Annotated in this window: 52 protein-coding genes and 3 tRNA genes; 28 read left to right on the forward strand and 27 right to left on the reverse strand. The window is 47.6% G+C overall.

Features of this window, described 5'->3' with window-relative positions:
* The 11 genes from NTZ10_06185 to NTZ10_06235 form a co-directional block, all read right to left on the reverse strand.
* Positions 1–169: SDR family NAD(P)-dependent oxidoreductase (locus NTZ10_06185; GenBank protein ID MCX5749812.1), on the reverse strand; the 169-nt coding region annotated here is incomplete at its 3' end.
* The gene (gene fabD, locus NTZ10_06190) at positions 166–1,077 is read right to left on the reverse strand and encodes an ACP S-malonyltransferase (protein ID MCX5749813.1); all 912 of its coding nucleotides are present in this window, start codon (positions 1,075–1,077) and stop codon (positions 166–168) included. The genes fabD and NTZ10_06185, both read right to left, overlap by 4 nt.
* Positions 1,074–2,279, reverse strand: a complete 1,206-nt coding sequence (locus tag NTZ10_06195; protein ID MCX5749814.1) for an FAD-binding protein — start codon at positions 2,277–2,279, stop codon at positions 1,074–1,076. The genes fabD and NTZ10_06195 overlap by 4 nt, the downstream gene beginning before the upstream one ends.
* A complete protein-coding gene (locus tag NTZ10_06200) occupies positions 2,279–3,061 on the reverse strand; it encodes an electron transfer flavoprotein subunit beta/FixA family protein (protein ID MCX5749815.1) in 783 nt (260 codons plus the stop codon). The genes NTZ10_06195 and NTZ10_06200 overlap by 1 nt, the downstream gene beginning before the upstream one ends.
* 42 nt (positions 3,062–3,103) lie before the next feature.
* Positions 3,104–4,261 (reverse strand): acyl-CoA dehydrogenase family protein, encoded by a 1,158-nt coding sequence (locus tag NTZ10_06205; GenBank protein MCX5749816.1) that lies wholly within the window; start codon positions 4,259–4,261, stop codon positions 3,104–3,106.
* A 100-nt stretch (positions 4,262–4,361) separates the two neighbouring features.
* Positions 4,362–5,339 carry a ketoacyl-ACP synthase III gene (locus tag NTZ10_06210; GenBank protein ID MCX5749817.1) on the reverse strand — a complete coding sequence of 326 codons (978 nt, stop codon included), beginning with the start codon at positions 5,337–5,339 and terminating at the stop codon, positions 4,362–4,364.
* Positions 5,336–6,310, reverse strand: coding sequence for a phosphate acyltransferase PlsX (gene plsX, locus NTZ10_06215; protein ID MCX5749818.1), 975 nt, complete (start codon positions 6,308–6,310; stop codon positions 5,336–5,338). The genes NTZ10_06210 and plsX overlap by 4 nt, the downstream gene beginning before the upstream one ends.
* 3 nt (positions 6,311–6,313) lie before the next feature.
* Positions 6,314–6,520, reverse strand: coding sequence for a 50S ribosomal protein L32 (gene rpmF, locus NTZ10_06220; GenBank protein ID MCX5749819.1), 207 nt, complete (start codon positions 6,518–6,520; stop codon positions 6,314–6,316).
* Positions 6,462–7,010 carry a DUF177 domain-containing protein gene (locus NTZ10_06225; protein ID MCX5749820.1) on the reverse strand — a complete coding sequence of 183 codons (549 nt, stop codon included), beginning with the start codon at positions 7,008–7,010 and terminating at the stop codon, positions 6,462–6,464. Before NTZ10_06225 ends, rpmF begins: the two co-directional genes overlap by 59 nt.
* A gap of 51 nt (positions 7,011–7,061) precedes the next feature.
* Positions 7,062–7,955, reverse strand: coding sequence for a tyrosine recombinase XerC (xerC, locus tag NTZ10_06230; protein MCX5749821.1), 894 nt, complete (start codon positions 7,953–7,955; stop codon positions 7,062–7,064).
* A gap of 10 nt (positions 7,956–7,965) precedes the next feature.
* Entirely contained in the window at positions 7,966–8,400 is a 435-nt protein-coding gene (locus NTZ10_06235) for a DUF882 domain-containing protein (protein MCX5749822.1), read from the reverse strand.
* An 83-nt stretch (positions 8,401–8,483) separates the two neighbouring features.
* Here NTZ10_06235 and metK point away from each other — a divergent pair, with 83 nt between their 5' ends.
* A complete protein-coding gene (metK, locus tag NTZ10_06240; protein MCX5749823.1) occupies positions 8,484–9,674 on the forward strand; it encodes a methionine adenosyltransferase in 1,191 nt (396 codons plus the stop codon).
* Positions 9,675–9,687: 13 nt separating this feature from the next.
* Here the strand turns inward: metK and NTZ10_06245 are convergent, their stop codons facing one another.
* Complete coding sequence (locus NTZ10_06245; protein MCX5749824.1) at positions 9,688–10,752, reverse strand: phosphodiester glycosidase family protein; 1,065 nt, start codon at positions 10,750–10,752, stop codon at positions 9,688–9,690.
* A 31-nt stretch (positions 10,753–10,783) separates the two neighbouring features.
* Positions 10,784–13,501, reverse strand: coding sequence for an AAA family ATPase (locus NTZ10_06250; protein ID MCX5749825.1), 2,718 nt, complete (start codon positions 13,499–13,501; stop codon positions 10,784–10,786).
* A 202-nt stretch (positions 13,502–13,703) separates the two neighbouring features.
* Here NTZ10_06250 and NTZ10_06255 point away from each other — a divergent pair, with 202 nt between their 5' ends.
* Positions 13,704–15,809: an ATP-binding protein gene (locus NTZ10_06255; GenBank protein ID MCX5749826.1), complete on the forward strand. Its 2,106-nt coding sequence runs from the start codon at positions 13,704–13,706 to the stop codon at positions 15,807–15,809.
* Positions 15,810–15,814: 5 nt separating this feature from the next.
* Here NTZ10_06255 and NTZ10_06260 read toward each other — a convergent pair whose 3' ends face one another.
* The gene (locus NTZ10_06260) at positions 15,815–16,042 is read right to left on the reverse strand and encodes a hypothetical protein (GenBank protein ID MCX5749827.1); all 228 of its coding nucleotides are present in this window, start codon (positions 16,040–16,042) and stop codon (positions 15,815–15,817) included.
* A 118-nt stretch (positions 16,043–16,160) separates the two neighbouring features.
* Here NTZ10_06260 and NTZ10_06265 point away from each other — a divergent pair, with 118 nt between their 5' ends.
* Positions 16,161–18,656, forward strand: a complete 2,496-nt coding sequence (locus NTZ10_06265; GenBank protein ID MCX5749828.1) for an ATP-dependent Clp protease ATP-binding subunit — start codon at positions 16,161–16,163, stop codon at positions 18,654–18,656.
* On the forward strand, positions 18,656–19,999 hold the full coding sequence (radA, locus tag NTZ10_06270) for a DNA repair protein RadA (GenBank protein MCX5749829.1): 1,344 nt from the start codon (positions 18,656–18,658) through the stop codon (positions 19,997–19,999). The genes NTZ10_06265 and radA overlap by 1 nt, the downstream gene beginning before the upstream one ends.
* Position 20,000: 1 nt before the next feature.
* Here radA and NTZ10_06275 read toward each other — a convergent pair whose 3' ends face one another.
* From NTZ10_06275 to rplU, 8 genes are all read right to left on the reverse strand, one after another.
* The gene (locus tag NTZ10_06275) at positions 20,001–20,282 is read right to left on the reverse strand and encodes a hypothetical protein (GenBank protein ID MCX5749830.1); all 282 of its coding nucleotides are present in this window, start codon (positions 20,280–20,282) and stop codon (positions 20,001–20,003) included.
* 83 nt (positions 20,283–20,365) lie between these two features.
* The gene (gene dapB / locus NTZ10_06280) at positions 20,366–21,100 is read right to left on the reverse strand and encodes a 4-hydroxy-tetrahydrodipicolinate reductase (protein ID MCX5749831.1); all 735 of its coding nucleotides are present in this window, start codon (positions 21,098–21,100) and stop codon (positions 20,366–20,368) included.
* A gap of 11 nt (positions 21,101–21,111) precedes the next feature.
* A complete protein-coding gene (locus tag NTZ10_06285) occupies positions 21,112–22,374 on the reverse strand; it encodes a pitrilysin family protein (protein MCX5749832.1) in 1,263 nt (420 codons plus the stop codon).
* A gap of 38 nt (positions 22,375–22,412) precedes the next feature.
* Entirely contained in the window at positions 22,413–23,018 is a 606-nt protein-coding gene (gene nadD, locus NTZ10_06290) for a nicotinate-nucleotide adenylyltransferase (protein ID MCX5749833.1), read from the reverse strand.
* Positions 23,015–24,265, reverse strand: coding sequence for a glutamate-5-semialdehyde dehydrogenase (locus NTZ10_06295; protein MCX5749834.1), 1,251 nt, complete (start codon positions 24,263–24,265; stop codon positions 23,015–23,017). Before NTZ10_06295 ends, nadD begins: the two co-directional genes overlap by 4 nt.
* A 33-nt stretch (positions 24,266–24,298) precedes the next feature.
* Positions 24,299–25,093, reverse strand: coding sequence for a glutamate 5-kinase (gene proB, locus NTZ10_06300; GenBank protein MCX5749835.1), 795 nt, complete (start codon positions 25,091–25,093; stop codon positions 24,299–24,301).
* A gap of 8 nt (positions 25,094–25,101) precedes the next feature.
* Positions 25,102–25,344: a 50S ribosomal protein L27 gene (gene rpmA / locus NTZ10_06305; protein ID MCX5749836.1), complete on the reverse strand. Its 243-nt coding sequence runs from the start codon at positions 25,342–25,344 to the stop codon at positions 25,102–25,104.
* A 19-nt stretch (positions 25,345–25,363) separates the two neighbouring features.
* On the reverse strand, positions 25,364–25,675 hold the full coding sequence (gene rplU, locus NTZ10_06310) for a 50S ribosomal protein L21 (protein ID MCX5749837.1): 312 nt from the start codon (positions 25,673–25,675) through the stop codon (positions 25,364–25,366).
* A 113-nt stretch (positions 25,676–25,788) separates the two neighbouring features.
* Between rplU and infC the strand changes: the two genes are divergently transcribed.
* From infC to NTZ10_06335, 5 genes are all read left to right on the forward strand, one after another.
* Positions 25,789–26,268 carry a translation initiation factor IF-3 gene (infC, locus tag NTZ10_06315; GenBank protein MCX5749838.1) on the forward strand — a complete coding sequence of 160 codons (480 nt, stop codon included), beginning with the start codon at positions 25,789–25,791 and terminating at the stop codon, positions 26,266–26,268.
* 55 nt (positions 26,269–26,323) lie between these two features.
* Positions 26,324–26,530, forward strand: coding sequence for a 50S ribosomal protein L35 (gene rpmI, locus NTZ10_06320; protein MCX5749839.1), 207 nt, complete (start codon positions 26,324–26,326; stop codon positions 26,528–26,530).
* Between the two features lie 15 nt (positions 26,531–26,545).
* Positions 26,546–26,896, forward strand: a complete 351-nt coding sequence (gene rplT, locus NTZ10_06325; protein ID MCX5749840.1) for a 50S ribosomal protein L20 — start codon at positions 26,546–26,548, stop codon at positions 26,894–26,896.
* 1 nt (position 26,897) lies between these two features.
* Entirely contained in the window at positions 26,898–27,389 is a 492-nt protein-coding gene (locus tag NTZ10_06330; protein MCX5749841.1) for a bifunctional nuclease family protein, read from the forward strand.
* Between the two features lie 156 nt (positions 27,390–27,545).
* On the forward strand, positions 27,546–28,379 hold the full coding sequence (locus NTZ10_06335; GenBank protein MCX5749842.1) for a methyltransferase domain-containing protein: 834 nt from the start codon (positions 27,546–27,548) through the stop codon (positions 28,377–28,379).
* Between the two features lie 20 nt (positions 28,380–28,399).
* Here NTZ10_06335 and NTZ10_06340 read toward each other — a convergent pair.
* Together NTZ10_06340 and NTZ10_06345 are read right to left on the reverse strand one after the other, a co-directional pair.
* Positions 28,400–28,471 (reverse strand) — tRNA-Val (locus NTZ10_06340).
* A gap of 36 nt (positions 28,472–28,507) precedes the next feature.
* A tRNA-Val gene (locus NTZ10_06345) sits at positions 28,508–28,579 on the reverse strand.
* A gap of 229 nt (positions 28,580–28,808) precedes the next feature.
* Between NTZ10_06345 and NTZ10_06350 the strand changes: the two genes are divergently transcribed.
* The gene (locus tag NTZ10_06350; GenBank protein ID MCX5749843.1) at positions 28,809–29,285 is read left to right on the forward strand and encodes a HEAT repeat domain-containing protein; all 477 of its coding nucleotides are present in this window, start codon (positions 28,809–28,811) and stop codon (positions 29,283–29,285) included.
* Between the two features lie 78 nt (positions 29,286–29,363).
* Here the strand turns inward: NTZ10_06350 and NTZ10_06355 are convergent, their stop codons facing one another.
* Complete coding sequence (locus NTZ10_06355; protein ID MCX5749844.1) at positions 29,364–29,672, reverse strand: RNA-binding protein; 309 nt, start codon at positions 29,670–29,672, stop codon at positions 29,364–29,366.
* Between the two features lie 222 nt (positions 29,673–29,894).
* Here NTZ10_06355 and NTZ10_06360 point away from each other — a divergent pair, with 222 nt between their 5' ends.
* From NTZ10_06360 to NTZ10_06405, 10 genes are all read left to right on the forward strand, one after another.
* Complete coding sequence (locus NTZ10_06360) at positions 29,895–30,323, forward strand: GatB/YqeY domain-containing protein (protein ID MCX5749845.1); 429 nt, start codon at positions 29,895–29,897, stop codon at positions 30,321–30,323.
* A 14-nt stretch (positions 30,324–30,337) separates the two neighbouring features.
* On the forward strand, positions 30,338–31,345 hold the full coding sequence (gene rlmN / locus NTZ10_06365; GenBank protein ID MCX5749846.1) for a 23S rRNA (adenine(2503)-C(2))-methyltransferase RlmN: 1,008 nt from the start codon (positions 30,338–30,340) through the stop codon (positions 31,343–31,345).
* 99 nt (positions 31,346–31,444) lie between these two features.
* A tRNA-Thr gene (locus NTZ10_06370) sits at positions 31,445–31,517 on the forward strand.
* Positions 31,518–31,604: 87 nt separating this feature from the next.
* The gene (tuf, locus tag NTZ10_06375) at positions 31,605–32,798 is read left to right on the forward strand and encodes an elongation factor Tu (GenBank protein ID MCX5749847.1); all 1,194 of its coding nucleotides are present in this window, start codon (positions 31,605–31,607) and stop codon (positions 32,796–32,798) included.
* 69 nt (positions 32,799–32,867) lie between these two features.
* Entirely contained in the window at positions 32,868–34,235 is a 1,368-nt protein-coding gene (locus NTZ10_06380; protein MCX5749848.1) for a VanW family protein, read from the forward strand.
* A 123-nt stretch (positions 34,236–34,358) separates the two neighbouring features.
* The gene (gene hisC, locus NTZ10_06385; protein ID MCX5749849.1) at positions 34,359–35,447 is read left to right on the forward strand and encodes a histidinol-phosphate transaminase; all 1,089 of its coding nucleotides are present in this window, start codon (positions 34,359–34,361) and stop codon (positions 35,445–35,447) included.
* Positions 35,448–35,449: 2 nt separating this feature from the next.
* On the forward strand, positions 35,450–36,502 hold the full coding sequence (gcvT, locus tag NTZ10_06390; protein ID MCX5749850.1) for a glycine cleavage system aminomethyltransferase GcvT: 1,053 nt from the start codon (positions 35,450–35,452) through the stop codon (positions 36,500–36,502).
* Positions 36,503–36,528: 26 nt separating this feature from the next.
* Positions 36,529–36,897 (forward strand): glycine cleavage system protein GcvH, encoded by a 369-nt coding sequence (gene gcvH, locus NTZ10_06395; GenBank protein MCX5749851.1) that lies wholly within the window; start codon positions 36,529–36,531, stop codon positions 36,895–36,897.
* 5 nt (positions 36,898–36,902) lie between these two features.
* A complete protein-coding gene (gene gcvPA / locus NTZ10_06400) occupies positions 36,903–38,240 on the forward strand; it encodes an aminomethyl-transferring glycine dehydrogenase subunit GcvPA (GenBank protein MCX5749852.1) in 1,338 nt (445 codons plus the stop codon).
* The gene (locus tag NTZ10_06405) at positions 38,233–38,955 is read left to right on the forward strand and encodes a UPF0280 family protein (protein ID MCX5749853.1); all 723 of its coding nucleotides are present in this window, start codon (positions 38,233–38,235) and stop codon (positions 38,953–38,955) included. The genes gcvPA and NTZ10_06405 overlap by 8 nt, the downstream gene beginning before the upstream one ends.
* A gap of 169 nt (positions 38,956–39,124) precedes the next feature.
* Here the strand turns inward: NTZ10_06405 and NTZ10_06410 are convergent, their stop codons facing one another.
* Positions 39,125–39,394 (reverse strand): hypothetical protein, encoded by a 270-nt coding sequence (locus NTZ10_06410; protein ID MCX5749854.1) that lies wholly within the window; start codon positions 39,392–39,394, stop codon positions 39,125–39,127.
* A gap of 4 nt (positions 39,395–39,398) precedes the next feature.
* Here NTZ10_06410 and NTZ10_06415 point away from each other — a divergent pair, with 4 nt between their 5' ends.
* From NTZ10_06415 to hisD, 6 genes are all read left to right on the forward strand, one after another.
* Positions 39,399–39,830, forward strand: a complete 432-nt coding sequence (locus tag NTZ10_06415; GenBank protein ID MCX5749855.1) for a hypothetical protein — start codon at positions 39,399–39,401, stop codon at positions 39,828–39,830.
* A gap of 132 nt (positions 39,831–39,962) precedes the next feature.
* Complete coding sequence (locus tag NTZ10_06420; GenBank protein ID MCX5749856.1) at positions 39,963–41,117, forward strand: peptidoglycan DD-metalloendopeptidase family protein; 1,155 nt, start codon at positions 39,963–39,965, stop codon at positions 41,115–41,117.
* A complete protein-coding gene (locus NTZ10_06425; GenBank protein ID MCX5749857.1) occupies positions 41,114–42,364 on the forward strand; it encodes a S41 family peptidase in 1,251 nt (416 codons plus the stop codon). The genes NTZ10_06420 and NTZ10_06425 overlap by 4 nt, the downstream gene beginning before the upstream one ends.
* Complete coding sequence (locus NTZ10_06430; protein ID MCX5749858.1) at positions 42,361–43,419, forward strand: bifunctional phosphoglucose/phosphomannose isomerase; 1,059 nt, start codon at positions 42,361–42,363, stop codon at positions 43,417–43,419. The genes NTZ10_06425 and NTZ10_06430 overlap by 4 nt, the downstream gene beginning before the upstream one ends.
* On the forward strand, positions 43,420–44,481 hold the full coding sequence (locus NTZ10_06435) for an NDP-sugar synthase (protein ID MCX5749859.1): 1,062 nt from the start codon (positions 43,420–43,422) through the stop codon (positions 44,479–44,481).
* Positions 44,478–45,656 carry a histidinol dehydrogenase gene (hisD, locus tag NTZ10_06440; protein MCX5749860.1) on the forward strand — a complete coding sequence of 393 codons (1,179 nt, stop codon included), beginning with the start codon at positions 44,478–44,480 and terminating at the stop codon, positions 45,654–45,656. The genes NTZ10_06435 and hisD overlap by 4 nt, the downstream gene beginning before the upstream one ends.
* On the opposite strand, the gene NTZ10_06445 is transcribed toward hisD, so the two are convergent.
* A complete protein-coding gene (locus NTZ10_06445) occupies positions 45,649–46,335 on the reverse strand; it encodes a histidinol phosphate phosphatase domain-containing protein (protein MCX5749861.1) in 687 nt (228 codons plus the stop codon). The genes hisD and NTZ10_06445 overlap by 8 nt on opposite strands.
* A gap of 123 nt (positions 46,336–46,458) precedes the next feature.
* Between NTZ10_06445 and rlmD the strand changes: the two genes are divergently transcribed.
* Together rlmD and NTZ10_06455 are read left to right on the forward strand one after the other, a co-directional pair.
* Positions 46,459–47,844, forward strand: coding sequence for a 23S rRNA (uracil(1939)-C(5))-methyltransferase RlmD (gene rlmD / locus NTZ10_06450; GenBank protein ID MCX5749862.1), 1,386 nt, complete (start codon positions 46,459–46,461; stop codon positions 47,842–47,844).
* A 366-nt stretch (positions 47,845–48,210) separates the two neighbouring features.
* The coding region (locus NTZ10_06455) for a hypothetical protein (GenBank protein ID MCX5749863.1) at positions 48,211–53,927 on the forward strand (5,717 nt) is incomplete at its 3' end.

Raw genomic sequence — 53,927 nt, forward strand, 5'->3', positions numbered from 1 at the left:
TAGACCTGACACCTAAAGAGGCCAGCTCTTTTGATGTAGCCTCGGCGGCTTCGATATTGATATCGGAGACGATCACATCCGCGCCTTCCCTTGCGAGCTCTTCGCAGATGGCCTTCCCGATGCCCTGGGCCCCGCCCGTAACTATTGCTACCTTGCCTTTAAGCCTCACTGGTCAAACTCCTTGATGGAAGAGGTATCTTCAATATTATATATTTTAGCATGTTCATCGGTCTTTTTAATCAAGCCTGCCAGGACTTTCCCGCACCCTATCTCAATAAAAGTATCCGTCCCGCTGCTCATCATGTTCTTGATCGAGTCTTCCCATAACACAGCGCCTGTCACCTGCTTTATGAGGAGGTCCTTTATCTTTGCAGCTTCCGTGACAGGGACAGCCGTTACATTGGAGATGACAGGGATATCTGCGTCCTTTATTTCGATATTATCAAGCACGGCTTTCAGCTTATCGGCCGCGCTTTTCATCAGGCTTGAATGGAAGGGGGCGCTGACGGCAAGCGGCAAGACCCTTTTCGCTCCCGCTTCTTTCAGCAGTCTGCCTGCTTCTTCTACGGCAGCCGATTCACCGGATATGACTATCTGTCCCGGGCAGTTGAAGTTGGCGGCTTCGACGATACCGGAGGAAGAAGCTTTTTTGCAGCATTCGATCACTTTTTCCCTGTCAAGGCCGATCACCGCGGACATCGCGCCTTTTCCGAGAGGCACGGCTTCCTGCATGAACTTCCCCCTTAAGTTGACGATCTTCACGGCGTCCTCAAAAGCGATCGCGCCGGCGCAGACAAGAGCGGAATATTCCCCAAGGCTATGGCCCGCCGCGACGGCCGGTTTTCTGTTAAAAGCTTTCAATGTAGCGATGCTGACCGTCAGGATGGCCGGCTGGGCGATCTCGGTGAGCTTCAAACGGTCTTCGGGCCCTTCAAAACACAATTCCTTGATATCAAAGCCGAGCGACTTCGAGGCAAGGTCAAAAATATTTTTGGCAATGTCAAAATTGTCATAAACATCTTTTCCCATCCCGACTTTTTGGGAACCCTGGCCCGGGAATACAAAAGCTGTGCTCAACCTCTAAGCTCCTTAAATGTTTTTGTCATGACCGGAAGGATCTCAAGGACGTCCCCGACTATTCCGTATGTTGCGACCCCGAATATAGGGGCGTAAGGGTCTTTGTTGATCGCGACTATGATGTCGGAAGAGGACATGCCTGCGAGATGCTGTATCGCGCCGGAAATACCGCATGCGATATAAAGTTTGGGGCTTACCGTCTTCCCGGTCTGTCCGACCTGGTGGAACTGCGATATCCATCCGGCGTCGACAGTGGCGCGCGAAGCTCCGACAGCTCCGCCGATCGTGTCGGCAAGGTCCTGTACCAGCCTGAAATTTTCCGCACAGCCGATGCCCCTTCCTCCGGAAACAATTATCTCCGCCTCGGCAAGGTTTACCTTTTGCTCGGTCGATCTTATTATTTCTATAAGTTTTGTTCTTAAGGCTTTTCGGGAGATCTTCGGCTTAAACTCTATAATCCGGCCTTTTCTGTTCTGATCTTTTGGAAGCTTCTTGAAGACCTTAGGCCGGACGGTAGCCATCTGCGGCCTGTAATCTGGAGAGATGATCGTTGCCATGATATTTCCGCCGAAAGCAGGGCGTGTTTGTCTAAGGATCTTTTTATCAGGGTCTATATCAAGCCCCGTGCAGTCCGCGGTGAGGCCGACCCTGATCTGGCCGGCGATACGCGACGCGAGGTCTCTCCCCGTGGTGGTCGCTCCCAAAAGGACGATCTCAGGCTTGTACATTTTTATCAGGTCCACGATCACTTCGGTGTACGGTTCCGTCAGATAATTTTTTAGCAGCGGGTCGGTCGCCAAATATACTTTGTCGGCGCCGCTTTCAATGAGGGAGTTCACGGAGTCCTTTATGCTGTCATTTCCGAGAAGTACGGCCGCCACTTCCTCTTTAAGCGTGTGAGCGAGCTTTCTTGCCTCGGCCAACAATTCCAGCGCGACTGATTGCACCTGGCCTTCATGCTGTTCGGCAAATATCCAGACCCCTTTAAAGGAAGAAAGGTCCTGCTTTGATGCCGTAACTTTTTTAGGCTCGATGATGACGGCGTTGAACTTGCAGGGAGCTATGCAGGCGCCGCAGAGCACGCAATTGTCATTTATTACCGCAAGCTTTCCACGCATCTCGATCGCGCCGAAAGGACAGGAGGGAATGCATAATTTGCACCCTTTACATTTTTCCGCAATTACTTTAATTCCTTCAGGCATCAGATTATTTTGTGCTCCTTTAGTTTCTTGAACAGTTTTTCCGAGACTTCCGCGGCTTCTCCCTCGAGGATCTCGCTTTTGCCTCTCGGAGGAGGAGTGAATATTTTTACGACCTGTGTCGGCGAGCCGTTAAGTCCGATGTTATCCTTGTCCGCGTTTATGTCAACCGCGGTCCATATAATGATCTCAGCTTTTTTTGCCCTCATCTGGCCTTTTAATGACGGCATCCTTGGCTCGTTCATCTGTTTAAGTACTGTGACGGCAGCGGGAAGCTGTGTTTCAACAAGTTCTGCCGATTCCTCAAGATGCCTGCGGACCGTTATTTTATTTCCTTCAATATCGGTCTTTATAGCAAAGGTTATCTGCGGTATGTCCAAGAATTGCGCCACGCCGGGTCCTACCTGCGCGGTGTCCCCGTCAATAGCCTGTTTTCCGAAAAGAATAAGGTCAAAAGCCCCGATCTTCTTTATCGCTTGCGAAAGGGTGTAAGATGTCGCCCAGGTGTCGGCTCCCGCAAAAGCCCTGTCGCTGATGAGTATCGCATTGTCCGCTCCCATGGCGATAGCGCTTTTTAACGCTTCCGTGGCCTGTGAAGGGCCCATCGTAATGACGGTCACCTTTCCGCCGTGAATATCCCTGAGCCTGAGGGCTTCTTCTATGGCATTTTCATCAAAAGGGTTCACGATGCTTTTTACCCCTTCGCGTATAAGCGTGTTCGTTTTGGGATCGATCTTGACGTCATTCGTGTCAGGGACCTGTTTTATGCAGACGATGATGTTCATGTTTTTTTTCTCTGTCGGCTCCCGATCGGATCGGGGCTTACACTATTTCTTTGTGGCTGCTTCCTTGATAAGGGAGAGCGCTATGACGTTTCTCTGTATCTGGTTAGTGCCTTCATAAATTTGAGTTATCTTTGCGTCCCTCATCATCTTTTCGACGGGATATTCTTTCATATAACCATAGCCGCCGAGCACCTGGACCGCATCGGTCGTCACCCTCATCGCCATATCGCTTGCAAAAAGCTTTGCCATTGCGGAATCTTTCGAAATATCGTCGGTGCCGGTATCAACTGTCCTGGCAGAAGCATAGACTAGAGCTCTTGCGGCCTCTATCTGTGTAGCCATATCGGCAAGGATATGCTGTACGGCTTGGATCGCCGAAATAGGCTTGTCAAACTGGATCCTCGTCCTTGAATAATTAACGGCTTCTTCAAACGCACCCTGGGCTATGCCGACTGCCTGGGCGCCGATGCCGGGCCTAGTCCTGTCAAGAGTTTTCATTGCCACAATAAAACCCATGCCTTCTTTCCCGAGTATCTGGGATTTATGGATCTTGCAGTCCTGAAACACCAGCTCCCTTGTCGCGGAACATCTGATACCCATCTTGTTCTCTTTTTTGCCGAAAGTGAAGCCGGGAGTGCCTTTTTCCAATATGAAAGCTGTCGCGCCGCGGGTCCCTTTTGACTTGTTCGTCATGGCTATAACGGTATATGTTTCCGCTTCACCGCCGTTGGTGATCCATTGCTTTGTCCCGTTAAGAATATAGTAATCGCCGTCTTTTTTTGCCGTAGTCTGTAAACCCGCGGCGTCGGAACCGGCATTGGCTTCGGTCAAACCGAAAGCCGCCAATTTCTTGCCGGATGCGATCGGAGGCAGATATTTTTGTCTTTGTTCCTCAGTCCCGAACATCAATATTGGATAAGCTCCCAGAGCTGAAGCGGCGAAAGTGACCCCCACTCCTCCGCAAACCCTGCTGATCTCCTCGGTAGCGAGACAGAATTCCATGCACCCTCCTCCAAAACCGCCCAGTTTTTCCGGTATATAGAGGCCGCACAGGTCGGCTTCCGCGAATATCTTCATAAGTTCCCAGGGGAACTCGCCGGATTCGTCCAGTTCGGCCCTTACGGGTTTCACCTTCTCCTGCGAGATCTTCCTGGCAAGGTCCCTTATCATTTTTTGTTCTTCTGTCAGCAGATAATCCATCTGAATTTCCTCCTTTTGATCTTACATCTTACATTATTAACCCTCACCCGGCCCTCTTTTTTTAATGAAAAGGGGCCACCCGACAGGGTACGGTGAGGGTCTATATTTCCCACCTTATGATGTTGGCCCCGGTAGTCAGCCCGGCGCCGAATCCGACAATAGCAATTATATCATCTTTTTTTATGCGGCCGCTGCGCCGTGCTTCGTCAAGCGCTATCGGGATCGACGCGGCAGAAGTATTTCCGTACTTCTGGAGGTTCACGAAGATCCTCTCTTTGGGTATTGACAGCTTTTTTGACGTGTGGTCGATGATCCGGATATTTGCCTGATGAGGGATAAGAAGGGAAATGTCGTTTATCGAAAGTCCTGCCTCTTCAACGGCCTTCAGAAGCGAAGTCTCAAGAGCTTTTACGGCAAATTTGAAAACTTCCTTGCCGTCCATGGAGATGCAGCGCTCTTTTTCATTTTTTGGCCTGGGATTCCTGCTTCCACCCCCGGGCATCACAAGATGTCCGGCGCCTATTCCGTCGGCAGAAAGATAGTCCGCCAGTATCCCGCGGCCTTTTTCGCAGGATTCAAGCACCACGGCCCCCGCGCCGTCACCAAAAAGCACGCAGGTCCCCCTGTCTGTCCAGTCAAGATATTTTGCCAGCGTGTCAGTCCCCACGACAAGCGCTTTCTTGTATTTTCCGGAAGAGAAGAACGCGTGCGCGGTAGCAAGGGCATAATTAAACCCTGAACAGGCAGCCGAAACGTCAAAAGCGGCCGCGTTCTTTGCCCCGATCTTTCCCTGTATGATGCATCCGACTGACGGGAAAAGAGTGTCGGGGGTAGATGTGCCTACAATTATAAGGTCAAGTTCCTCGGCAGCAGTGCCCGCCGCTGAAAGGGCCTTTTTAACGGCAGTGAGCGCGAGGTCGGATGACGAGGTCTTTTCATCCGTCACCCTTCTTTCTTCAATGCCAGTGCGGGACCTTATCCATTCGTCAGAAGTCTCGACGGTCTTTGAAAGATCGGCATTGGTCAGGATCTTTTCTGGAAGGGCGGACCCTGTTCCGATGATCTTAGCGCTTTTCATGCGATACCTTTCATAATGCTTTCCACTATATTTTCTTTCACGGCCTCGGCGCAGACCCTTATTGCGTTCTTTACGGCTTTTGCCTTTGCTCTGCCGTGGGCCTTAAAAACTATGCCGTTCAACCCGAGAAGAGGGGCCGCGCCATGTTCGTCATAATCTATGCGTTTTTTTAAATTGGAAAAAGAAGGCCTGAGAAGCAGAGCTCCGGCGGTTGACATCAGGCTTTTCTTAAGCTCTTCCTTAAGTAGTGTGATAATTATATTGCTCGTGCTCTCGCACAGTTTAAGGACGACGTTGCCGACGAACCCGTCGCACACTATTACGTCGGCCTTGCCTGTAAGGATATCGTTCGGTTCGATATAACCGGCGAAATTGATGCGGCTTTCTTTAAGCAGCGGGTATGACTCTCGCGTCAATTCATTCCCTTTTTCCAGTTCCGTCCCGATATTTAGCAGCCCCACCCTGGGATTTTCGATGTGCATCACGTGTTCGGCATACTGGGCGCCCATCTGGCCGAACTGCTGGAGGTTCTTGGGCTTGCAGTCCACATTTGCTCCCATATCAAGAAGCAGCACTTCCCCTCCCTGGACAGTCGGAAATATCGTGGCTATAGCGGGGCGCTCTATCCCTTCGATGCGGCCCAGCTTGAACAAAGACGCGGCCATCAGCGCACCCGTGTTTCCTGCCGAAATAAAAGCATCCGCCTTTTTATTCTTCACCAGTTCAAGCGCAATATTTATTGAGGAATTCTTTTTCTGTTTGGCAGCGATAACCGGGGATTCGTTCATGCCGATCACTTCATCTGCATGGACGATCTCGATGTTCTTTGACCTGACAAATGGTGCGACCCTGCGCCTGTCGCCGACAAGTATAAGGCTAAGCCCGCTTTCTTTTACGGCTTGTTCGGCGCCTTTAACGATCTCTTCGGGCGCGTGGTCACCGCCCATCGCGTCTATTGCGATACGGATCAAGGCTTATTTCTCCTTCTTGCCGTCCTTTTTTTCCTTAAGTGGGATCACCTGACGGCCTTGATATGTGCCGCATGACAGACAGGCTCTGTGAGAGAGGACCGGTTCTCCGCAGGAAGGGCAGGCTCCGAAATTGACCGGTTTTATCCTGAAATTAGCCTTTCTTCTTCTGTTTGTCCTTGTGTTGCTGTGTCGCTTCTTTGGTACCGGCATTGTAAAAGTCCTCCTTTAATTTTGCAAACCTGGGATCTATCTTCTTACTGTTCTCTATGCAACCTTTTATTCCCTTACAACCCTTATCACACAGAGTTTTTATCGGGATGCAGGAAATGAGCTCCTGCCTTATGATCTCCCCGATGTCTATCGTGTTATCTTTTTCTATCGGGAAGATAAAATCATCATCTCCAAGTTCTTTCTCTCCGCCGCGCCCATCTCCATTCTTTGTTGTCTTGCTGAACAGCTCTTCAAAATCGACCGTGATCTGCTGATCGAAATCTTTTAGGCATCTGCTGCAGTTGAGTTTTATCTCCGCCAGGATCTTTCCTGTGACGATGACCATTTCCCCCGCATTTAGGAGATGAACACTCAGCTGAACTGGCCCGGTTATCTCAAGACCGTCTTCAGGATATGAGACCCGGATCTGTTCTTCTACATCCTGATCGTTGCCGATCTCTTTCAGAAGACCGGTCAGGTCGATTTTCATTTGTATTTTCATTATATAGGCTCATATAGCCGGGGGTCAAGGGAGGGGTGGTCAACGGGCCCTCGGATGAGTTTTGTCGTAAACAGATTTTAACCTTTCTTTTGTCACGTGCGTATATATTTGGGTGGTCGAAAGCGATCTGTGCCCGAGAAGTTCCTGTACGGACCTCAGGTCGGCCCCCCTTTCAAGAAGATGCGTGGCAAAGCTGTGCCTCAATGAATGAGGGGTCACCTTCTTGTCTATCCCGGCTTTTTTCGCGTATTTTTTTATCATGCGTTCGACTGACCTCGGGGTCAGCCGGCTACCGGAACGGCCGATAAAAAGCGCCCGGTTCTTTACGGTCCCGTTGGCCAGCTTATTCCTCGCATATTTGAGATAATCCCCCAATGCCGTCAGGGCGGAAGACCCGACCAGGACAATTCGTTCTTTAGAGCCTTTACCGAACACGGTCGTTTCGCCGTCAGATCTGTTAATATCATTCATATTAAGCCCTGTAAGTTCGCTTACTCTGATCCCTGAAGCGTACAGTATCTCGATCATCGCAAGATCCCTTATGCCGGCGGGTGTCTTTCTGTCGGGCTGCTCAAGCAGCCGTTCCATCTCTTCGATATACAAAAAATGAGGCAGATTTTTTTGTATCTTGGGTATCGATACTATCTTCCAGGGGTTGGAATGCGCATAGCCTTCTCTCATAAGGAATTTATAAAAGGACCGGTAGCAGGAGATCTTTCTTGCGACCGATTTTCTGGAAAGACCGTTGTTTTCCATTGCCATGATGAACGTCCTTGCGAGGAATTTATTGAATTGGTCAAATCCGTCAAGGTTTTGCCCCTTGATAAAAGAAGCGAACTGTCCCAGGTCAAGAGAGTAATTATCGGCAGTGTGACGGGAAAAGTTCCTTTCCCTTTTGATGTGGTCAATGAACAGGCCGATCTTTTTTAACATCTGCTAGGGTTCAAATACCGTACTTTGATCTTATTTCAGGGGTCACGGGTGATATCTTGCCGTTTTCTTTGACCCATTCCTCTTTTTCTCCGGGATCCTTGGGCTCTCTGGTGTCTATATGGAGAGTCTTTTCCTGAGGATAGTAACCTATGCCTGAGACCTCGGGCAGGCTTTTTGCAAAGGCATAGAGTTCTTTCAGATCGACGCCGTCGATAGAGATATGGGCTGCTTTTCCCAGGCGGTGGGAGTTCTTCTTTTGCGTGTCGTGTTTCTCGCTGTAGAGTTCGCAGCGGAACGCGTCATGGATGTGCGGGACCTTTCTAAAATGGGCGGCTACGGCTTCAAGCGCGCCCACAAGACCGAGATGTATCCTGACCTGGCCGCGGCACTCGCCGCAGCGGCAGGAAAAATCCCTGTTGCTGTAATGTTCGCTCAGATTTCCCACGCAGATATTTTAGCACCAGTTGAGAGTGTTGGCAAATAATGGTAAAATTATTTTGTTTGAAAATATTTAAAGGAGAAAAAGTAATGTCAATGAAACATTTATTCACGTCTGAATCGGTCACTGAGGGGCATCCTGATAAGATGTGTGACCAGATATCGGATGCGATACTTGACGCGATAATAGAAAAAGACCCGCCCGCAAGGGTCGCAGTCGAAGCTTTGACGACGAACGGACTTGTGATAGTAGCGGGCGAGGTGACGACCGGCACTTATATAGACATTCCGTCAATAGTCAGGAACACTATAAAGGATATCGGTTACGTCAGCAGGGAGATCGGTTTTGATTATGAGACATGCGGGGTAATGGTATCGATCAAAGAACAGTCAAAAGATATAGCAAGAGGGGTCGATAAGGCGCTCGAGGTCAGGGGCGGGGAGGTCATAAAAGAAGACCTGGAAAATATCGGTGCCGGCGACCAGGGCCTCATGTTCGGCTATGCCTGCAACGAAACACCGGAGTTGATGCCGCTTCCGATAAGTCTGGCCCAAAAGCTTGCCAAGAAGCTTGCAGATGTGAGGAAAAACAAGGAACTCACGTATTTAAGGCCGGACGGGAAAACCCAGGTGACCGTGGAATATCAGAACGGAAAACCGGTACGGATAGACAGCGTGCTCATCGCGACACAGCATAATCCTGATGCCGCGCCGGAAAAGATCAAAGAGGACATGATAAATCATGTAGTAAAAAAGATCATCCCGGCCGGTCTGATCGACAAAGACACAAAATATTATGTCAACCCTACCGGAAGGTTTGTGATCGGAGGCCCCCAGGGAGACACGGGGCTCACGGGAAGGAAGATAATAATCGATACTTACGGAGGATACGCGCGTCACGGGGGCGGCGCATTTTCAGGAAAAGACCCGACAAAAGTCGACAGGTCCGGGAGTTACGCGGTAAGATATGTGGCCAAGAACATTGTTGCTGCAGGGCTGGCCGACAAGTGCGAGGTCCAGGTCGCTTACGCGATAGGCGTGGCGCGTCCGCTTTCAGTGATGGTGGACACTTTCGGAACGGGGAAAATTGCAGAGGAGAAGATCTCGCGGCTTGTGAACGAGTATTTTGACCTGAGACCGGGACTGATCATAGGCAATCTTAATTTAAGAAGGCCGCTTTACAGGCAGGTAGCGTCTTACGGGCATTTCGGAAGACCGGAGCTCGATCTTCCTTGGGAAAATACGGACAAAGCCGAAGTTCTTAAGAAAGCCGCAAAATAAAAAGATCCGGTCATCAGTTATCTTCGTATTTCACGATGATGGCGTTGCTTACGCCCTGCTGATAGCCCGACGAAGGAAGATTGACCACGACATCATTAACGAACATTGTCGAAGAGCCACCGCCGTCAAGACCGATCGCATCGCTGCAGCCCAGCTGTTTCATGGTGTCAGCGAGTTCGCTGTAAGTGACTCCCCGTTTCCTTCTCAGGTATCTGGACTGCTTTCCTTCTACAACCACAAAGATAAGATTATTACCCGAAAGTCCTACAGCGGTGCGCGCCTTCCTGCCGAAAACCTCGCTGTCAAAGTTTTCGGACGCGATGCTGTCCAACGCAACATTATTCCCATTTTCCAGGAGGCGGGGCCCGCCTGTAACGACCTGCTCATAATTCTCCCATCCCTCTGAAAGCTTATAATTTATCTCGATATAGGCTCCCGGGGGAAGCGCGTTGGTGTAATTTTTTGTCCAGCCGTGGAACGATATCACGTAACCGTTCCTTGGGATGGGAGAATTGCCGTCGGAAATGCCGACTACCATTCCATCTTCCACGATCACTTCAGAACCGCTGTCATTGGTCCCGGTATTCCAGCCGTATTCCGGAGTGTAGATTATCACCTCGTCCTCTTTTCTCGGTCTGTTCAGCCCCCAGACAGAGATCTTTTGGCCTGTTTCGAGATTTGTCACGTAACCGACGAACTTCGGGATGCCGAATTTTACCCCGTTTTTCTTCGAGACGCCGATCGCGGACCTGTTTAAAAGTGATTTTGTGACGATCTTTTTGTCGATGACGATCAGGCCTACGGGAAGATAAGGATAAGTCTTGTCGAAAAACGTGCCGTTGACTGCCGCAACCGCCCCATTATTGTACGCTATCGAGCTTACGGGACGGAGCCTTCCGACCGCTCCGCGGGCCAGCGCAGCCCTGACCTCGATGCTCGGACTTTTAAAGTCTACACTGAGGACATGTATTTTGACCGGTTTATTTCCATTGAAATCTTTACTGAAACTGGAATAGACGATGCCGGGCAGGACTCCGACATTCTCCGCCGCGATAGTACACCGGCAAAATACCGCCAAGAATAGTATAGAAAAAAATAATCTTTTAATTTTAATCCGCCACCTTGACAAGTTTCATAGAAACGAGCTTTGATATCCCGGGCTCTTCCATTGTAATGCCATACAGCGTGCCGGCGCTTGCCATGGTCCTTTTGCTGTGTGTGATGACGACCGCCTGCATGTTTGAAGAGAACTCTTTAAGGAGCTTGCCGAAACGGATCGTGTTTATCTCGTCCAGGGCGGCGTCCACTTCGTCCATAAAGCAGAAAGGGCCGGGATTTATTTTCATAAGGGAGAACAATATTGCTATAGCCGTAAGGGCTTTTTCACCACCGGACATAAGAGAGATATTAAGCCATTTCTTGCCCGACGGCCTTGCCATGATATCTATCCCGGCTTCAAGCACGTCGCCGGGCGCAAGCTCTATCCTTGCTTCTCCTCCCTCGAACAGCGACGTGAATATTTCGGAAAAATATCTGTTGACATCGGAGATCATAGCGGAGAATTTCTGTCTTGCTTCGCCGTCAAGGTCCCTGATCAGGCTGTTCAGGTTACCCCTTGCGCTCACAAGATCGTTGTACTGGGTCTCTATGAACGAAAGGCGTTCTTTCGACGCCTCGAATTCCTCTACAGCAAGAAGGTTCACGGGGCCGATAGCCCTTATCCCGCTCTTCAGTGTCTCTATCTCTTCTTTTGCCCTTGAAGCATTGGGAGCTTCCGGCAGTTCGCTTTCCAGCACCTGTCCGCAGGACAATTGATATTCCTGTTCCATGAGCATCGCTATGGCGTTCAGTTCACCCTCGATCTTTGCGAGGCCGACCTCTTCTTTTGCCAGTTCGTCGCGGACCACCCTTTCCTCGCCGGTCATGGACCTTATCTTTTCTTCAAGAGCCTCAAGTTTGGCCTGCTTGGCCGCTTTTTCGGATAAAAGGGCCTGAAGCTTTGCCTCAATAACCTTTTCTTCGCCGGCGAACTTAGGCAGGATAGCTTCACAGCCATCTATCTCTTTCTGCGCAGCTATCAGTCTTTCTGAAAGAGATATGATCTCGGATCCTTTATCTTTGATATCGCTTTCCGCGGCTGAGGTCTCAGCCCGGATGCTTTCGATCTCGTCTCTTTTTTGTTTTGATGTATCGTCAAAATTCGAGCAGTTGAGCCTGGTTTCGGCAAGCGCGGCAATGGCTTTTTCTTTCTCGAGATTAAGGTCCGCGGTCTTTTTCTCAAGTTCCCTGAACATATCGCTCATCTCCAGGGAGCTTGACTCAAGCCTTGAAAGCGAATCTTTTTCTTGTTCCCTCTGTATCAGGATCATTTCCAGATGTGCTTTTTTATCGGAGATGTTCTTTTCGAGGACGCCAATTTCCATGTCGATCTTTTTGAATATCGCGTCCTTCCTGGAAATTATGCTGCGCTTTATATCTTCGGAGACCCCCGAAAGGCCTTCCATCTCCTTTTCCAGGGACATAATATCCTCTTTAAGTCCCCTCAGATTATCGAGGAATGCCTTATCCTTAGAGATTGTTTCCTCGGTGAAATTTACGGCGAGGGCAATTTCCTTAAGCGAATGTCTCTTTGAAGATAATTCAATGTCCTTTTCGTGGATAGGGTTTTTCAGGCTGCTCCAGTTGCGCAAAGCATCCTCTGTCTTTTTATTGACCTCGTCAAGGGTCTTTTTTGCCTCATCAAGAAGGAATTTAGGGTCCTTCTGCCTGTCAAGGAACGATCCGATCTCTTTTTCTTTTATATCGAGCTTTTGGAGTTTTGCTCCAAGGAGAGTCCCGATCTTTTCATTTTCCTTTTTTATCTCGGAGATCCTTTCCGTAAGCTGGGATATCCTTTCTTTCCCGACATTGATACTGCCTTTGGCTTCTTCAAAAGATCCCCTAAGCCGCGAGATTTCAGACCTTGCAGCATCTATCAGAGCGTCGATCTCTTTAAGTTTATTCCTGATCTTCGACCTGTCGTCTTCTTCTTTCAGCGTGACGGCTTCGCTTCCGGAGGTCTTTTTTTTCAGATCATCGATCCTTGCAAGAAAACCGTTCCTTTTTTCTTCGAGCGAGCGCAGCAATTTTTTCCCGAGGCCGATCTCGAGGGCCATTAATCTTTCTTTCAAGTCAAGATATTCTCTGGCTTTTTCTGCCTGGGTCTCAAGGGATGAAAGGTTGTCTTTGATCTCCCCGCGGAGGTCATTTATCCTCAGAAGGTTCTGCTCGGTGCCTATCAGCCTTCTCTCGGCCGCTCTTTTTCTGAACTTGTATTTGCCGATAGCCGCTGCTTCCTCGAATACCTGGCGCCTGTCCTCCGGTCTTGAGCTCAGGATCGAATCGATCTGCCCCTGGTTGACGATGGAATATGCCCCGTTACCTATGCCGGTATCCATAAACAGCTCTTTTATATCCTTAAGGCGGCAAAGGTTCTTGTTTATATAGAATTCGCTTTCCCCGGACCTGAAGACCCTTCTTTTTATCTGGATCTCGCTGTAATCAGTCTTAAGGCGGCGGTCGGAATTATCTATAACGATAGAGACCTCGGCAAGCGAAAGGGCCTTTCGGCCGCTGCTGCCTGCAAAGATCACATCTTCAAGACTTTCTCCCCTCAGATCCTTCATGCTCTGTTCCCCGAGAACGAACCTCAGGGCGTCGACGACATTTGATTTTCCGCAGCCGTTGGGGCCGACGATAGCAGTGATTGACGGCGGAGAATCGATCAAAAGCGAGGTCTTATCTGCGAAAGTCTTGAACCCGCGTAATGTAAGTTCTTTTAAACGCAATCTAAGGTCCCTTCTTAAGGCAAATTATAACACAATAAAAAATTTCCGGTCAAATAAAACTCCTCGTTCCGGTAAATAAACACGTCAAAAATGTAGTAAAATAGATATAGTGCTGTCAACATTTACTATCTTAAGCATTTTTATCGAAATATTTGCGGCATTGATACTAATTGCCGGGGCCTACACATTAATAATAAAATTAGTGCAGACCCGTGCAAAAGAAGACCTGCTCCTGTCTATTATCTTCAGTTTATTAAGCCTTTATCTTATCGGGACCATAAGTTCCCAACTGATGTTCAATATCGGACTTTATATGTCGACCCTGATAATTCTGCAGAGAGCGATGAACGGCCTGTTTGCGCTATGTTCGGTTTTTATCGTAGTTTTTGCCTGCAAGGTGGCAGGCCTAAAGATCAGGTGGTCTTTGCCTGTGACGGCTCTTTTTTTCGCCTTTCTTGTCGCATTGATAATTACGTCTCCGATAAATCTGATATACAGGTTTGACATAACGGAACCGATAGTTAAATTTTACGGACTAACATTCACCCGTTATTTCTGGATAGTGTCATGGGTCTTTCTCGGCTCGGTTCTTTTGAATAAGTCCAGAAAACCGCAGCAATTTCAGGAAAGAAAGCTGTTGCGGTTATCAGGCTTTTCGTCTTTGTCCGTCGCTTTGGGGTACAGCCTCTATTTAGTGTATATTGTATCTAACAACGGCATTTTCTTATTGTCTTCGTGGCTGATAACCTTTTTTTCTTTTTCAGGGTTTTTGATAGGGAATATAATCTCTCCTAATGACCCCATCGCAGAAAAACCGCTGGATATATTAAAGACCAGGATACTTTTCAAGCTGGCCATGCTTTTTGTGCTTATGATCGTCATCATAGTAGAAACGACATCGATCGCCACGATAAGCATATTGAGGGTATCACTTTCAAAGGCGGTCGTGGAAAGGGACAGGCAGATAGCCTTGGGTATTTCCGACAGAGTGGAGTATTATCTGAAACAGGGCAAGAAATCGGACGAAGTGATCCTCCAGCTCCAGGCGGATGTTGAAAACATCAGTTTTTCACAGAGAAGGATAATAGGTGTCGTGGATTCAAACGGCAGGCTGATCGCGCATTCGGATCCACAGAGAACTGCTTTGAGGGAAGACCTCAGCATGCTTTCTCCCATAATGAAAGTCTTGTCGGGAAAGTCCGGTTGGGAGACGTTTTTTGACGAATCCAACGGCCGGATGGTAGGCGCATTCCTGCCGGTGTATTCAACGGGATGGGGGATCCTTGTGACAGAGCCGATAACACAGGCATACGCGGAGACCAGAAGGATGGAAACAAGCTCGCTTATATTCGTGATACTCGGCATAATAATCGCGGTGATAGTGGGACTGATATCTGCCAAGAGGATCGAACTTCCTATAAACGCCATCATTTTTGGCACGGAGCAGATCCGGAAAGGCAACCTGAAATATCAGATAGTGACCGACTCGATCGATGAAATAGGCCGGCTGGCGAAGGAATTCAACAGCATGACGGCGGAACTTAAGGAAAGCCAGGACCATCTTATAGCTTCAGAAAAACTTGCGGCCCTGGGAGCCATGGCGGCCGGTATGGCGCATGAAATAAAAAACCCGCTTGTCGCGCTCAGGACGTTTACCCAGCTTTTTCCGATGAAATGGGAGGACAAAGATTTCAGGGATAAATTTTCGGCTATTGTCCCTGCTGAAATTGACAAAATAAACAAGATAGCCGAAAACCTTTTGAAGTTCGGGAAACCCTCAAAACCCGAGTTCAAACACACCAGCATAAACGCAGTCCTTGAAGAAGTCCTTGATCTTTTGGATAACCAGTTCAAGAAGAACAATATCAGGGTGGCTACAAAAATGATACAGCTCCCTATGATAAACGGCGACCCCGGGCAGCTTTCCCAGGCATTTCTGAATATTGTCCTTAATGCTTCTCAGGCGATGCCAAACGGCGGTGAGCTTACGGTCAAGACCGATATAGGCCATGTAATCCAACTGGGAACGCTTACCAAGGACAGTTTAGCCGAAGTTAAAAAGATCGCGGATAAAGCTTCGGGCAGTGAAGTCCCTGTAGTATTTGTCGAGATCACTGATACGGGAAGCGGTATTTCCGAAGAAAAAATGAAGAACATGTTCGATCCGTTTTTTACTACAAAAGAAAGCGGTACCGGAATGGGGCTGCCTATTACTTTAAGGATAATCGAAGAGCACAAAGGTTCAATAAAAGTAAAAAGTCAGGTTGGGAAGGGTACGACTTTTATTATTATCCTGCCTCAAGCATAGAAGAATTAAGTTGTATAGAACACTTGCGTAGCTAATGTCGGGTTAAATTCTTTTGTAATGCTCAGCTTTTTTGCATCTTCATCATTTAGGATAGTTGCAAATTGTCCGTTTGATGTGTCTTGTATATTTCTAGCATCACGCGCATAACCATCAAGTTGTATATTTCCGGCCTCCATTTTTGCAACCGCCACTTGAAAGTTATTGTTAACAGACATATCGTTTGTTATAGCCATATAGAGAGTCCCCTTTTGAGCCTCTACATACTGTATATCGTGGTCATATGCAAAAAACTTGCATTTGATTTAATACCTTATATTTTGCTATAATCTTAGCCAGGAGTCAAGATATAATATGGCAATGTTCGAACGTTTTACGGAAAGGGCTGTCAGGGTCATAATGTCATCACAGGAAGAAGCAAGAAGACTGCTCTCGGTATCAGTAGGAACAGAGCACCTTTTGCTTGGGATGATAAAAGAAAAAGAACCCATCGTTTTGAAAACCCTCGAGTATTTTAGGCTTGATATAGCCCAAATAAAGAACAAGATAGAAGAAATGCTGAAAAATGAAAATCCAACCCATTCACCCGAGATACCGTTTTCTGCCCAACTTAAGCGAAATATTGAACTTGCCTGGGATGAGGCCCGCCAGCTTGGTCATTCTTATGTAGGAGTCGAGCATCTGCTTATGGGTCTTTTAAGAGAAGGCAGCGGCATAGCCGGAAAAGTCCTTAATGATCTCGGAATAACCTATTCCGGGGCAAAAAACAGGATAATAGCGTTCCTGGGAGAGGAGACCTCTTTCCAAAGAAGAGGGGGAAGGGCCGCAACTGCGACGCCAGTGCTTGACAGCTTCAGCCGCGATCTTACGGCTTTTGCCAGGGAGAACAAACTTGACCCTGTAGTGGGCCGGGACAAGGAAATAGAAAGGGTTATACAGATACTTTCAAGAAGAAAAAAGAACAACCCTGTCCTTACCGGAGAAGCCGGAGTGGGGAAGACCGCAATCGTCGAAGGACTTGCCCAAAAGATCGTTTCTGGCGATATACCGCCGACCTTGATGAGCAAACGGCTTATGACCCTTGACCTCGGTCTTTTGATAGCGGGCACAAAATACAGGGGTGAGTTCGAAGAAAGGCTGAAAAGGATAATAGAAGAAGTACGCAAAGCTGATAATATCATCCTCTTTATTGATGAACTGCACACGATAATCGGGGCCGGAGCCGCCGAAGGCGCTATGGATGCGGCCAATATGCTCAAACCCCCGCTGGCAAGGGGCGAGATGCAGTGTATAGGAGCGACCACTTTTGACGAATACAGGAAAAAGATCGAGGGAGATCCCGCCCTTGAGCGGAGGTTCCAGTCAGTAAAAGTAGATGAGCCCAGCGTGAAAGGCACGATAGAGATACTGAAAGGCTTAAGGCCCAAATACGAAGATTTTCATAAAGTGACAATAACCGATAAAGCGCTTGAATATGCCGCAAAGCTTTCCGCGCAATACATTATTGACCGGCATCTTCCCGATAAAGCGATAGACCTCATCGACGAGGCATCGGCAAAGGTCATGCTTAAATATATCAGTTCACCGCCGGAGCTCGTGGAGCTGAACAAAGAAATAGAGAATGTAAGAGGTGAAAAGGAAAATGCCGCCCGGCAGCAGCAGTTCGAAAAAGCCGCAGAGCTCAGGGACAAGGAGGAAAGGCTCCTTCTGGAATATCAATCAATGACACAGGACAAGATACCTTCCGATAAGGCTGGGCGTCCTACGGTCGATGAAGAATCGATAGCCCATGTCGTCTCTTCATGGACAGGGGTCCCGGTCACGCAATTGAGCGAGGAAGAGACAAAAAGGCTGCTTAAGATGGAAGAAGAGCTAAAAAAACATATTGTGGGACAGGAAGAAGCGATCGTTTCCCTGTCAAAATCCATCAGGCGTTCAAGGGCGGGACTAAAGAACCCTCACAGGCCTATAGGATCGTTCCTTTTTATGGGGCCTTCGGGTGTCGGCAAGACGGAGCTTGCAAAAAGGCTTGCGGAGTTCATGTTCAACGACATTGAAGCAATGGTGAGGGTCGACATGTCCGAATATCTCGAATCACATACTGTCTCCAGGCTTGTGGGGTCCCCTCCGGGTTATGTGGGATTCGGAGAAGGCGGTCAGCTGACAGAACCGGTCAGAAGAAGGCCGCATTCGGTCGTTCTTCTTGACGAGATCGAAAAAGCAAACCAGCAGGTCTTGAACATACTCCTTCAGGTCCTTGACGACGGAAGGCTCACGGATGCCCAGGGACGCGAAGTGGATTTCAGGAACACGATAGTGATCATGACATCTAATATCGGGGCGGAACATATAAGAAAAGAATCAACATTCGGGTTCGTGACGCGTGATGACGCGAGTGCCGGCTACGACAGGATGAAGGAAAAGATTCTTGAAGAAATGAAGAAAGATTTCAAGCCGGAGTTCCTGAACAGGATAGACGAGTCGATAGTGTTTCATCCGCTCTCAAAGGAAGACCTTCTGCAGATAGTTGACATCATGATGCGGGAGGTAAATCAAAGGATAGAAGACAAGGGCATCACCGTGGAACTGAACGAAAAGGCAAGGCAGCTTCTTGCCGAAAAGGGCTATGACTCTAAACTCGGGGCTCGGCCTCTGCGCAGGGTGATCGAAAATAATATCGAAGAACCTCTGGCAGAAGGATTGCTCAGCGGCGAGTTCACCCAAAACAGCATTATAAAAGCAACTGTCAAAGAAGACAAGATAATATTTTCATCAAAACAAGCCAAAAAAAAAGCCGCAAAGGAAAAAACAGCATCCCCTCAGGAAGAGCTTGAGACCGCCGGAAAATAATGAGTAAATTTGCCTGCCAAAATTGCGGAGCGATGTCCCCTTCATGGGTCGGGAAATGCAGCGAGTGCGGGCAATGGAACACCTATGTCGAAGAAAAGACAAAAGCCAAAAACCAAAAGTCAAAAGGGAAAGGCCATGAAAGGCAGATCATATCGCCGGTAGATATAGGAAGCGTCAGGATAGAAAAAGAAAACAGGTTTTCAAGCGGGATAGGGGAGTTTGACAGAGTGCTCGGAGGCGGAGTTCTGAAAGGGGCTGCTATTCTCGTAGCCGGAGAACCGGGGATCGGGAAATCGACGATGATGCTTCAGCTTTCGGCCTCGCTCTCAAAAAGCGGGAAGGTCCTTTATGTCAGCGGCGAAGAATCTTCATCACAGATAAAGTTCAGATCGGAACGGCTTAGCATAAAATTTGGGCAACTTCTGTTACTCACGAACACCGTGCTTTCCGAGATCGAAGACCAGATAGATAAACTGAACCCAAGCGTTATTATCATTGATTCCATACAAACTATAGAGAGCGAGGAGGTCGAATCAAGCGCAGGCTCGGTCTCTCAGGTGAAAGAATGTGCTGCCAGGCTTGTCCAAACAGCGAAAGAGAAGAATATCCCGGTTTTCATCGTAGGCCAGGTGACAAAGGACGGATCCGTAGCGGGGCCCAGGATACTGGAGCATATGGTTGATACTGTCCTTTATTTTGAAGGAGAGCAGAACAAAAATTACAGGATACTGCGCGCGGTAAAGAACAGGTTTGGCTCTACTAACGAGATCGGCATCTTTGAAATGACATCAAAAGGTCTCGAGGAAGTATTGAACCCTTCGAAACTTCTTCTGGACGAAGGGTCAGCCGGCTCCCCCGGTTCCGCTATCACTGTCGCCATGGAAGGCAGCAGGCCATTAGCCGTGGAGATCCAGGCCTTGAACAGTCCTTCAAAAATGGCCGTTCCGAGAAGGGTTGTCACCGGTTTGGACTATAACAGATGTTCGATGATAATCGGTGTGCTTGAAAGAAAAGCAGGCATCAGACTGAGCGAACAGGAAATTTACATGAGCGTTGCTTCAGGTATATACGTGGACGAGCCGGCGGCGGATCTTCCAGCCGCGTGCGCGATTGTCTCGTGTGTAAAAAATAAGGCAGTGGACCCAAAGACGGTCATAATAGGGGAGATCGGTTTGACCGGTGAAATAAGATCAGTCCCTCACATAGAGAAAAGGCTGCAGGAAGCAAAAAAACTCGGATTTACAAAAGCCGTATTTCCAAAAGGCAACTCGACTGCAATTCCAGGGATGAAATCGGTCATAGTATCCAATTTGAAAGAAGCGGTAAGCACCTTGTTCGAATAGTCTATCTGTCTTTTGCCTGAAGCTCTCTTTTTAGCTCATTTGAAAAAGACGAATATATTTTTTCGGAAATGAATTTGCGCGCGGCAACCGGAAGTTTACCGAACACAGAATCGCCGTCAACGGCGCTCCTGGCTTCGTTGAGAAGTTTAGATATGGTCCTCTCCTGAGGACCTGTTTTATTTGAAGTTCGCATATTATTTACTTTCCCTGCTATACCAGCTGCTATCATCTTTTGTCTCTCCTTGGCGGTCAGGTGATCTTTATTTATTAAAAGGAAGGTCAACAGGCAAGCCTCCCCTTCAATTAATTATCGGACACAAAATACCGAAATTTCAGTAAAAATAGAAAATACGAGGGGATATTCTTTTACAGGATATTTTCAAGCCCGCAGACAAGCCCGTCAAGTCCCGCGACTTTTTTTACAGCAAGCATGACTCCGGGCATGAAAGATTCCCTGCTGACAGTGTCGTGCCTGATCGTGAGGGTCTGTCCAAGACCGCCAAATATCACTTCCTGGTGGGCAACAAGGCCGGGCAGTCTTACGCTGTGTATAGGAACAGATCTGCCGGAGGTTTTTTTCATCATCTCGGAAGTCTTTAAAGCAGTGCCGGAGGGCGCATCGATCTTCAGGTCATGATGAAGCTCTATTATTTCCGCCTTAGGCAAGAATTTTGAAGCTTCGACCGAGAACTTCATCATGAGTACCGCTCCGATAGCAAAGTTCGGGGCTATCAGCGCGTTGACAGAGTTTTTTTTGCATATCGATCCAATTTCTTTTATGTCCGACTCAGAAAGTCCCGTTGTGCCGATCACCGCATGAGCCTTATTTTCCAATATGGTTTTTGAGTTCATAAGAGCAGTTTTAGGGAGCGTAAAATCAATGACGACCGCGGTGCCCGTATCTTTTATCGCCTTCGCAAGGTCGCTGCCGACCGTGATATTTATTTTTCCGATCCCGGCTATCTCTCCTATATCAGAACCTACATTGACGATGTCAACAGCCCCGACAAGTTTAAGGTCGGGCTCGTTCATCACAGCTTTCACGATCTCCCGGCCCATCTTGCCGCAGGCGCCGTTAACAAGGGTTTTTATTTTGCCCATATTCCACCTCCTTATATCGAGATCTTCTTTATCGGCAGTTCTTTAAAATCACCGATGACTACCAGATTTAAATATTTATCGATAAAATGCAGGTTTGCTATCCTTATTATATCTTCCATGCTCACTGAATCTATCTTTTCAAAGATCTCGTCGATGGGAACAATTCTACCATAGTAAAACAATGATTTTCCTGTGTAATTCATACGGCTGTTACTTGTCTCAAGGGCAAGCACAAGAGACCCTTTGAGGAACTCTTTTGCTCTTGACATCTCCTCGTCCGTGATCCCGTTCTTTTTGATGCCAGAGAGTTCTTTGACCGTAAGTTCTATCACCTGCTCGAAATTCTTCGGACTTGCTCCTGCATAGATGCCAAAAAGCCCTACGTCCTTAAACCCCTGGTTAAACGAATAAACAGAATAGACCAAAGCCCTTTTTTCCCTGATCTCCTGGAACAGTCTGGAGCTCATCGAACCGCCGAGAGCGTTATCGAGTATCGCGCAGACATACCTGTCTTCATCGTTCTGTGACGAACCCTTCGTGCCGAGGATGATATGGGCTTGTTCGGTCTTTTTTACCTTGAGCTTGATATTAGAACTGATTTCGGGAATATTTTCGGTTTTAATGGATTTGTTGCCGGCAAATGAAGAAAAGATACCGTTCAATGTATCAAGTACCATCTTTTTATCTATCCGGCCGGCTACCGAGATGATCAGATTGTCGGGCGTATAAAGTTCTTTTCTATAAACCGATATCTTTTCCCTGTTAATATCTTTTACGGTCTTTTCTTCGCCTAAGATAGAATTCCCGAGGTTGTGATGGTGAAGTATCGTTGAAGCAAAGATGTCGTGTATCTGCTCGTCAGGCGTGTCCTCGTACATCTTGATCTCTTCAAGGACTACGTTCCTTTCCATGTCCAGGTCCTTTTCAAGGTAAAGGGAGTCCAGGAAAATATCGCCCAGCACATCGGCGGCGACATTGAAATATTTATCCTGCACAACGGCATAATAGACCGTATACTCTTTTCCGGTGAACGCGTTCAGCCTGCCTCCGACGCGGTCGAGTGCCTGGGCGATCTCAAAGGCCGACCTTTTTTTGGTGCCCTTGAAGGTCGTGTGTTCTATGAAATGGGATATCCCCATGACGTCTTTATTTTCCGTTATCGAGCCGGCCCCGACGGTCAGGCCTATGCTTACCGAGCGAAGGTGAGGCAACTCTTCAATAGCGACTTTGATGCCGTTCTCTAAAATATCTATATCGGCGTTTGGGATTTTCATTTTTATTGGCGCTGAAGACGTTCAGTAATCACTTCAACTTATCTATAAAGTCCCTTCTTGTTGATATATCTCAAAACCGCCTTAGGGATCATTCTATCAATATTCTTCCCCTTTTTCATTCTTTCCCTGATATCGCTTGAAGAAAGGTCCATCTTAAGTTCGAATAGTTCCACCTTGTCTTTATTGATGCTGATAGGGGGGAACTTCATTATTCTTCTGAAAGTGCGCAGCTTTGACCCCGGCCTGGTCGCTATTAAAAATTGGCAGAGTTTAAAAAGCTCCAGCGGTTTTTTCCAGCTGAGGATGCTGTTTATCGAATCAAGTCCCATAATATAGAACAATTTCGTTTCGCTTCCGAAGCGCCTCTTTAATTTTTTGAAAGTGTCAATGGCATACGAGTAACCTTTTCTATCGATCTCTATCCGTGAGACGGTGAACTTTTTGCGGCCTTTTAAGGCGAGGCGGACCATCTTCATCCTGGCCTGTTTCGGGGCAAGGTCCTTATCGCTTTTGTGCGGGGGAAAGCCTGTCGGGACAAATATTACCGTTTCAAGGCCGAATTCTTTTACCGCTTTTTTTGCGAGTGCGATGTGGCCGTTGTGGACAGGATTGAAAGTCCCGCCGAGGATGCCGACCCTTTTCAAACCCTGCACTGCCCGTTCCCTTCGACAATATATTTATAGGTTGTAAGCTCTTTCAGTCCCATCGGGCCACGCGCGTGTAGTTTTTGGGTGGAAATTCCTATTTCCGCGCCAAAACCGAACTCGCCGCCGTCAGTAAATCTTGTGGAAGCGTTCACGTACAACGCGGCTGAATCTATTTTTGATGTGAAGGCTTTTGCCTTTTCCGCATCTTTCGTAAGTATTGTTTCGCTGTGGTGCGAGCCGTATTTTGATATATGTTCTATCGCTTCATCAAGTCCGCTGACGACCTTTACCGCAAGTATCAGGTCCAGATATTCAGTGTACCAATCTTTCTCGACAGCGTTTTTTACCAATTTATCGATAGCTTTGGTCTTTTTGCATCCTCTGATCTCGACTCCCGTGGCTTTAAGGCGTTCGAGCATCTTCGGTAGAAAGACTCCGGCTATTTTTTCATCCACAAGCAGCGTTTCGATGGCATTACAAACCGAAGGACGCTGGACTTTGGCGTTGAACACGACATCCTCTGCCATTTTAAGATCGGCACTTTCCTCGACATAAGCGTGGCAGTTGCCGACCCCGGTCTCTATGACAGGGACCCTGGAATTTTCAACGACCATATTGATCAATCCTGCGCCGCCCCTGGGGATCACGCAGTCGATGTATTGCCGGAGGCCGAGAAGGTCTTTTACAGCGGACCTTTCCGTTGTTTTTATGAATTCTATCGAACTTTTTGGAAGACCGGCTGAGGACGCCGCGTCCGATATTATTTTTGCGATGCAGGAATTCGTATTTACCGCGTCACTTCCGCCGCGCAGGATGACGCAGTTGCCAGCTTTGATGCAAAGGCCGGCCGCGTCAACCGTCACGTTGGGACGGGCTTCATATATTATCGCTATCGTCCCGATCGGCACGCGGACTTTTTTTATCCTGAGGCCGTTAGGCCTGGTCCATTCTTCAATGACCTCTCCGACAGGGTCGGGAAGGCCGATCACAATATCAAGCCCTTTGCACATCTCATCGATCCTTTTTTGGTCCAGTGCGAGTCTGTCTATAAGTGCGTTTGAAAGGCCTTTTCTGATGCCGGACTTAACATCCTTTTCATTTGCCGACATGATCCCGGCGGAGTTTTCCTTAAGAGCCTCTGCCATCTTTTTCAATGCCGCGTTCTTTTTTCCGGCAGGGGCTACTGCAAGGAGCCGCGCCGCCAGAGCAGCATTTTTAGCTTTTATTTCCGTTTCTTTTTTCACAGGATCACCATATCAAGTCCCCCCGGTCTTTTTTTATTTTTTATGAGATTTTGGTATAAATAGAGTCCCGATATTTTCCCCGCTCAAGATCCTTTTTACGACATCTTTTTCTTTGCTGAGCGCAATGACCAAGGGTATCCCGGCGTTCCCCGCGATAGCTGCCGCCCTGAGCTTAGTTTGCATTCCGCCGATTCCAAATGACGAATCCGAACCTTTGGCGGCCTTTTCTACCTCTTTAGTGATCTTATTGATCTCGGAAAGGACCGTTCTGTCCTTGATGAACCCCTCCACATTGCTCAGGATAACTAAAAGGTCGGCGTCCGCAAGGTCGGCCACCAAAGCCGACAGGGTATCGTTATCTCCAAACTTTATCTCATCGACCGAAACTGTGTCGTTCTCGTTTATTATGGGGATGGCCTTGAATTTTAAAATTTGCCTGATCGTGTTCCTTGAATTTATGCGGCGCTGGAAGTTCTCGATCGCGTCCCGGGTCAAAAGCACCTGCGATACCGTGATCCCGAAAGAGGCAAAGTTTTTTTCATATTCTTTCATCAGAAGAGGTTGTCCGATGGCTGCGGCAGCCTGTTTTTCTTCAATAGTCTTAAGAGAACCTTTATGGGAAAGCTTCTGTGATCCCGCCGCGATCGCGCCGGAAGTTACCACTATAACCTTTTTGCCGAGGTCCTTTATCAGATAAGAGATCTCTTTTGAGAGTTTTTTGAAAAGCCTGGAGTCAAGCCGGCCAGTACTGTCCGTGAGCGAGCTGGTCCCTATCTTGATGACGATCAAGGCGGCATCGGATAATGTTTGGCGAGAAAAAGTTGCCATAAGAGGTGTCAGGCCGGGACTATGCTGACTTTTCTATTGCTTCCGAAAACGACCTTGCCGCCTGTAAGTGCGAAGAGAGTATCGTCTTTGCCGATGCCGACCCCTACGCCCGCCTTGAATTTGGTCCCTCTTTGCCTGAGTATGATAGAGCCCGCGTTGATGGTCTCCCCGCCGTAGGCTTTCACGCCGAGCCTCTGGCCGTTAGAGTCTCTGCCGTTACATGAAGTCCCTCCGCCTTTTTTATGTGCCATGTCTGTTCTCCTAAAATAGTCAGGTTGATATTTTTTCGACCTGAAGCCTTGTATACTTCTGACGGTGCCCGATCGTCCTGTGGTAATTGATCTTGTTCTTATATTTGAAAGAGACGACCTTTTTATCCTTTATCTCATCAAGGACTTTGCTCTCGACGGTGGCGCCTTTTACATACGGAGTGCCGATCTTTATCGCATCATCATCCGAAACGAGCAATACCTTGTCAAACGCCACGGTCTCGTCTTTTTTTAAAGCAAGAAGTTCGACATCTATTACAGATCCCGGACCGACTTTATATTGTTTATTGCCGGACTCGATTATCGCGTACATTATGATATAAATATATCAAAAAAAAATGCCCTTGTCAACGAGAGCGTATTTTGCTATAATCTCAAATAATCGGAGGCACAGACATAGCCCCAAAATATTTCTTGATAAACGAGATGATCCGAGCAAAAGAGGTCAGGGTCATTGACAGCGACGGATCCCCGCTCGGGGTCCTTCCGACACAGACAGCTATCACCACGGCGCTTGACAAGGGGTTCGATCTTATTTTGATATCGCCGGACGCAAATCCTCCAGTATGCAGGATAGCCGACATGGGGAAGATGCGTTACGAGCAGGCAAAGAAGGAAAAACAGTCGAGAAAAGGGCAGAAAGCGGGGCAGCTTAAAGAAATAACGCTTTCGATAAAGATCGGGGAGCATGATTTTCAGGTCAAGGCGGCCCGGGCAAAGGAGTTCCTGGAAAAAGGCTGCAAGGTAAAAGTATCTCTGCGGTTCCGCGGCAGGGAAGTGACGCATCCGGATATCGGAAGAAGGTTGATGGAAAGGATGGGAGATACTCTTTCAGTCGCAGGGAAAGTCGAGTCTTTGGCAAGTGCTGATGCCAGGAACATGATACTGATACTGTCCCCAAAATGATGAAGACCTGAAAAAACCCTTCAAAATGTGTTATTATTTATATTAAGGATACAAAATGCCTAAAAACAAGATTAAAACAAGAAAAGCGGCCGCAAAGAGATTCCGTTTTACGGGGACCGGAAAGATCGTAAGAAGAAAAGCCTATAAAAGGCATATCCTTGAATCCAAGACATCTAAACAGAAAAGACGGTTAAGCAAGGATATCCTGGTGTCAAAATCTGACGAGCACCGCGTGAGATCCATGCTTGCCGGCCAAAAATAAGAAAGGTCTATTTAAATGGTAAGGGTAAAAAGAGGATTCGTTGCAAGAAGAAAAAGAAAAAAAGTATTAAAGAGGGCTAAAGGCTTCAGAGGATCCCTCAGCAGGCTTTACCGGGCCGCGAAACAGGCCGTATATCACTCGCAAAGATATGCCACTGCCGACAGGCGAACAAGAAAAGGCGACTTCCGTGCGCTCTGGAACGCGAGGATAAACGCCGCGGTAAGAAAATACGGACTTTCATACAGCAGGTTCATCAACAGCTTAAAGAAGAACAAGATATTGCTTAACAGGAAGATGCTTTCCGACCTTGCCATCTTTGATCCAAAAGCCTTCTCAAAGATAGTCGATATTGTGAAGAGCAAATAGTATGATCCAGATGGAAGTCGGCGGTTTAGGATTTGACCCCAGGAACTTTTCCCCTCTGGTGCTGCTGAAAGACAAAGACGAACTCAATTTTCTCCCAATATGGATAGGGATATTTGAGGCGACGGCCATTGCGATGGAGCTTCAGGGCATCAAAGCCCCGCGGCCCATGACGCATGATCTTTTAAAGGATACCATAGATAAGTTCGGCGGCAAGATCACAAGGGTCGTCATAAACGACATCAAGGAAGGCACGTTCTATGCCACGGTCGAGATCGACACTAAAGACCAGAAAAAAATGATACTTGACGCGAGGCCGTCCGACGCGATAGCCCTTGCCGTCAGGAGCAGCTGCCCTGTTTTTGTCTCTGAAGTTGTCATGATGCAGTCAAAGCTGGTCAACGCGGAAAAAGACGCCGAGGAAACCCAGAAGTTCAAAGATTTCATCGAGAACATGAAGCCGGAAGATTTCAACCAGTATTATAAGAAAGACTAAAAAGAGCTGAAGAGCTGAAGGCTGAAGTAACCCCTCAAGATTTCCATTTGATATAATAAGAAAAGCCCCCAAGACATCCTTAAGCTGCTTTTGCAAAAACCATCGAACAATAATGAAATTCTTTGCAAATTATCACGATGATATTATTGATAACATATGCTAAACGAAACATACACCGCTAAAAATATTTGGAATCTAAGCGCAACTTCGTATCATGCATATACAAAACGCTTTCGGATGCATGCCAATATAGCAACCCGACTGATCGCAATGGCAGGATTGAGAGTTGGCGAACATGTTTTAGACTTCGGTGCTGGAACGGGAGTCGCAACCTTGAAAATCGCGGAATCCGTGGGTAATGAGGGCAGAGTCGTTGCCTATGATTTAAGTGAAAACATGCTGAAAATTGCCCAACAAGAGTGTAAGTCCCATTCCAACATAGTATTTGTTTTAGCACACTCTGATGAAATAAATGAAAAGCTTTGCAATGAAAAGTTTTCGGCTGCGATATGCAGCAATTCTTTTTTTCATATTGATTCAAAAGAAGCCTTTCTTAAAAGCCTTATGGGTCTATCCATGCCTGGATTCAGGATGACTTTTAGCCTTTATGAGACCGTTTTTCACGACCCTGAATATATCAAAGGCAGAGAACAGTCAGATGATTTTTTTTCAAATATACTTTATTGCTCCAGACAAAGAGGATTTGGAAACATGCAAAGACAAGAAAGATATCAAAGATTAGATTTTAATGCTTTATTGCGCCTTTTTGAAAAATATGGCCTAAAATTAGAGAAACCCCAAATAGAAAAAATGCAAAGACCTTTCGAAGATAGAGTTGCGTTCTTCAAGATTCCAGCAATTTTATTTGAAATTCTTCCGGGAATTCCTCTTAGCGAAGCAAGCATGATAATAAATTTAGCCTCTGCCATGACAAAGAACAGACAAGTTCAAAATAGAAGGAGTTATCTTTTTAAGGCATCAGCCATATAATAAGCGTTAGGAATTTAAAATGGGCGTGGTAGGGATCGAACCTACGACCTCATCAGTGTGAATGATGCGTTCTACCACTAAACTACACGCCCGTGACCCTTCGACTCGCTTCGCTCGCTCAGGGTAAATGGGCGCGGTAGGGATCGAACCTACGACCTCCTCGGTGTAAACGAGGCATTCTACCACTAAACTACGCGCCCACATGACAAATGACCGATAACTAAAACTGCTGACCAGTTTATTATAACATTGATAAATTACAATAAAAAAACCCGCATCGAGTGATACGGGGTTTGATCTTTTAAGACCTAATGCTAATATCTGTAAAATCGTAAAAACCGTAAAATCAGTGAAATTTACAAATAAAGCTGTCGATAACAATCTGTGAAGAATCGGTCTTCAAAAATTTAATTAAGAAAGGCAAACAACATGAGCGATGCAGCAATAGGCCCGACAAATTTAATAGACACTACGATTTCTATGAACCAAGACCTCGTCAAAGAATACCAGAAGCTCTATCAGTCGACAAATACTAGTTTAAAGGACAAGCAGACTTATAGTAATTGTATCGTCGGCGTCTCATTGAGTATCATAATTCTTAACGCTGCAAAGGCACTGAGCAGCACCAACGAAGCAATAAGGGTTCAGGCGGTCAAAAGCGTTGCAACGAAGCACAAGGACAATTATCCTGCAATCGGACTTTTATCGAAAGTACTTAGTCAAGATCCAAGCAACACGGTCCGTATTGAGGCTGTAAAAGCTATCTCGGTTATAGGCGGACGTGATGCCGAACAAATACTTGTTGACAATCTCAGAAAACAGTCCGCCGCTGTTCGTAAGGAAATTGTTAATGCTCTGAAGGAAGTCGTGGAGACCAATGATAAGGCGCTGCGAGATTTGCGTTAAAAACACAATCTCTTGTAAACAATAAAAAAACCCCGCATCGAGTGATACGGGGTTTGATTTTTTAAGGCCTAGTACTGATTAGTACGCGTTGAAGCCTCTGTTGCCTCTGCCTTCGCGTCTTCCGCCTCCGCCGCTGCCTTCTGACTTCGGCTTGGCTTCGTTGATGGTAAGCTCTCTGTCGCCCCATTTGTAGCCGGTCAATCCTTCGATGGCTTTCTGGGCGTCAGCGTCTTCCATGTCAACAAAACCGAATCCTCTGGATTTTCCAGAGAACTTGTCGGTGACAACCCTTGCAGATATCACGTTACCGAACTGGGAGAATTTCTCCTGAAGATCGGCATCGGCTACTGACCAGGGAAGGTTCCCGACAAATATCGTCTTTGCCATATTGGACTCCTGACATATTTTTCTGTTGCTTAATGGCGTTTTCAAAAGGACACAGCAGCTTATTTGACAGCCGGCCTGAAAAAATAACCAGATCTACAGTCTATCCGGTTACATGTCAAAAAAACATCTTACCATTAAACCTCGACCTTTGACATAATTATTATACCATAACCTTACCCTGTCAATAGGGCTTTTGCCTATTTATAATGTTATAATAATAATATGTTTGAGAGAATAAATAAAAATATGGCCGCTGCGATGAAGGCAAAAGATACTGTCCGCCTCGAGACGCTCAGGATGATGAAGTCAAAGATACTGAACGTAAATGCGAGAGGCGACCTTCCCGAAAAAGACATCGCCAGGATCCTGCAGAATTACGTAAAAAGCCTTAAAGAATCTGTCGAAATAATGGTGCAGCACGGGAAGACGGAGGATGCGGGGAAAGTAAAAACGGAAATAGCCATAATCGAGGAATACCTTCCGCGGATGCTTACTGAAGAAGAGACAAAGAATCTCGTAAAAGAGACCATTTCAGTCCTTGGCGCGACAAGCATCAAAGAGATCGGCCGCGTTATGAAAGAGATAACCGGCAAGCGGTCGGATGTCGACGGCTCGCTGGTCAAAAAACTCGTTTCGGAGATCCTACAATAGAAAACAAAACTCTCCTGCCGGACATGGACCCGAAAGAACTCCGGCAATACATCATTTCGCTTGAGATAGAGCCTTTCAGGGCCGGCCAAATATCGTCATGGATATATAAAAAAGGCGTCCTGTCATTTACAATGATGACCGATATCCCCGCTTCACTCAGAGAAAAGCTGGCAAAGACCGCAAAGATCGAAATGCTTTCGTTAAAAGAGAAGACAAGATCTTCCGACAGAGGGGCAACAAAATACCTGTTTACCACGGATGACGGCCTGGGGATTGAAACGGTCAAGATCAAGGACAGGGACAGGACAACGGTCTGCGTCTCTTCGCAGGTCGGATGCCCCATGCGTTGCGCGTTCTGCGCGACGGGGAAGAACAAATTCAAAAGGAACCTCTCGGCAGGAGAAATAATATACCAGGTGCTGTATTTCACCGGTGAAGAAAAAGAAACCATCACTAATGTCGTGTTCATGGGGATGGGGGAGCCCCTGCTTAATTACAATAACGTGCTGAAAGCGGTCAGGATAATGAATTCAAAGGATGCGATGAACATGGGGATCAGAAGGATGACAATTTCTACCTGCGGCCTTCCTGAGAAGATAAAGAGACTGGCCAGAGAAGGCCTTGACGTCAACCTTTCCGTGTCTCTTAATGCCGCTTCCGAAGCGATAAGATCAAAATTGATGCCGGTCAACAGGGATCATCCTATCCGTGAGCTGATAAGTGCGGTCAAATATTACACGCAGATGACGGGGCGAAGGGTGACCTTTGATTATGTGATGATAAAAGAGGAGAACGATTCTATCAAGGATGCAAAAGATCTTGCCGCATTGCTGGAAGGCATGTTATGTCATGTAAATCTGATCCTCTTCAACAAGGTCAAGGACTCTTCGTTTTTGTGCTCTTCAAAAGAAAGGATAGAACTATTCCTGCAAATATTGGCGCATCACGGAGTTAATGCTACAATCAGAAATAGCAGAGGCTCTGACATAAGGGCCGCGTGCGGACAACTGGCAGGGAAATGACTAATGACTAATTTTTAATGACTAATTAAGGAATGATATAATAATTCTTCCTTCATTCATTAGACATTAGTCATTAGTAATTAGTCATTTTTTTAGCCAGCCCGTGTAGCTCAGTTGGTAGAGCACGTCCTTGGTAAGGACGAGGTCATCGGTTCGATCCCGATCGCGGGCTTATGGTGAACACTGTCGCTATTGACGGAAAAATCACAGTATATTATAATGAGATTTATCATAAAGAAAGATTGAGGAGGATATAATTATGGCAAGAGAAAAGTTCGAGAGAAAAAAGCCGCACGTAAATGTCGGGACGATAGGACACGTCGACCACGGGAAGACGACGCTGACTTCAGCGATCACAAAGGTGCTGGCCGCCAAAGGCATGGCGAAAGCAAAAGCCTTTGACGAGATCGACAGTGCTCCCGAGGAAAAAGCAAGAGGTATCACGATCGCCATCGCTCACGTCGAATATGAGACCGAAAAAAGACACTATGCGCATATCGATTGCCCGGGCCACGCCGACTATGTAAAGAACATGGTGATCGGCGCTGCGCAGATGGATGGCGCGATACTGGTAGTCAGCGCGGCTGACGGGCCTATGCCTCAGACAAGAGAGCATATCCTTCTTGCAAGACAGGTGAATGTGCCGAAGATCGTCGTTTTTCTGAACAAGGTTGATATGGTAGATGATCCTGAATTGATCGACCTTGTCGAAGCGGAGCTCAGGGACCTTTTGAAAAAATATGAGTTCCCAGGAGACGAAATGCCCATCATAAGAGGTTCCGCTCTCAAAGCGATGGAAAGCGGAGACCCCAACTCCCCTGACACAAAATGCATATTCGAACTGATGGACGCCCTTGACAACTACATCCCTGAGCCGAAAAGGGAACTGGACAAACCGTTCCTGATGCCTATCGAGGATGTGTTCAGCATCACGGGAAGGGGTACAGTGGGGACCGGAAGGATCACAAGAGGTAAAGTAAAAGTCGGGGAGGAAGTAGATATCATCGGTTTCGGCAGCCATAAAAAATGTGTCGTGACCGGCGTAGAAATGTTCAGGAAGACGCTTGATGAAGGGATCGCGGGCGACAACGTCGGACTTCTCTTGAGAGGTGTTGAAAAAGAAGATATTCAGAGAGGCCAGGTGCTTGCAAAACCCGGATCGATCAAGCCGCATACAAAATTTGAAGCTCAAGTACTTGTTTTGACAAAGGAAGAAGGCGGCCGCCACACTCCGTTCTTCCCGGGATACAGGCCCCAGTTCTATATCGGTACGACTGACGTTACCGGAGCGATCAAACTGCCTGATAAGGTAGAGATGGTCATGCCCGGAGATAATATTACGATGACGGTGGAGCTCATCCAAGAGGTCGCTATAGAAGAACAGTTCAGGTTCGCTATCCGCGAAGGCGGGCACACTGTAGGTGCGGGAGTCGTTTCAAAGATCATTGAATAAGACCGTTTTTAATCTCATGAAGATCAAAAAGCCCCAACCAGTTTGGGGCTTTTTATTAGGACCGGACCCATGAAAAGATCATCGATCGTTATTATTATCATAGTCGCGGTACTCGCGGCCGTGCTGGGCGCATATATAGGAGACCGCTATTATTACAGTGAAAAGATCCTGCCAGGCTATCATATAGGCAGGATCGATATCGGAGGCAAGACCAGGGAGCAAGCAGTCGACATGCTCAAAAACATCCCCGCAGACGATGTTGCAGGCGCCAATTTATTTTTGATCTATGACGACGGAAAAAAGATCACAAGGTTCGAGTTCAAGCCGTCTCAGGCAGGGATAGCGTTGCTTGCGGATGAAAGCGTTGGCGATGCCGTTTATCTGTCGCATAAATTCGGCTACCTGCAGCAGCTTTATATAAGGCTGAGTAAAAAGCAAAAGACCGTCCGGCCAAGGTTCAGGATAGCGGACGAGGCGACCGCGGATTCGTTGATAGGGCAGATCGCTGCCTATATAGACCATGATCCCGAGGATGCGAGGTTTGCCGTAACGTTGACGACTTTTGAAGGGGACAGTAAATACAAGATATTCCTCAACGAAGGCAGGATAGGGAAAACGGTATTGATCGGTGAGACAAAAGACCTTTTAAGGAAAACGCTTGAAGAAGGAAATACTGCTTCAATGCTTGTGGTGGCGATACACCCGCCAAAGGTCTCAGCGCAGATGTTAAAAAATATTCCGGACCCGCACGTGATAGGAAGGTACACTACTTACTACGGCACGCACGATTCACCCAACAGGATACACAACATCTATCTTGTGGCTTCGTTCGTTGATAACACGTTTTTATCGTCCGGAGAAATATTTTCGCTGTTAAAGCCTATTGGAGAATTCACGGGGGAGCGGGGTTTCAGGGAAGCTTATGTGATAATGGGTGACGAACTTGTCCCGCAGTACGGCGGAGGTACCTGCCAGATAGCCACAACGCTTTACAATTCTGTCATGATGGCGGATCTTGATGTAAAGAACAGGGTCAATCACGGCATGTATTTTTCTATATATCCGCTTGGAAGGGACGCGACAGTCTATCCTCCTTATACGGATTTTAAGTTCCGCAACAACACCGGATATCCGATAGTGATCCAGGCCCTGCCGTTTAAAAAAGGCCTTACTTTCAGGATCATAGGACACCCCACCGGAAAGAGCGTGAGTTTTTCGTACCCGGCGTTGAAGTACAGGTACACGACCGTCTCTACGACAGAAGGGGGATCAGGCGCGCGTGTCGAAAAAAAGATAAGGACATCGGCTTTTTCCGCAGAAGTAGTAAGGACGGTCAAAAAGGACGGGAAGATAATAAAACAGGAAACAATATATAGTTTTTACAAGCTCCACGGAGACAGGCAGAAGGTCAAGATAAGAAGAAGAGAGTCAAGATAACCGCCTATAAAAGAAATGACTAATGACTAATGTCTAATGAAGGAAAGATTATTGTGTTTTTCCTTAATTAGTCATTAAGAATTAGTCATTAGTCATTTCCCCTGCCTATGATATAATTTATCTATGACAGATGACCTTCCGAGAGCTGCCATCGAAAAACTCCCTGTTTATATGCCGGGAAAGCAGGTGGAAGATGTAGTGAAGGAATTCGGCATCAAGGAAGTCGTCAAGCTTGCCTCCAACGAAAACCCCTTCGGCCCCTCACCAAAAGCGGTCGAGTCGATAATAAAGAATTTAAATTCCATCTCGGTATATCCTGACCAGCATCACAGCCTGCTTCGCGAGAACCTTGCAAAGAAATGGGAACTTTCAAAGGATAATTTCATCGTCGGCAACGGTTCCGATGAGATAATGCTCCTTCTCGCCCAGGTATTTTTAAGCGCGGGGGATGAGGTCGTTGTCTCAAGGAATACTTTCAGCGTATACGAATTTGTTTCAGAGATAATGGATGCCGAACTGGTCTTTGTCGATCTGTTAAACAATGCTTATGACCTTGAAGCGGTAAAAAGGGCCGTGACGGAAAAAACAAAACTGATATTTCTATGCAATCCAAACAACCCCACAGGCACATATTTCAACAAAAAACAGCTGGCGGACCTTGTGAAAGGCCTGCCGAAGAACGTTATCACGGTGATCGATGAAGCGTATGCTGATTTTGCCGACAGCGATGATTTTCCGGCAGGCACGGACCTGATAAAAGAAGGCAAAAATATTGTGGTGCTGCGGACTTTTTCAAAGGTCTACGGGCTCGCGGGCCTGCGCGTCGGATACGGGATAGCAAGACCGCAGATAATAAAATATCTTTTTATGGCCAAGCTCCCTTTCAACGTGAACAGGCTCGCGCTTATAGCGGCAGGCGCGGCCCTTGAAGACGGAGAATTTATCGAGCAGACGCTTGCGAACAACCGGGAAGGCAAAGCGTTCATAAGCGGGGAATTGAAAAAAATGGGGCTGAAACATCTTAAATCCCAGGCGAATTTCATTTTCATAGACCTCGGCAGGGATTCCGGTCCCGTATTCATGGACATGATGAGGCACGGAGTGATAATCAGGCCTCTTGCGTCTTTCGGTTTTCCCAAAGCCATACGGGTTAGCATCGGAACGATGCGCCAGAACGAGAGATTTATCGAAGCTTTGAAGAAAGTCATCTGACAATGCCGGAAAAGACCCCGCTTTACGAGACCCATATTTCAGGCGGCGCAAGGATCGTTGAGTTTGCCGGCTGGCTGCTTCCAGTCCAGTACGGCGGGATAATCGAAGAACATAAGGCCGTCAGGAACACTTGCGGGATGTTCGATATCGGACATATGGGGCAGATCGAGGTCCCTGATCTTGACGCTGTTCAAAAACTGACCACGAATGATGCCTCAAAACTTGAAAAAGGTTCCGGCCAATATTCGTTCGTCTGCAATGAGAGCGGCGGGATAATCGACGACCTTCTTGTCTACAGACTTGAAAACAGCTTCCTGGTGATCTCCAACGGCATAAATGCCCGAGCAGTCTTTGAACTGTTCAAGACAGTTTCACCTTCGACAAAATTACTTTACGACAAAAACACAATGCTTGCCGTGCAGGGGCCGGATGCGATCTGTAAACTTCAAAAAGATTGCGATATCGATCTTTTATCGTTAAAGCACAGGCAGATCGCCGGATGTAGGATCTTCGGCATCAAATGCACCGTCTCAAGATCAGGTTATACCGGAGAGGACGGGGCGGAGATAATATTAGACAATAATGATGCAAAAAAATTATGGAAATCACTATTAGATGAAAATATGATGCCGTGCGGTCTCGGATCGCGAGACACATTAAGGATAGAAGCCAGCCTTCCCCTTTACGGGCATGAACTTAGCCAAGAGATCACCCCGGTGGATGCGGGATATTTTAAAACGGTCAAATACGATAAAGGGAATTTTACCGGCAAAAGCGCCCTTCAGAGTAAAAAAGAAAAAGGTCCGGATATGAAATTAATAGGTTTCGAAGTATCGGAAAGAGCAATACCAAGGCAGGGCTATAAGATATTTGAAGGTGAGAATGAGATAGGATGCGTGACGAGCGGGACTTTTTCTCCGACACTGGGAAGGCCGATCGGAATGGGATATTTAAAGCAAATCCAAAAGGGGGGACAATATTATATTGAAATTAGGGGAAGGAAATATCCCGCAAAAGAGGTCGGGATGCCTTTTTATAGAAGGAAAAAGGCGTGATAGAATAGAAAGGGAGTAAAACAAAAATGTATCCGGAAAATTTAAAATATACAAAAGACCATGAATGGATCGATCTGGACGGAAAGACCGGGGTCACGGACCACGCGCAGAAAGAACTTGGGGATGTGGTCTTTGTCGAGCTTCCTAAAGCAGGAAGCGATTTAAAGCAGGGCCAGGAACTTTGCGTCCTCGAGTCGGTGAAAGCCGTCTCGAACGTGTACTCCCCGGTATCGGGTAAAGTCATAAAGATAAACGGGGAACTTTCAAACAGCCCCGAATTGATCAACCGATCGCCTTATGAAGAGGGCTGGATCGCGGCGATAGAAATAAAAGATAAAAAAGAGCTTGACAGCCTGATGAGCGCTTCGGAGTATAAAAAACTTATCGGGGAATAAAACCCATGAATTACATCCCAAACACCGACGAAGACCGGAAAAAAATGTTTTCTTCGATAGGTATATCGTCAATCGAAGAACTTTTCGATGATATCCCGCTTTCCGCAAGAGAAAAACAGACCGTTGTGCTTCCTAAGCCGATGCCTGAGATCGAACTTAGAGGCCACATGCGGGAACAGAGCGAAAAGAATTCAAATGTCAGGGGAAAAATATCGTTTTTAGGGGCCGGAGCTTACGATCACTATATCCCGTCAGTTGTCAAAGCGATAGTTTCACGCTCCGAGTTCTATACGGCGTATACTCCGTATCAGCCCGAGATAAGCCAGGGCCTGCTCCAGGCGATCTATGAATACCAGTCGATGATCTGCGGCCTTACGGGAATGGGCGCGGCCAATGCTTCGCTCTACGACGGTGCAACGGCGATAGCCGAAGCGGCGTTCTTAGCGGTAAATCATACAAAAAGAAAAGAAATAATCATCTCAAAGACGGTAAACCCGCTTTACCGCCGGGTCCTTGAAACATACTGTGACGGTGCGGATCTCAAAGTGAACGTGATCGACTTTGAAAACGGAACGACCAATATCGAAAAATTGAAAAACGCTGTCAATGACAGGACAGCCTGTGTCATCGTCCAGCACCCTAATTTTTTCGGATGCCTGGAAGATGTCTTTGAGACAGAGAAGATTACACACAAGAGCGGAGCTTTGCTGGCGGTCAGTGTTGATCCGATATCTCTGGGGGTACTGAAACCGCCGTCGGAGTACGGAGCTGATATAGTCACCGGCGAAGGCCAGTGTATGGGAAGCCCTTTAAATTTCGGAGGGCCTTATCTCGGTGTTTTCGCGGTAAAAAAAGAACTGATAAGACTTCTGCCCGGCAGGATCGTCGGTATGACAGAGGATCATGACGGCAAAAGAGGGTTTGTTTTGACGCTTCAGACGAGAGAACAGCACATAAGAAGGGAAAAGGCGACCTCGAACATTTGCAGCAACGAAGCCCTGGCCGCGCTCGCGGCAGCCGTATATTTAGCGGCGATGGGCAAAAAAGGAATAAAACTTGCCGGCCGGATATGCTTTGAAAGGGCCGGCCTGGCAAAAAAAAGGATAGCTTCACTCCCCGGATTCTCGCTCTGTCATAGCGGGCATACATTCAAGGAGTTCTGCGTGAAATATCCAAGATCCGCCGCGGAGGTCAACTATTTACTGGCGGGCAGAAGCATCACCGGCGGGCTTGATCTCGGAAAGTATTATCCGGAGATGAAAAACTCAAGCCTATTATGTTGTACAGAGAAAACATCCGAAAAGGACATTGAAAAACTTGTCCTGGCGCTGAAAGATGTATGAAGAGCGTACATACAGGGGGCTGGTAAAAAGCAAGGACCTTGTCTTGTTCGAGGTGGTCCAGGAAGAAACCGATCTTCTGATAAGCGCCGAAAAAGACATCCGGTTCAGGGCCGAAGACATCGTAAAGAAGATCAGGATAGAACTGACAAAATATATTATCAAGAACCCGGCATTTGAGACCTCTTTCGTGCCGGTAAAAGCTTCGCTAAACGCTCCTCAACTGGTCCGTTCGATGATCGACGCGTCGAAACGGTTCAACGTGGGGCCCATGGCTTCGGTCGCGGGGGCAGTTGCCGAAGCGGCCGGAAAAAAACTGCTCAGATATTCAAAACAAGTGATCGTCGAGAACGGCGGGGACATATTTATAAAAAGCTCGGAGCCGAGGACGATGCTGATATACGCCGGTAAGTCGAAGTTCTCCAATAAGATCGCTCTTGAAATAGATCCGAAAGACACTCCCCTGGGTGTCTGCACTTCGTCAGGCACGGTCGGGCATTCTTTCAGTTTCGGTTCGGCCGACGCGGTAGTTGTAATCGCAAGATCAGCCGCGACCGCGGACGCAGCAGCGACAGCCATCGGAAACCTTGTCAAAAAACAGGATGATATCGAAGAAGCCCTGAAATTCGCCAAAAAATTCGGGAAATTGAAAGGCGTATTGATAATCAAAGATGACAGGATGGGGATGTGGGGCAAGATAAAGATCAGAAGGGTTTAAGCGAGCCGTCCGACCTCAGCTTGACAACAAATACCCAAGTGATAAAATGTATATATAGTTTGGTGGTTATAAAAGGAGGTGAAAAAACTCTCCGGTTGCCATCAGATGTGCGTTCTGCCATTTTTTAGTAAAGTTCAAGAGGGAACTAGGATACTCTTAAATATTTGGATCATGGCGGGGCCAAAAAATTTAAAAACCGGAAAGCAAACCAAATGAAGAAATTAATAGCATTAGTATTAGCGGCATCTTTGATCGCGAGCTTGTCAGCATCTTCAATGGCGGCAGTTGCAAAGAAAAAGGTAGCTGTCAAAAAACCGGCGAAGAAAGTTGTAAAGCCAATAAAGAAAGCGGCCCCCAAAAAAGCACCGGTAACCCCGTGGGTACCGCCAGCACCAGCACCAGTAGCTCCAGCACCGGCACCGGCTGTATCAGCCGGCATGGGAATGAGCTTGGGTGTTAACGTAGGCGTATCTGCAGGTCTTACGGCGATAACGGGCGTGCTCGATTATTCGATAGCGAGCATGATCCCAGGCGCGAAGGTGAGAATAGGCGGAGATTATCTTACAGGAAGCAATCTTAATGACACAAACCTGAAGGTAGTCACGCTGAAATTGGGCGGCGTTTACGCGCTCGATATGCTCAAATCATCGGCTGTGCCGATCGATTGGTACATCGGAGGCGCGGTATCCGTGCCTGTGAAGGTCAGTGGTTCAATGACAGGTTCATACGGGCTTGAAGCCTATTTAGGCGGAAACTATATGATCCCTGACTTTGGCACGATCAACGGACAGGTAGGTTACTCGGCACTTAAGTACGGCGGAGAAGGAGCTGCGAAAGGCGTGTTAGCATCAGTAGGCTACGCTTACTCGTTCTAATAGCCTGAGTTTTTGGAGTTTTATAGGGCCCTTGAAAAGTTTCGAGGGCCTTATTTTTTGCCGATACAGACGTGTTTGAAAAGCTCTTTGGCTTGTGATATTATTTTTTTATTATCCGACCGGGAAGGAATGATGCGCAGCTTAAAAATATTATTGTTCTTATGTGTCCTTTTATTTATTTTTACAGGCAGCGCATTATGCGCGGCCGCAGACCCAAAGGACGAGCTTAAAGACAAGCAGAAGGAACTGAACAGGATATACCAGGAACTGCTTATAAATAAAAGGAAGCTTGAGTCCACGAAAGAAAAGGAAAGGGACGTTGTCGAGCGCCTGGTCATAATAAACCGGGAGCTGAAAAAAACAAAGGGACAGCTGGGCAGGGCGCAGTACCAGATACAAAAGAACGAATCAAGGCTCGGTTACCTGAAAGTCTCGCTTGAGGAAGCAAAAAGAAAGCTTGATGAAAGAAACGGCTATTTAAAAAACAGGATCCGGGAGATCTATAAGAACGGGGGCATCAATTATCTGGATATGCTTGTGTCTTCGGATACGCTGGCAGATTTCATAAACAGGACATATTTTTTTGAAAAAGTGATCGGCAGGGATGCCGGCATAGTGAACGAAATAACGACCGAGCATACAAAAATAAAGACCGATAAGACAGAGCTCGAGGGGGTCACGGCTGATATAAAAAAACTGGCGCAGTACATCGGCAATAAAAAACAGAACATAGAAAAACAGGCGGAAGAAAAAAAAGAACTTCACAAGGAGCTGGAGCAGCAAAGGATAGAGTACGAAAAAAAAGTGGCGGTTTTGGAGGAGACCTCGAACCAGATAGAACAGTTGATCAGGAAGATGATAGCTGAGCGGGCGATCAGAGGCGGGGTCTCCCCGCACGGGACAGGCAACTTTATCTGGCCGGTGCGAGGCAGGATAACCTCACCTTTCGGATACAGGAGGAGCCCGTTCTGGAGGATGTCGCACATGCACACGGGCCTTGATATCGCAACATCTTACGGGACGCCCATACAGGCGGCTGACGGAGGCGAAGTCATATTTTCCGGATGGTGGGACGGGTACGGGAAAGCTGTTATCATTGATCATGGCAAGGGGATATCAACGGTCTATGCTCATATGTCTAGAATATACATACAGAAAGGTCAGACAGTAATGAAAGGACAAGTCGTGGGATTAATAGGGTCTACAGGTTATTCAACGGGACCGCATCTTCATTTTGAGGTCCGCAAAAACGGTACTCCGACAAATCCAATAAGGTGGCTGCCTTGAAGTCAAAAATAAATAATAAAATAAAATATTTTTCCGCGTCATTGATCGTTGTTATCTTGTTCTGCTTTTTGACCCCCCGGATAGTCAAAGCCGCCGACGACCTTAATTCAAAACTCCAGGTGTTCATTCAGGTGCTTGAGATAGTTAAGAGCGATTATGTGGATAAGAACGTAGACGATCAAAAACTGATATACGGGGCGATAAAAGGCATGCTCGAGTCCCTTGATGACCCGTACACCCGTTTCATGGAACCCACATCATTTAAAGAGATGAAAATGCGCATGAACGGATCATATTCGGGAATAGGGATCTACATCGGTATCAGGAACAAGATCATCACTGTCATATCTCCGATCGACGGTACGCCCGCCGCAAAAGCGGGCTTGATGGCGGGCGACCAGATAGTCGCTGTCGAAGGAAAACCGACAAAAGATCAGGCGCTTGAGGAAGTCGTGAGCAAGATACGCGGACCAAAGGGTACTGCAGTTAAGATCGGGATACTGAGGTCCGGATGGAAAGCGCCTAAAGATTTCATGCTTGTGCGGGATAAGATCGTCGTAAAGAGCGTTGAAAAAAAGATCTTTAATGATACAGTCGGTTATATTAAATTAAATACTTTCGAAGACCTTTCCGCGGCCAAAGAAATGAGGAAAGCGATAAATGAACTTAAAGATAAAAAGATCGAAGGTCTCATCCTGGACGTGCGCGGCAACGGAGGAGGTCTTTTGTCAAATGCGGCGGAAATATCGAGCATGTTCCTGCCAAAGGACGCTGTTATAGTCTATACTGTCGACAGGAACGGGGAGAAAGAGGGCATAAGATCGTCCGGAGAACTGTTGTGGAACGGACCTATGGTAGTGCTGATCAACGAAGGAAGCGCGAGCGCGTCGGAGATACTCGCGGGTGCGCTCAGGGATAACAATACCGCACAGCTGATAGGCTACCATTCTTTCGGGAAAGCGTCAGTCCAGAGCGTAAGACAGCTGCCTGACGGATCAGCAGCGCTAATAACAATCGCAAAATATCTCACCCCGAGCGGGCATGACATCTCTAAAAAGGGCATCATCCCTGATATCATCGTCAAGACGGGAAAAGAAAGCGAATCAAAGACCGACATGTCCACGGAAGAGGCGGAGTTCATCCCGGTAGAAAAGCGCGACGAGAAAGATGTGCAGCTGAAAAAAGCGCTCGAGGTCATAAAACAGAAGATCAAAGAATCGTCAGAGGAGAAAAAAGCATCCGAATGAATACTTTAGATGATCCGAAAAAGTTCAGAAAGACCGATAAAAGTGACATGGCCGGTTTGGTCGGCCGGTTTCCCGAGATGATGGAAGACGCGTTAAAGATCAGCCCCCAAGGGTCTTTGACCATCCAAGAAGGCATTAAAAATATCGTGATAGCGGGGATGGGCGGTTCGGCGATAAGCGGCGATATCACCGCAAAACTTCTCGAAGATAAGGCCGATATCCCCGTAAGCGTGATAAGGAATTACGACCTGCCGGAATATGCCGGCCCCTCAAGCCTGGTGTTCGTCCTGAGCTATTCGGGAAACACCGAGGAGACGCTTTCCGCTTTCGAACAGGCCTCTAAAAAAAAGGCATCCATAATCTCGGTCACGTCGGGAGGCGCCCTCAAGGAAAGATCAGCTTCAAATAAAATCCCTATGTTCCTGATCCCGTCCGGGCTTCCCCCGAGGGCATCGATGCCTTATCTTCTGGTGCCCGTGCTCAGGGCTCTTAGCATTTGCAAAATGATGCCGGATATAGATCCTCAGATCGAAGAAGCCGTCTCGGTGCTTAAGGCGATGCGTTCAAAGCTTGACACGGGGAATGTATTTGAAAAGAACCCGGCAAAACAGGCCGCGTCTAAGCTCAAGGGAAAGTTCCCTCTCATATTCGGCACTCCTTCGGGCAGCGGAGTCTCCGCGTTCAGATGGAAAACGCAGCTTTCGGAAAACTCAAAGACCACCTCGGTCTGCAACACTTTCCCGGAACTGGACCATAACGAGATAGTCAATCTCGGAGAACTGAAAAAAGGTAAAAATAATTATTGCCTTGTCCTGCTGAGAAACGGAGCTGACAGCGAGAGGATGGTCCTGAGGATAAATGCCACAAAAAATATTGTTTCAAAAGGCATCGATGAGATCATCGAGGTCCCGTCCGAAGGGGACGGCCGGCTTTCAAGGATGCTTTCGCTGTGTTACTTCGGCGACTGGGTAAGCGTTTATCTCGCGGTCCTCAACGGGACCGATCCAACGCCGGTCCATTCGATAGACAGGTTAAAGAAGGAGCTTTCGGCATAGATGAAAGCAATAATAATCGCCGGAGGGCTCGGCACGCGGCTCAGGCCGCTCACTTATAACAGGCCCAAACCGATGGTCCCGGTGATGAACAAGCCTTTCATCGTCCACCAGATCGAGCTGTTGAAAAAATTCGGCATCACCGAAATAATACTCAACCTCCATTATCTTTCAGACAACATGGCGTTGATGCTCGGTGACGGGGCCGATCTCGGCGTAAAATTATTTTATTCTATCGAAAAAAATCCGCTCGGTACGGCCGGAGCAGTCAAGAACGCAGAGGAATATCTAGACAAAGACGACATAGTCGTCTTTAACGGCGACGTCCTCGCGGATTTTAACATCGCGGAAATAATCGCTTTTCACAAAGAAAAAAAAGCAAAGGTGACGCTGACCCTAACCTCCGTCGAAGACCCCACGCCTTTCGGGCTCGTCCTGGCCGATGAGAGCGGCAGGGTCACTAAGTTCGTTGAAAAACCGAGCTGGCAGATGGTGACGGCAAAGACAATAAATGCCGGGCTTTATGTGATGAACCCCTCGGTATTCAAGTCCGTGCCGAAAGGCAGGCCGTATTCTTTCGAGAGGGAGCTTTTCCCGAAGCTTCTTGACAGCGGCGAAAAAGTCTATGCCGTTGTCTCAAAAGACTACTGGCTCGATATCGGAAGCCCGCAGAAGTACATGCAGGCCCACAGGGACATCCTGAACGGAGATATCCATGTGGTCATAGACGGAGAAAGGGTCGGCGGCAATATCTGGATAGCGCACGGCTCTGTAATCGACCCGTCGGCAAAGCTCCACGGGCCTTTGATGGTGGGGAAAAACGCGAACATATCAAGCAATGCCAGGTTGAACCAGTTTTCCGTCATCGGAGAGAACGTCAGGATACTCGAGGGAGCTTATGTGGAAGATTCGGTGATACTCAGGAATTCGATAATCGGCAAAGACGTCAAACTCAAAGATTGTATAATAGGTGAGAACTGCATAATCGAGGATTTTGCGGAGGTCGGCATGGGAGTCGTCCTGGCGGATTATTCCATCGTAAAAAAAGGGTCAAAGCTGGCATGAAAAAAGAAGAAGCGGCCGTAAAAAAGATAATCGCCGATGTCGAATTGACGGGCGACAAAGCGCTGGTGAAATATGCTAAAAAATTCGACAAAGTCAGCCTTTTACCTGAAGATTTCAGAGTGACGGCAGGAGAGATCGACGAGGCTTACAAAAATGCCGGCAGGGAATTCTTATCCGCGATAAAGACCGCGGAAAAAAATATCAGGGCTTACCACGAGAAGCAAAAACCTTCGCAGTGGTTCGAAACAACGGCTGATGACGCGATCTTAGGCCTGCGCTCTATCCCGCTGGAGAGCGCGGGGATATATGTTCCCGGTGGCAGAGCGGCTTATCCTTCCTCGGTCCTGATGAACGCGATACCCGCCCGGATTGCCGGCGTCAAAAGGATCGCCATGGTCACGCCGTGCGGAAAAGACAAAAAAATAAATATCCATGTGCTGGCCGCGGCGAAACTTATGGGAATAAGCGAGATATACAGGATCGGAGGCGCCCATGCGATAGCGGCCCTGGCTTTCGGGACAAAAAGCATACCGAAAGTCGATAAGATAGTCGGCCCGGGAAACATCTATGTGACGCTTGCGAAGAAACTTCTGTACGGTACCGTCGGCATAGACAAGCTCGCGGGGCCGAGCGATGTCGTCATCATAGCTGACGGGAGCGCGGACGTAAGGTTTGTCGCGGCGGACATGGCCTCGCAGATAGAGCACGACCCGATGTCGTCGGCGGTGCTGATAACCCTGTCAAAAGAGACCGAGAGGGATGTAAAACATCAGTTAAAAAAACTCGGTGCCGTTAAAGGATCAAAATTCATCATCGCGAAAGACCTTGACGAGGCCGCGCGGTTCTCTAATAAGATCGCTCCGGAGCATCTGGAACTGATGGTAGCGGTACCGCAGAAGCTTCTTGAAAAAATAAAGAACGCGGGCGCCGTCTTTTTAGGCCCGTTCTCTCCTGTCGCGGTCGGGGATTATATCGCCGGGCCCAACCACGTGCTTCCGACGGGAGGCAGCGCGCGGTTCTCATCCCCTCTCTCGGCCGGCGATTTTGTGAAGCAGCAGAGCGTGATAGGTTATACAAAGTCCGCTCTCAGCAGGGCCAGGAAAGATATAAAGGTCCTCGCGGGCGTCGAAGGATTAAAGGCTCACGCGGCTTCCGTCGAGATCAGGTTCAAATAAACTTTCTTTTTATCCTGTTGAGGAGTTCAAGGGGATTGTCTTTTACCGCTTTTATCGCTTCCGCGTCATCAAGCCCGCTCTCTTTGGCGATATCGAACGCTTTTTCCTGTGTCAGAAAATCATCCGGGCCGTGGGCGTCGGTATTCACCAGAAGTTTTGCTCCGGCCTTAAGTGCCATGTTCGCGACATGCCTGTTCGTCTCTTTATGAGCGGGTTTTGAGGAAAGCTCAAGGCAGACATTGTTCTTAGCGGCGAGAATCGCGTCCTCCTCGGTAATATACCCGGGGTGCGCGAGAATATCTATGATGTCATATTCACTGACCGCGGCGTGATTGGTGCCTTTCATGACCGGCTCGGACGGAGTTTCCCCGTGGCAGACGATCAGCCTCGCGCCAAGCGTCCTTGCGTATTGCGCGAAACCGACAACTAATCTCGGGTCCACATGGGTGATCTCGATCCCGGGGATGAAATCTATATCAAGCAGTCCCGCCTGTTTTTCGGTGAAGCGCAGAAGCTTTGAGATCACGGATTCCACGTTCGAATAATCGACATGGTCCGTTATCGCGAGCGCCTGAAACCCGAGATTTGAGGCATAGCGCGCGGCTTCGCTAGGAAGCAGCATCCCGTCGCTCAAAAGCGAGTGGGTATGGAGATCTATACGTTTGCCGAGGTCTTTCATTTCAAGAAAATGATAACATATAATAGAGTAATAAGACCAGCCCTCACCCTTCCCTCTCCCAGCCCTTCGGCAGGCTCAGGGCGAGAGGGAGAGGGTAGGGGTGAGGGTTAGAAAGATATATTCATGGAAGAAAACGAAATTATCAGGTTAAAAATAGATTCCTTCTCATCGGACGCCAGCGGCGTGGCGCGTCTGAACGGGATAGCGGTCTTTGTGGAAGAAGGTGTCCCGGGAGACGAAGTGGAAGCGGAGATAACCGTTCTGAAAAAAAATTATGCCAAAGCAAAGACCTTAAAGATAATAAAATCCTCGAGCGACAGGACCGAACCCCCGTGCAGGTATTTCCACCTCTGCGGCGCGTGCCAGATGCAGCACATAAAATACCCGGCTCAGCTGAAATATAAGACTCAGATAGTAAAGGACAATATAAAAAAAATAGGAGGATCGCCTCCGGAAATAGTCGCGGACGCGACAGGAGCCGAAAATTTATGGGGATACAGGAATAAGATGCAATACCCTGTCCGCCAGAGGCGGATAAGTCAAAAGTCAAATGATATTGATGTCGGATATTACAAAAAAGGGACACATGAGGTGGTTGATATTGATGAGTGCATCGTGCTGCATCCGTTCTTAAATAAGATCGCTTCAGCCGCAAGAAAAGCGATAAAAGATTTTCGCGTACCTGTATACGATGAGGACAGGGGCAGGGGGCTTGTGAGGCACATACTTGCAAGGGCGGGATTCAGGACAAGGGAAGCGCTTCTCTGTTTCATCATCAACGGCGATGAAATGCCGGGAGGGAAAAATATCGCGAAAGCGATGCTGGACGACCTTGACCGGAAGGAAAACGAATTCAAACTGAAAGGGATCGTTCTGAATTCTAATAACAGGCGGACAAATGTGATACTCGGCGAAAAGACGCGGCAGGTCTGGGGAACGGACAGGATCAAAGAAGACCTCGGCAGCCTGAGGTTCAATATTTCCGCGGCGTCTTTCTTCCAGATAAATCCGGCGCAAACGGAAGTGCTCTATAATACCGTGAAAGAGTTCGCCTCATTGACGGGAATAGAATCAGTGATAGACGTCTACTCCGGGACAGGTTCAATATCTCTTTGGCTCGCGAAAGACGCGAAAGAAGTCTACGGCATAGAGGAAGCGGAAAGCGCCGTCGGGAACGCGAAAGAAAATGCAGGGATAAACAACATCAAAAATGTTTTCTTTAAATGCGGGGAGGCGGGGAGGACGCTTAAGATGTTCAAAGAAGCGGGGTTCAAGCCCGATTTGGTAGTTTTAGACCCGCCAAGGTCCGGATGCTGCAATACCGTCCTTGAAAGCGTCAAAAATATGTCCCCTAAAAAATTGATCTACGTGTCCTGCGATCCCGCGACGCTTTCAAGGGACCTGAAAATATTGAACGACAGGTACGAGGTCAAAAGGATACAGCCTGTCGACATGTTCCCGCAGACGGTGCACATCGAGTGCGTGGCGCAGCTGCAGAAGAAAAATTGACCGGAACCCCACATTTTTTCTTTATATACTGGCAAAATCTATCAAAAAACATATTGACTTCATATAGTTTTCACGTATAATCAAAATATACTGGTTTATATATCAGCAAAATACTAGGAGTTTTGCTTGAAAAACGATCCGCAGAATAAAGATCACGAGAATTATCAAATTCCGAGAGCTCTAGAATATTTATTCAATATAAATAGATATATCAGTGGATTTTCTTTCTCAAAAGCGGTTTTCTTCACTATCATCTTATTAAATATATTAATAAACAGCCTGTATGCTTCACAAAATATATCAAAGACTGTTGATTATATCCTAACAAACTTCAAGAAAACGGAAATAGCGGCTAGGTTATCACATGTGAAGGAAGATTCCTTTGTAAAAAAAGGTAAAGTATTCACATACAACACAAAACATGGATATCTCGGTTCGTCACAAAGTGAAAACACGTTAAAGCCGGCGGAAAAGCAGGCGCTTGAAGCGCTGGCAAAAAGGGACGGGGCGGGAACAGACGCAGGAACAGAATACACCGTCAACAAAAGATATTTAGGCGGTTATACCATACAAAAAGACGGTAAGAGTATCTCGATAAAACCCGCCAACTTAATAAACAATCCAAACACTGTGCTTGAAGGCGGCAATCTCGTTTATAAAAACGTTCAAAGACAGACGGACGTGATCTATGTGCCGGGTCCTGAAGGATTTGAAGAAGTCTATCTGATAAAGAAGGACAGCGGGCAAAGGATCATAAGGGAGATCAAATCCTCAACAGGAAAAGCTGCTGTTGGTGAAAAAGGACAGATATCAATTTGCGGGATGACATTGACAAGTCCGGTGATATTTGACGCTAAAGGAAAAAGGGTCGAAGGAAGATTTGAGAAAGTAAAAGGGCAAGATAACAGGTTCGAGATATCGTTTAACAAAACAGGTCTTGAATACCCGATACTGATAGACCCGACATGGAGAAGCGCGAATAGTTTAAGTACAGCAAGATATTATCATAGTGCAACGCTTCTTCCCAACGGCAAAGTGCTTGTGGCGGGAGGAACCGGCGCAGGAGCTTCCTGTGAAATATTTGATCCGGCAACAGGAGCATGGACAAGTACAGGAAATTTAACTTTTTCAAGAGGGGATCACACAGCAACGCTTCTTCCCAACGGTAAAGTTCTTGCGGCAGGGGGATGGGGATATGGTGTCGGGCATGTACTATCTTTCTGCGAGGTATATGATCCGGCGACAGGGGCCTGGGCAAGCACCGGAGGTCTAAACACGGCAAGATATGTCCATACGACCACGCTTCTTCCCAACGGTAAAGTACTTGTGACGGGAGGGTCAACAGGAAGCTCAATGATAAGCTCCTGTGAGCTGTATGATCCGACAACAGAGAGCTGGTCGATCACGGGGAATTTAGGGACAGCGAGAGATGAGCACACTGCAACGCTTCTTTCAAACGGGAAGGTGCTTGTGGCGGGCGGAAATAACGGAGGTACATTATTTTCCTGTGAAGTATATGATCCTGCGGCAGGGACCTGGTCAGGCACAGGAAGTCTGATAACTGCAAGATTTCGCTTCTCAGCTACATTCCTGCCGAATGGTAAAGTGCTTGCGGCCGGCGGGCTAACAGATTCTGTATACCTAACTTCATGTGAGGTATATGATCAATCGACAGGGACATGGTCAAGTACAGGGACTTTAAGCGTGGCAAGGTCCGGACACTCAGCAACGCTTCTTCCAGACGGTAAAGTTCTAGTAACTGGCGGACAAACAACAGGAGCAGGCAGGTTATCCTCGTGTGAATTGTTTGATCCGGCGTTAGGTACATGGTCAAGTGCAGGAAGTTTAAGTGCGGCAAGAACCGACCACACTGCAACTCTTTTGCCTAACGGGAAAGTATTTATCGTGGCGGGATTAGATGTCGGTATTTTAAATTCCTGTGAATTCTATGACCCGGCACTCGGGACCTGGGCAGGCACGGGAAACTTGGCCAGTGGAAGGGAAATCCACGCGGCAACGCTCCTGCCCAACGGGCAAGTACTTGTGATGGGGGGATATAGCGGAAGTTATAAGTCCTCCTGTGAATTATATACCCCGACACTCGAGACTTGGGCAGGTACGGGAGGTATGGCTAATACAAGAGGTTATTTCACGGCAACACTTCTGGCCAACGGAAAAGTCCTTGTGGCGGGCGGGTTGAATACAGTTGCCGGTTTTTTAAATTCCTGTGAATTATATGACCCGTCAAAAGGGACCTGGGCAGGCACGGGAAATTTAGGCACGGCAAGATATAATCACACAGCAACGCTGCTGGCCAACGGAAAAGTCCTTGTGGCGGGCGGGATAAATACTAATAAGCTTACTTCCTGTGAAGTATATGACCCGTCAACAGGTTTGTGGACAAGCACGGGGAGTTTAGGCACGGCAAGATATAATCACACGGCAACACTGCTTCCCAGCGGAAAAGTCCTTGTGGCTGGAGGTGTAACAACGCTTACCTCCTGTGAAGTATATGATCCGACAGCAGGTACGTGGGCAGGCACAGGGGTTTTAGGAACTGGAAGACAGAGTCACACGGCAACACTACTTACCAACGGAAAAGTCCTTGTGGCGGGGGGAGATAACGGGGCCATCCCTTCTTATATCTCCTGTGAATTATATGACCCGACGGCAGGGACCTGGGCAGGCACGGGGCCTTTAAGCACGGGAAGAGTTAATCACACGGCAACGCTTCTACCCGACGGAAAAGTCCTTGTAGCGGGGGGATATGATGGCGGTTCATTTTTTACTTCCTGTGAAGTGTATGATCCGTCAACAGCTACATGGACGAGCGCAGGAAGTTTAGGCACGGCAAGATATAATCACACGGCAACACTACTTACCAACGGAAAGGTCCTTATGGAAGGCGGGGCAGGTTCAGATTTTTATGCTTCCTGTGAATTAGCAAGATACACGGAATATGATTACACAGCATACTCCAACATGCAGCCGGTCATTTCTACAGTTGGAGGTTCGTCCGCGTTTCCGGTAAGAGTTGCACCTAATGCGGCTTACACTATAACCGGTACGGGGTTCAAAGGGATCTCGGAATCCTCCGGAGGATCGTATCTGACTTCACCGACGAATTATCCGAGATTGTACTTGCAGTTTGCCGATTCAGGAGGGAATTCTTTTCAAGGACCTTCCGGGAATCTTCTTGACAAAACAGAAACAGTGTATCCGATGATATCCTCGAAATGGCAGAACGCGGATACTTCAATATCGTTCACAACGCCCAGCGATCTGCCGGAGGGATATTATCTTTTGACCGTAAATGCAAACGCAGTCCCGTCGGATTCAAAACTCGTATATTATTCAACGAGTTCCGGGTCGAACACAAAGACAGTCACCACGGAAGTGATAGGTTCAAACGGTACGATAGATGCGTACGGAACGGTTGAAGTGGCAAGCGGGTCTGTCAATACATTCACTGTCACGGCGAACACCGGGTATTACATAAGGGACGTGAAAATAGATAACATTTCAACGACTGACGCGCTGAGCACGTCATATGCGTATACATTTGAAGCCGTCACTACCGATCACACGATACAGGCGTCATTTGAAGTAAGCGGGATAAGGGTCTGGGACGGAGGAAGTACGACAAGTTGCAGCTGGAACGATCCGCTTAACTGGACCGGTAACACGACGCCGGATGCTTCGACCAGCGCGTCATTTGACGCGACAAGCACGAAGGTCTGCACGATAGGAGCGGACGCGACAGTGAAAGATATTTATATCACAGCCGTTTACACCGGCAATATCTCTCAGGAAGCGAACCTGACGATAAACGGGACATACGAACAAACGGGAACTGCCAGGTTTATATGCGTATCTCCCGATACGCCGCGCACCTTCACCTGCGAAAGTTTCAGCATACCTGATACTGCAGGCACATTCATGCGGTTCACGGGAGCGGGGACGGACGCAGTCCCGTACATGATCTATGACGTGTTTGGGCTGCAGGCCATGAAGCAGTATTTGAATGATTCAAATATCAATTTCAAATTGAACGGAACAATAGAAGCATCGGTGACTTCAAACTGGAACAGCGGGCAGGGGTGGATTCCGGTAGGTAATGACCCTAATTATTTCCAAGGCAAGTTCAACGGCAACAACAAGACAATAAACGGACTGTACATAAACAGTCCTTCTACTAATAATGTTGGTCTATTCGGAAATTGTTCCGGAGAGGCGGTGATACAGGATGTTGGAATGACCGGCGTGAGCGTGACGGGGCAAGAATATACAGGTGCTCTGGCGGGGTATATCACATTATCAACTATAAGCAACAGCTATATAATGGGTAATGTTACAGCAACATCAACAAATAATGGCGGCCTAGTGGGAATCGCCTTTAGTTCTTCAATAAATAATTGCTATATGACGGGTAGTATGACTGGGGCTGGTATGCGGACAGGCGGTCTGGTGGGAACTAGTTCTAATTCCATTATCTCAAACTGCTATGCGACGGGATCTGTGAGCGGATCTACAATTGTAGGCGGTCTGGTTGGATTAGCGATGAGTTCTGCCCAGACCTTAAACTGCTATTCGACAGGACAAATAACATGCACAGGTTTGTATGTGGGTGGTCTAGTAGGGGAGAGCATGGCAACAATCAGCAACAGCTATGCAACGCAGAATGTGGGAGAAGGTACTTATCATGGGGGACTTACCGGACGAGATTTTGGCACCACAATAGAAAGCAGCTATTATTGCGGTTCTCCAAACAATGGTATTGGCACTCAGGTCACTCCCGCACAACTGAAACAAAAGTCCACATTCTCAGGCTGGGACTTCAGGAATACCTGGCTGATAGACGAGAACAAAAACTATCCGTACCATACATGGGAAGCCTGGAATACATATCCCGGATCCTGGACAACATTGAACAGCTGGAAGAAAAATCTGATAGTCCAGTCAGATTATCCAAGGACTAACAACGACAAAGTATTCATAAGCACCGGAGACGCTTCAGTAACGGTGCCGTCAGTGCCAGCACTCGGAGGCCTGCATCTCGGTACAGGGGCGGGAACGGTGACGCTCGGTGGTGACCTGACTCTTGACAATGCCGGCACCAGAGAAGGAAGCCTTGCGATATACGGTGGGACATTGACCACCGAAAGCTACACGATAAGTATTGACGGCAACTTCACGCACTCAGGCGGGACATTCGTGCAGACATCAGGCACGATCTCGTTTGAATCAACGACGCCGTCATCAATAGAAGGCAACACCACATTCCATAACTTCAAGTGTGTGATACCAAACAAGCCGCTTACCTTCGAGGCGGGATCAATAACGACAATAGACGCAACAGGAGCTTTCACATTGACAGGCACGAGCGGGAACAGGATATCTCTAAGGAGCTCGTCATCACCGGCCACGTGGGAGATAGACCCGATAGGCACGAGAAGCGTAAGTTATGTGGACGTGAAGGATTCGAATAACATAAGCACAGAGGTGATAAACCCGACGAATTCATTGAACAGCGGTAACACCACCAACTGGTTCACTGCTTGCACGATAACTTCCGAGGTCATAGGAGCGGGCAACGGTACGATAGACCCGTCCGGGGTAGCGGCAGTCGAATACGGGACATCAAAGACATATGTTGTTTCAGCGAACACCGGGTATTACATAAGGGACGTGAAAATAGATAACATTTCAACGACTGACGCGCTGAGCACGTCATATGCGTATACATTTGAAGCCGTCACTACCGATCACACAATACAGGCATCGTTTGAAGTAAGCGGGATAAGGGTCTGGGACGGAGGCGGAACGACCCGTAACTGGAGAGACCCGCTGAACTGGACAGGGAACACGACGCCTGAAATCACAGCAATCGTCACATTCGATGCGACAAACACAAAAGTCTGCACGATAGACGCGGGGACAGGAAGCGTGGAAAGTATCTACATCACGACAGGTTACACCGGCAATATCTCGCAGGAAGCTAACCTGACCATATACGGGACATACGAACAAGCTGGGACTGCCAGATTCATCTGCGCAGATCCTTCGAATAAAACTTTTACCTG

It is taken from the genome of Candidatus Saganbacteria bacterium (assembly GCA_026387835.1).
GTDB lineage: Bacteria > Margulisbacteria > WOR-1 > JAKLHX01 > JAKLHX01 > JAPLKZ01.

What these genes read in the sequence shown, in the direction of transcription:
- NTZ10_06195 (MCX5749814.1), bottom strand. Translation starts at nt 2,279, where the DNA reads ATGCCTGAAGGAATTAAAGTAATTGCGGAAAAATGTAAAGGGTGCAAA.
- NTZ10_06200 (MCX5749815.1), bottom strand. Translation starts at nt 3,061, where the DNA reads ATGAACATCATCGTCTGCATAAAACAGGTCCCTGACACGAATGACGTC.
- NTZ10_06205 (MCX5749816.1), bottom strand. Translation starts at nt 4,261, where the DNA reads ATGGATTATCTGCTGACAGAAGAACAAAAAATGATAAGGGACCTTGCC.
- NTZ10_06210 (MCX5749817.1), bottom strand. Translation starts at nt 5,339, where the DNA reads ATGAAAAGCGCTAAGATCATCGGAACAGGGTCCGCCCTTCCAGAAAAG.
- rpmF (MCX5749819.1), bottom strand. Translation starts at nt 6,520, where the DNA reads ATGCCGGTACCAAAGAAGCGACACAGCAACACAAGGACAAACAGAAGA.
- NTZ10_06225 (MCX5749820.1), bottom strand. Translation starts at nt 7,010, where the DNA reads ATGAAAATCGACCTGACCGGTCTTCTGAAAGAGATCGGCAACGATCAG.
- xerC (MCX5749821.1), bottom strand. Translation starts at nt 7,955, where the DNA reads ATGTTAAAAAAGATCGGCCTGTTCATTGACCACATCAAAAGGGAAAGG.
- metK (MCX5749823.1), top strand. Translation starts at nt 8,484, where the DNA reads ATGTCAATGAAACATTTATTCACGTCTGAATCGGTCACTGAGGGGCAT.
- NTZ10_06260 (MCX5749827.1), bottom strand. Translation starts at nt 16,042, where the DNA reads ATGGCTATAACAAACGATATGTCTGTTAACAATAACTTTCAAGTGGCG.
- NTZ10_06265 (MCX5749828.1), top strand. Translation starts at nt 16,161, where the DNA reads ATGGCAATGTTCGAACGTTTTACGGAAAGGGCTGTCAGGGTCATAATG.
- radA (MCX5749829.1), top strand. Translation starts at nt 18,656, where the DNA reads ATGAGTAAATTTGCCTGCCAAAATTGCGGAGCGATGTCCCCTTCATGG.
- dapB (MCX5749831.1), bottom strand. Translation starts at nt 21,100, where the DNA reads ATGGGCAAAATAAAAACCCTTGTTAACGGCGCCTGCGGCAAGATGGGC.
- NTZ10_06285 (MCX5749832.1), bottom strand. Translation starts at nt 22,374, where the DNA reads ATGAAAATCCCAAACGCCGATATAGATATTTTAGAGAACGGCATCAAA.
- proB (MCX5749835.1), bottom strand. Translation starts at nt 25,093, where the DNA reads ATGGCAACTTTTTCTCGCCAAACATTATCCGATGCCGCCTTGATCGTC.
- rpmA (MCX5749836.1), bottom strand. Translation starts at nt 25,344, where the DNA reads ATGGCACATAAAAAAGGCGGAGGGACTTCATGTAACGGCAGAGACTCT.
- rplU (MCX5749837.1), bottom strand. Translation starts at nt 25,675, where the DNA reads ATGTACGCGATAATCGAGTCCGGCAATAAACAATATAAAGTCGGTCCG.
- infC (MCX5749838.1), top strand. Translation starts at nt 25,789, where the DNA reads ATGATCCGAGCAAAAGAGGTCAGGGTCATTGACAGCGACGGATCCCCG.
- rpmI (MCX5749839.1), top strand. Translation starts at nt 26,324, where the DNA reads ATGCCTAAAAACAAGATTAAAACAAGAAAAGCGGCCGCAAAGAGATTC.
- rplT (MCX5749840.1), top strand. Translation starts at nt 26,546, where the DNA reads ATGGTAAGGGTAAAAAGAGGATTCGTTGCAAGAAGAAAAAGAAAAAAA.
- NTZ10_06330 (MCX5749841.1), top strand. Translation starts at nt 26,898, where the DNA reads ATGATCCAGATGGAAGTCGGCGGTTTAGGATTTGACCCCAGGAACTTT.
- NTZ10_06335 (MCX5749842.1), top strand. Translation starts at nt 27,546, where the DNA reads ATGCTAAACGAAACATACACCGCTAAAAATATTTGGAATCTAAGCGCA.
- NTZ10_06350 (MCX5749843.1), top strand. Translation starts at nt 28,809, where the DNA reads ATGAGCGATGCAGCAATAGGCCCGACAAATTTAATAGACACTACGATT.
- NTZ10_06355 (MCX5749844.1), bottom strand. Translation starts at nt 29,672, where the DNA reads ATGGCAAAGACGATATTTGTCGGGAACCTTCCCTGGTCAGTAGCCGAT.
- NTZ10_06360 (MCX5749845.1), top strand. Translation starts at nt 29,895, where the DNA reads ATGTTTGAGAGAATAAATAAAAATATGGCCGCTGCGATGAAGGCAAAA.
- tuf (MCX5749847.1), top strand. Translation starts at nt 31,605, where the DNA reads ATGGCAAGAGAAAAGTTCGAGAGAAAAAAGCCGCACGTAAATGTCGGG.
- NTZ10_06380 (MCX5749848.1), top strand. Translation starts at nt 32,868, where the DNA reads ATGAAAAGATCATCGATCGTTATTATTATCATAGTCGCGGTACTCGCG.
- hisC (MCX5749849.1), top strand. Translation starts at nt 34,359, where the DNA reads ATGACAGATGACCTTCCGAGAGCTGCCATCGAAAAACTCCCTGTTTAT.
- gcvT (MCX5749850.1), top strand. Translation starts at nt 35,450, where the DNA reads ATGCCGGAAAAGACCCCGCTTTACGAGACCCATATTTCAGGCGGCGCA.
- gcvH (MCX5749851.1), top strand. Translation starts at nt 36,529, where the DNA reads ATGTATCCGGAAAATTTAAAATATACAAAAGACCATGAATGGATCGAT.
- gcvPA (MCX5749852.1), top strand. Translation starts at nt 36,903, where the DNA reads ATGAATTACATCCCAAACACCGACGAAGACCGGAAAAAAATGTTTTCT.
- NTZ10_06405 (MCX5749853.1), top strand. Translation starts at nt 38,233, where the DNA reads ATGTATGAAGAGCGTACATACAGGGGGCTGGTAAAAAGCAAGGACCTT.
- NTZ10_06410 (MCX5749854.1), bottom strand. Translation starts at nt 39,394, where the DNA reads ATGCCGGCTGATACAGCCGGTGCCGGTGCTGGAGCTACTGGTGCTGGT.
- NTZ10_06415 (MCX5749855.1), top strand. Translation starts at nt 39,399, where the DNA reads ATGAGCTTGGGTGTTAACGTAGGCGTATCTGCAGGTCTTACGGCGATA.
- NTZ10_06420 (MCX5749856.1), top strand. Translation starts at nt 39,963, where the DNA reads ATGCGCAGCTTAAAAATATTATTGTTCTTATGTGTCCTTTTATTTATT.
- NTZ10_06430 (MCX5749858.1), top strand. Translation starts at nt 42,361, where the DNA reads ATGAATACTTTAGATGATCCGAAAAAGTTCAGAAAGACCGATAAAAGT.
- NTZ10_06435 (MCX5749859.1), top strand. Translation starts at nt 43,420, where the DNA reads ATGAAAGCAATAATAATCGCCGGAGGGCTCGGCACGCGGCTCAGGCCG.
- hisD (MCX5749860.1), top strand. Translation starts at nt 44,478, where the DNA reads ATGAAAAAAGAAGAAGCGGCCGTAAAAAAGATAATCGCCGATGTCGAA.
- NTZ10_06445 (MCX5749861.1), bottom strand. Translation starts at nt 46,335, where the DNA reads ATGAAAGACCTCGGCAAACGTATAGATCTCCATACCCACTCGCTTTTG.
- rlmD (MCX5749862.1), top strand. Translation starts at nt 46,459, where the DNA reads ATGGAAGAAAACGAAATTATCAGGTTAAAAATAGATTCCTTCTCATCG.